The sequence below is a fragment of the Acinetobacter sp. Marseille-Q1618 genome, from assembly GCF_902809855.1.
GTDB lineage: Bacteria > Pseudomonadota > Gammaproteobacteria > Pseudomonadales > Moraxellaceae > Acinetobacter.
Genome location: NZ_CADDWJ010000005.1, coordinates 57672 through 115342, shown reverse-complemented (window position 1 = coordinate 115342; position 57671 = coordinate 57672). Strand labels below are relative to the sequence as shown.

Here is a 57671-nt window from a genome sequence, read left to right as displayed (position 1 = left end):
GTTGGAATGTCTTTAACAGCCTTGTCTGTTGGCTATTTATCGACAACCCGTAGTATGCAATCAAGTGCAATAACGGTACATGCTCAAACACAGGCGCAAATGAATGCAATGGTAGGTGTTCAAGCAGTCTCTCGTTTTTTAAAGACAATGAATCAAAATGAACTCAATAAAACAGTGAAAGGGAAGGTAACAGATAGTTCAGGAGAGATTGTTAACACCTATACCAAAGTTGCGGCATGTACATTAGAAAATCAATATTGTTATGATATTGAAGGAAAAAGCGGTGGAGCGACAAGTATTATTCGCGCTCAATATAATTTCGCAAAAGAAATAAAACCTCAATCTGTAGCAGGGACAATTTTTGCTGGTGGTTTAGTGGTGGGAGGCTCCGCTACCTTTAAAGGTGAAGAAGGAGATGACGTTACAATTTTTGTAGGGGGGAGTAATGCAGGTAAAGTGACTAATACCGCTGGTAAAGAAGTAGCATTAGATCATATCGATGTTCAAGAGTTTAATGGAAATTTAGAAGTAGCCACTGCAACGATGCTAAGGAGTTCTGCAAACTATATTTTTACCAGAAATAGTGCAGGTGCAATAGCATGTTTTAGAAATAACTTAAATGTATCTGGGACAAATATTACTGTTGAAACAGCAATTACCTGTCCAAGCCAAGGTGTTACCTTGAATTCAGGTATTTGGACTTTTGATAGTTCCAAAGCCAACTTAGCAGGCGTAATTTGGTTTGATGGGGATGTAAAATTGCAATTAAACTCAACTCCTTCAGATTATGTGAACTCCGTGTTAGCAGTAGGGTCGGTAACAACAGAATTATCAAAGGGGAATAGTGCAGGAGCTTATAATATTTATGCGCCATTACATTACTTATTAACTGCTACAAATAGTCAGATTAAAAGTCGTTTAGAAAAAGTATGTCCACAGGATAACTATCCAATACAATATTGTAAGCCTTATAGTTTAAGTGATAGAAACTTATTAACATCAATTGATTTTTTTTATAATAATCGTGATAAGTATTTAAATAATATAGATGCTTTCCCTGCAAATTTGGCAAATATTTTATTTCTAACTGACGCATCATTTGCTATTGATGCAGCTAATAAAACAGAGATGAATTTATTTGGTAATATTTTAGGCACCCAAGGTGCAGGCGGAACAGGTAAGGCATCGGGCAAAATTACCGGAACTGGAAATATCAATATTAAAGGAAATTTGGTCGTAACAGGCACTTTGACGACAGAGGTTCAAGGGAATATGACCATTACTTTAGGGAAAAGTAACTCCTCAGGGAATAATATTCCAAGCATTAAAAGTGTCTTAAAAGCTGGCGCAATACGCTATATGTAAAATCTTTCCAGTTGTATTTTATAAAAATAAGTTTTGGCTACTTAGTTAGCCAAAACTTAAATTTTTAATCTTCATGTCCTAAACTGATATTTGTATGACCTTATCTGCACTTATCTAAACTTCATAAAGTCGTAATATAAAAATGTAGAAAAACAAACATAAGTTTTTGGTGTGAGAACGCCATTTAGGAGTAACTGTAATGAATGCCAAAGTAAATATCTCCAATAGAGCAGGAGCTACTTTCCCTGTTCGTCGCATGAATTTTAATTTTGAAAATGTTCCTGAATATTGGATGAATGGATCGGCAGGTTTAACTCATTTTATGACTGGTTTATCAGCATTATTCCCAGCTGGTGAAAAGTTATTTATTGACTCTGTGCGCGCAGTGCGTCATTACCCTGAAATTAAAGACAATGAAGCATTACAAAAAGAAATTAGCGCTTTTATTGGTCAAGAAGCCATGCATACCCAAGAACATGTGGGATTTAACCAATCAGCACAAAAATATGGTCATGATGTTGGAAGTTTAGAGCAACATACTGACTGGCTTATTCAAAGTGCACGTAAGGTTTTTGGTAAAGTTGTTAAACCATTTGGTATGACACAAGAAATGGTAGACTTAACAGCAACCACAGCTTTAGAGCATTTTACCGCAACAATCGCTTCTGAATTATTACGTAATCCTCATATTCAGGAATTGATGACAGATGAAACCATGAAGTATCTATGGTTGTGGCATGCGATTGAAGAAAATGAGCACAAAGCAGTAGCCTATGATGTGTACGAAGAAGTTTTTGGACGTGGGCTAAAATCATATGCACTACGTAATACCGCTTTAGTTGTAGCCATGGGATTGATTCTTCTTGAGCAATCTTCATTTGTTTATAAACTTTTAAAAGCGGATAACAAAGTCAATATGAAAGAGTTAGGTTCAATCTACAAATATGCTTATAGTCCATCGAAAGGGATTATTGCTGGGATGGTCAAAGAAATGTTGATGTATTTTAAACCAGGCTTCCACCCAAATGATTTGGATACAAAAGAATTATTAGAAACATGGAAGACTAAATTAGGTCTTTAAACTAATTTATTAAAAATAAATAAAAGGAAGATTTCTATGAATCTTCCTTTTTTATTAGACTTCTGTAGAGAAATTCTTATAATTCGCTTTTTACTCTAAAAGATGATGAACGAAGATGATTCGTTTGATGCAAGCAGCTGACTTAAATACTGTTTCTGAGATTGAAAACTTAGTCCAATCTCATCCTTGGACGCAGCATCAATTTCAGGAAGCTATTGAAAGTTATCAAAGTACGGTGCTGGATATACAAGGTGAGGTCGTTGCTTTTTGTATTTTACAGCCTGTTTTGGATGAAGCGAATTTATTATTAATGGCAGTCCATCCACAGCATCAAGGTCAGGGTTTTGGCTATCAACTTTTAGCAGAATCTATTCAATTATTAAAAAATAATCCGATCCAAATTTTTTTAGAAGTACGTGAGTCCAATCAAGCTGCAATAGCTTTATATGAGAAATCTGATTTTCATCAAATTGACCTGCGTAAAAATTATTATCCAAATAAAGATGGTAGTCGAGAACATGCCATTATCATGGTAAAAACATGTGCGGATGATTTTTCACAACTGTTCAAATAATAGAAAAAATATTTTTATTTTATAATTGGTTCATTCCACTCTGAAGGAAGGGTAGTCATCAGCATATCACCTAATTTTTTGATTTCTTCTTGATCTAAATGTCGGCTAATATGTCGCCATTGTCCATCTAGCAATAACTCAAAAGGTGCATATTGTGATTTATAATTCATCTTTTGTGAGTGTGGAACCCAATAGCCTAAGTAAACATAGGCTTGTTGCAAAGATTTAACATATTCAATCTGTTTTAAAATAGCAAAAACACCGAGAGAACGACGACTTTCGTCAGGATCAAAGAAAGTATAAACAGCCGAAACGCCATCATCAAGGTTGTCACACGTAGAAACACAAATGAGACGATCATCTTTCCAGAGCTCTAAAAAAAAGCTATCACTACAACTATGAATTAAAAACTTTTCAAATTGATCATAACTCGGTGGGAACATGTCGCCATCTGCGTGGCGTTCATTAATGTAGCGTTCGTACAGCTTGTAATGGGTAATGTTGGCATCTTGTGTAGAAACAATTTTCATCTCTAAATCTTGATTGCGTTTCCATGCTTTTTTTTGTGCACTGTTCATTTTAAATTCTTTTACAGGAACACGACAGGACAGACATTGGCGACACAAATGACATTCTGGACGATACACAAAATCACCACTACGGCGAAACCCCATGCGTGAGAGTTCTGATAAGGTCACAACATTAATACGATGTGCAGGGTCTAAAAAAACCATACGTGCTGATTTATTTTCTAAGTAGCTACAGTCGTGTGGTGGGGTAATATAATATTGTAAGTCATTCAAATGGGACTTTGGGTGATATGAGTTCATAACGAGATGCCCCTCTTGGTTTTCCTATCCAGTTATTTTTCAGTCCATGAGTTTTGCAGTTAGTGCTATTGTTTTACTTGAAAATACACGTTCTTGATAGCTTTTCCAATCTATAGCAGGGTGTTTAATTACATCTTGTAACGATTTTAAGTACGCTTGGCGAGAAAGTGTACATGCACCTAAGCTGAGTAAGTGATCATTGACCAATTGGCAGTCAATCCAAGGCAGTTGATTTTCTCGTCCAAGCAACATCAGAGTATAAAAAGCCATTTTAGAAACGTCAGTTTGTGTGCTAAACATGGATTCACCGAAGCAACCATGCCCTATGGTTACGCCATATAAACCACCAACTAATTTTTCTTGATCCCAAACTTCAACACTATAAGCATAACCTTCCTGAAAGAGTTCACAATAGCCCTGAATAATATCTTCAGAAATCCATGTTTCATCCGCATAACTACGCGGCAGGGAACAAGCGCGAATAACTTGATCAAAAGCTTGGTTAATCGTAATTTTATAGTCGAACTTTTTCATATTACGAATTAATGACTTACTAGGATGATAGTCGAGTGGACGAATAATACAGCGCGGTTCAGGACTCCACCAACAAATCGGATCACCTTCTGAAAACCAAGGAAATAAACCATGTGAATAGGCTTCAAATAAAGTAGAAGGGTGCAAGTCAGCACCAATACAAATTAGTCCTTCGCCTTCAGGGTCAGATTGTACGGGGTCTGGAAAAACAAATTTTGATGGACTTAACATAGTGACTAACTTAAAAAAGATCAGCTTTATATTAGCTGATCTTTTTCTTTACCTATAGCAAGCGTTTAGGCAAATAGTTTTAATTGTTTGGCAATTTTAATTAAATCACTATCTAAAAAAACTTGAGCTTTGTTTTGTAAAAATTTCAAACTTTGTGCTTTATCTTGAATAGTTGTACCTTGATCGACCACAAACCAACCGAGTTGATCTAAAACATTTTGTACATATTCAGCGAATTGTTTTGCAGTTTTTAAACCATCCATAAAGTGTGCACGATAAAACAGTTGTGTAAATTGGTCTGTGCTTAAGCCAATACCCGAAATCGGACAAGCTAAGACTTGATAATTGTTATGAAAGCTGGCTTGTTCAAGAATAAAACGATTCAACTGATGAGCATGGTCAAGCATTTCTTGTGAAGTTTCTGCTTGACAAGGTTGTGCTAAACCTAGATGACATAAAATCACCAAAGCATTTAAGATCTTAGCATAAGGTTGGTCGGGAAGTTGTTTTTCTATATTGGCAATAGTTTGTGGTACGTAATTTTCTTGTTTGAAAAATTTACCAAGTGGCTCATAGACATCTTGAATTAAATTAAATTCACCTAAATACCCAGAAATCGTTTTAGGGAAATTTTCAGGCGCAGTTAAAATCACAAAAGCAGTATTTCGCAAACGTTCCTGAGTTTGTAATGGCGTTAATGTATTTTTACCACGAATAAATAAATCACGTCTAAATTGGGTATTCGCAAAATAATCACGACATTGTTCTTTAAAAATCGGATGTTCGATTTGATTTAAAAACTGCTGATGTTCCTCAGAAAAGTTGATGTTATCTAAATGTGTATTTAAATCTGTTGAACCTGCATAAGTCAGTTTGACATCTTCTAAAATACGCACAACTTGTTGAAATGAAAAACATTGCCAATCTTGGTTGAGGTATTCATGAATCAGATAATTCGGATTTTGTTTTTGTAAATCTTGAACTTTATTTAAAGCATTTGGGTTACGTTTAGCAAAATTTGGACTTTGGGCCAATAGTGCTTCACTAAACGCCAAAGAATCTTTTACTTTTTGAATAGGATTGGTGCTGGTGCTGTTGAATTTAAAATGGCTATGGAACAGCTCACGAATCGGCATATTGGCTGCCCAACCTGTGAGGCAATTATAGCTGATATACACAATACCATTCGGTTTTAGATATTTACGGATAAATTTTAAAATAATATGTTGATTTTCATGACTAATCCAACTCCAAATTCCATGTAAGCTAATAGAATCCAACATTGGTAAGTCTTTATTTAACAGTTCTTCAAAACTGGCATCATAAAACTGATGTGGTGTATGACTCTGTTCTGCAAGCATAGTAGCATGTGCTGCGTGTGCTGGATTAAAATCTGTACCAATAAACAAGCCTAAGTTTGAAGCAGCATGAATATTTAGGCTGACACCTTGCCCAAAACCCAATTCACAATGTAAATGTGATTCATTCGAGGCTGGACTATCTACGCCATTGAGTAATAAGCAAAATTTTTGATAATTCGGGCTTAAATCTTTGTAATAACCGTATGTATAATTTACTTCAGTTTGATAACCGTCTGTCCAAGTGTTACTCATTTTTTACCCTTTAAAATGCAAATTTTAATCAAATTTATTGTGGGAGCTAATCGTGTAAAAGCCTTATTAAGATGCTATATGTTGGCATTAAAAAGCAATATTATTTTATCAAGGAATGATTTTATTTTGTCTGTGCACATGAATAAATGAATACTTCAATATCAACATATTATATCTAAAGAAAACCGCCAGTTTAGGCGGTTTTCTAAGCACTGAAAATTATTTTTCTAGACTATCTAAATAACGATCTGCATCCAATGCTGCCATACAACCAGAACCTGCAGATGTAATTGCTTGACGATATACATCATCTGCTACGTCACCTGCAGCGAATACACCTGCTACAGAGGTTGCAGTCGCATTGCCTGCTGTGCCGCTGTGTACTTGGATATAACCATTGCGAAGTTCAAGTTGACCATCAAACATTGCGGTATTTGGTTTGTGACCAATGGCTACGAATAAACCTGTAACGGCAACGTCTTGAGTTGAATCGTCTTGAGTTGATTTTAAGCGTACTGAGGTTACACCAGATGCATCATCGCCGAGTACTTCTTCAACAGCATGGTTCCAAATGATGCTAATTTTACCTTCTTTTTCTTTCTCAAACAGATGGTCTTGTAGAATTTTTTCAGAACGTAATTTGTCACGACGATGTACCAAAGTAACATGCGATGCAATATTTGATAAATATAAAGCTTCTTCAACAGCAGTATTACCACCACCGACAACCATCACATTTTGGTTTTTGTAGAAGAAACCATCACAGGTTGCACAAGCGCTGACACCTTGACCCATGAAGGCTTGTTCTGACTCTAAACCTAAATACTGTGCTGTTGCGCCTGTTGCGATAATTAAGGCATCACAAGTATATTCTTCCATATCACCTTTCAGGACAAATGGGCGAACTTTTAAATCCACTTCATTGATATGGTCATATAAAATTTCTGTACCAAAACGTTCAGCATGGGCTTGCATACGTTCCATTAATGCAGGACCTGTTAAGCCTTCTGGATCGCCTGGCCAGTTATCTACTTCAGTTGTTGTCGTTAACTGACCACCCAATTGCATACCCGCAATTAACGTCGGTTTTAAATTGGCACGAGCAGCATAAACAGCAGCACTATAACCCGCAGGGCCAGAACCTAAAATAATTAAACGTGAGTGACGAGCGCTCATTTATGCCTTCCTTTTTATATCAGAAAATATAGAATCTGTTAAAATTATACGTGAAAGTTTAGTCGGATGGGGGCTGTTTGATGTCGATAAAACTGATGATCTAAATCGAATTGAACCATATACCGAATATATACAAATAAGTTAACAACATACTGCAACAATCTTGCATCTTTTTTGTAAGAACAGGTGCATAATATAAAGATTTCTTCTTTAAAGATAGCGCTTCGCTTCAATAAAAGAATATTGATGATTCATTGGTTACAGGACAGTATATGACTGCGGTGTCAAGTGTTTATCCACAGCGATTGGTATTAACCTTATTCTTGATTTCATTTGGGATATATCTGTTTTTGGCAACAGTGACCTATACGCCTTTTGATCCAGGTTGGATGCATATTTCAAGTGATACCCAACAAGTCTCAAATGCCAGTGGTGTGGCAGGGGCGTGGATTGCAGATCTGCTTTTTGGCTTTTTAGGCTGGGCAAGTTTACTTATTCCGTTTTATTTATTTGCAGAAGCGATACAAGTTTGGTGGCCAAGAAGCTTTTTGAATCGACCTTTTCGTTATGCTGCGCAATTTTTTATTTTATTAACCACTGCGAGTTTATTGTACTTACTGTGGAATGTCCCAGCAGACACTTTAGCCAATGCCTCAGGTGGTATCATCGGTTATGAACTGGGTGAAAGCTTATCCCAATTGCTGACAATTTATGGTGCATGTGCATTTTTACTGTTATTGCTGGGTGTTTTGTTTACTTTGGCTTTTGGAATTCAGTGGAATAAAACATGGGCAACTCTTAAAGCAACCCCTGCATATTTACAGGATTTATTTTATAAAAATGTGCCCGAAAGTGAATCTGCTTATGACCTAACTGCAAATACCAAACCAGTCGTAAAATCCAAAAAGAAAGAAAATAACCAACAACACGAACATACTGAAGTTGTTGCGGAAATGAACACCAGTAAAACTCCGCCAGCAAGCAAACATGAGCAAGCAGCAGAACGTTTGTTTGAGGACATGGTGGATCAAGAACAGCAAGTTCAACAAACTTTATTGGTTGAAAATGAAATTGATGATGAAGAATTAGAAAAAACTTTAGCTAAAGCGCATCGTTTAGAGCAAGAAAGTAAAAGGTTTGTCCCTACAGGCGAAGTTTGGAAACCTTTAGATCAAAATCAAGATCATAATCGAGATATTGACGCTTTACTGCGTGCCTCAGAAGATGACCAAATTACTTTAAACACCCAAACTGATAGCATTAATCCAACCATTCATACAGCACAAAATACTACGACTTTTAAACAGTCAATACATGATGCTAAAGACTTGGATTGGGATGATGATCAAGTCTTTGATGACTTATTGGCGGTTGTTCCAAATGATCAGGTTGCAACCGATGTGCATCGTCCATTTAGTCAAACTTCAGAACAAAATTTAGTTACGAATTTTTCAGAATTTGATCAAGTGGCTGCAACCGTTGAAAGTCATACGGTAAGCAACCAACACGCACACAATTTAGCTGCGGAATTAGATAATTTGGCACATCTCGCTGATGTGTCAGTGAATGAGCCTATGGTTCAGCCAGAGGTTCGTACAACCAGCAGTTATGCCCAATCCTCACCCTTGGTTAGAGCTGAGATTCAAACCAATTTAATGACTTCAACCGTATCAGAGGAAGAAAAATCACGTATTTCCTCAAATAAAGATGCGTTTAGAGAGGCTTGGCAAGAAACAGCAGGTAAGCCTATCGATGAAGATATAGAAGATAAATTTGACCTTGATGCACCATTGACAGATGCTTTTGGTCGTCCTATGTCGCGTGCTATGCAAGTGGCGCAAAAGCGGAAAGATTTACCAACCTTGCCAGGTTATGAATTATTAGACAAAGTTGATCCAAATAAAAAAGTAAACTATACCGCTGAACAATTGGCTCGTTTATCTGAGTTATTAGAGATCAAACTACAAGAGTTTAATATCAAAGCCAAAGTGATCGAGGCGCAACCGGGTCCGGTCGTTACACGCTTTGAACTGGATTTAGCACCGGGTGTAAAAGCTTCTAAAGTAACCAATATTTCACGAGATTTAGCACGTTCTATGTCGATGGCATCGGTACGTGTGGTAGAGGTTATTCCAGGTAAACCTTATATCGGGATCGAAGTGCCGAATAGCGCACGTGAAATGGTACGCTTGATTGAGTTATTGGAAATGCCTGCCTTCAAAGACCCTGCTGGCTTACTTTCAATGGCAATGGGTAAAGATATTTCAGGCAGTCCCGTCATTACTGACTTGGGTAAAGCGCCACACATGTTGGTTGCAGGGACAACAGGTTCAGGTAAATCGGTTGCAGTTAACTCGATGATTCTGTCTATGCTTTTGAAATATACACCCGATCAATTACGTTTAATTTTAATTGATCCAAAACAATTGGAACTTGCTAACTATAATGATATTCCACACTTATTAACACCAGTTGTGACGGACATGAAAGATGCGGTGAGTGCGTTGAATTGGTGTGTAAATGAGATGGAGCGCCGTTATAAGTTAATGTCATTTTTAAAAATTCGTAAATTGGCAGACTATAATCGCAAAGTTGAAGAAGCCATCGCCAATGGTGAGGATTTGATTGACCCAACATGGAAAGCCAGTGATTCGGCAACACAAGAACGTGCGCCACGTTTAACACCATTACCTTCAATTGTGATTGTTGCTGATGAATTTGCGGATATGATTATGCAAGTCGGTAAAAAAGCAGAAGAAATGATTACCCGTTTGGCACAAAAATCTCGTGCAGCAGGGATTCATTTGCTGCTTGCAACGCAACGACCTTCAGTTGACGTGATTACTGGTTTGATCAAAGCCAATATTCCAACGCGTGTGGCTTTACGTGTAAACAGTAAGATTGATTCCCGTACCATTTTAGATGCAGGTGGCGCAGAGGACTTGCTTGGTCATGGTGACATGTTGTTCTTAGGGCCGGGTAAGATCGAACCTGAGCGAGTGCATGGGGCATTTATTTCTGATGATGAGGTGAATCGAATTTGTGATGCGTGGCGTGAGCGAGGTGATCCAGATTATGTGGATGAAATTTTAACGCCATACGATGAAGAACCAGCTTCGAAAGGTTTTGAGGATGGCGATGGTGACCCAAACCGAGATGCTTTGTATGACCAATGTGTGTCATTTGTACTAGAAACACGTAAAGTATCCGTATCTTCCTTACAACGTAAGTTTAGTTTGGGATATAACCGAGCTGCACGTATTGTAGATCAAATGGAAGAACAGGGCATCGTCAGCAGTATGGGGCCGAATGGTAAACGAGAAATTTTAGTTTAATTTAAATGCCAAGTTGCAATGCGCTTCGGGTTCATTGCAACTGTCCTGTGAGTTCTAGGTAAATTGACAGGAGTAACAATAACCACATGATTGCTCCAAAAATCATCAAAATAATGTGTACTGTTTTAAATTTTTCTTGCTCAATCGTTTCTATATTTTCAGTATATCGTTTTGCATAGTTGAGTGCCATAAAAGCAGGAATATAAAAAAGTACACTGCAAATATACAAAATAAAATAAGGTGCAGGTAGATAAGACAAATATGAAAAAACCATAACACCTAAAAACATCCAACCTGATGAAAATCTTTTGCAATAGCCTTGTTGTTGTGCATATTTTCGGATTCTTTCAAAAAGTCCATAAAGAAAAAATATTGAAAAAATGGCACGAAAAGCAGGTTGAATATCAAGTTGATCTTTTTGTAGAAAGAAACGCCAAGCTTTAAACATCCACCAAATATTGTAGAAACCCAATGAGAGTACTGAAAGCAATATAAATTGCTTTAAATTTAAAAGTGTTTGATCTTCAGTTCGAATATGCTGGGAGTTGAGCGTTGAAGTTTTATTTAAATTTGTCATGTTATTTTTCATTATAAATTGTGACGAAATTCTAAAATTAATTTACTGATTTCGCAATTCATAAATTTAGTTGAGATATATTTTGCGATAAAATAGTTTTTTATTCCCAAGGTCGTTCAGTATGTGGTTGGCATTAAGCACTTTAGTTTTTATTCATTTTTGTGCCTTGATTACCCCTGGTCCAGACTTCTTTGTGGTGACGCAAACGGCAATCAGCCGTTCTCGTACTCAAGCGATGTGTGTGGTGTTGGGAATTACCGTTGCAGTGTTGCTGTGGGCATTCTTTGCATTAATTGGTTTAAATATTATTTTTGAGAAGTTTGTTTGGCTGAAACAAATTATGATGGTTTTAGGTGGGTTGTATTTGTGTTGGCTGGGTTTTCAAATGTTAAAATCCGCATTTTCAAAACAAAAAGTCAGCACTGAAATTCTAAATATAGAACTTCCACAAAGTCATGTTCGATTTTTTATCAAAGGTTTATTCACGAATTTATCAAATCCAAAAGCGGTGATTTATTTTGGTAGTGTATTTTCGATGTTTTTAGCTAATCCTCAACTGGATCATTTACATGCAGTGATGTGGGTGATTATCGGTATAGAAACTTTGTTATGGTTTAGCTTCGTGGTGTTTGTGTTTTCATTACCAAGCTTTAAAATAGCCTATCAAAATGCAGCCAAATGGATTGATGGTGTATCAGGGGGCATTTTTACAGCTTTTGGTGCTTATTTGATTGCAAATAAGTAGTTGAAACTATTTAAATAAAAAACCTGCATAAATTGCAGGTTTTATTTTTATAGCTTCAGATTAAGCAAATTTTGCTAAGACTTCTAAAAAGCTATCTTTTTGACGTGGAAATTGTGCGATCACGTCATGAATGCGTTGACCTTCAGGATTGGTTGCATTGATATCACGACCATCTGCTTTAAATTGAACCAATAGGCGTTCATAGTCTGCTGGACGCATATGTTTAAAAGCATGATAAAGTACATGAAAATCAGCATTTACACCTTCAGGAGGAAGTTGATTGAGATAGGCAAAAACACGCTCGTCTGACCATTCTTCATTGAAAGTTGCTGGCTGTGAAAGTGCCATAACAGCATCTCCTCAAATTCTATTTTTAAATATTAAAAAGGCAAAAATAGGGCAGAAAAAGCCTATTAGCTCAATCTGCCCACTCGAAGCACAGCTTCTTGTCTTGCGACAGGGCGAAGCAGTGCTTCGCTAATCCTGTCTCATATTTTGCCTTGAATCAATTCACTTGACTAATCAATAATGAAATTAACGTTCTTCAGGTAAATTGATATTCATTTCTAACATTTCAATGTTTGCTTCTGAACGGACAGACATTTGAATGTGTTGTTCATCCACACCACGCACATAGCGGTTAACCACCTGCATGATTTCTTTTTTCATTTGGTCAATTTTATCTTGACTCAAACGTTTGCCTAAACCTTGTTCAGATGCAACAATGACTTTTAAACGATCTTTAGCAGTTTGTGCGCTCGAAGGCTTTTCATCACCGCTAAATAACTTACTCCAAAATCCTGCCATTATTACGCTCCAAATAATCTCGCTAACCAACCTTTAGGCTTAACAGTAATATGTCGATATGGACGCTCTTCACCAAGGAAACGTGCGACTAAATCATCATAAGCTTGTCCTGCACTAGCGTCTGTATAAAGAATAACAGGTTTACCTTCATTCGATGCCTGTAACACGCTTGGGCACTCAGGAATCACACCTAAAGTTGGAATACGTAAAATATCTTTAGAAATATCATCAATGGTCAGCATTTCTTGTTTATCAGCACGTTCTGGGTTGAAACGTGTAATACATAAATGTTTACGAACGCGTCCTTCATTGTTTTCGATTTTCTTGGTTTTACTGTCCAGCATACCGATGATACGGTCAGAATCTCGAACTGAAGAAATCTCAGGATTGGTTACAATAATTGCTTCGTCAGCATGGTACATTGCTAAAATCGCACCACGCTCAATGCCTGCTGGCGAGTCACAAATAATATAATCAAACTCTTGTGAAAGCTCATCCATGACACGTGCTACACCTTCATCGGTTAAAGCATCTTTATCACGGGTTTGTGAAGCAGGTAAAATATAAAGATTTTCAATGTCTTTATCACGAATTAAAGCTTGTTGCAGACGTGCTTCATTATTTAAAACATTCACGAAATCATAAACGACACGACGCTCACAACCCATGATCAAGTCTAAGTTTCGTAGACCGACATCAAAATCTATCACAACAGTTTTATGACCACGAAGGGCTAGTCCTGTTGCAAAAGATGCACTTGTTGTAGTTTTACCTACGCCACCTTTGCCTGATGTAACGACAACAATTTTGGCCACCGAATCCACTCCTGTTATGGTCATTCATCCCCTTTGCGAGGGGAGTTTATTATGGTGTTAATTTATACATTAAAATTGCAGAACTGAAAACTCAAGTTCTTGTTGGTCATTCAAGTAAATATGCACAGACTTTTTGATGAATTCCGCTGGAATATCATCTGCTACGCAATATGTTCCCGCGATAGAAACCAATTCAGCTTCTAAGGAATGACAAAAAATTCTTGCTGCAGTATTTCCACCTGCACCTGCAATGACTCTACCACGAACACTGCCATAAATATGTATATTTCCTGAAGCAATCACTTCAGAACCACTATTTATGCCTGCATTCAAAATAATATCGCCATGGTCTTGCACCAAACATTGCCCAGTTCGCAAAATTTCATCATGATATGACGTAATGTGACTCATCGTTGTTTGTTGTTGTGTAACAGTCGATGGCGTATCTGTACTTTGATTTGCATCAGGGGATTTGACTGAGGCTGCGATAGCTTGTTCCTTGGTTGCTTTAATGCGCTGTAAAGGTCGGTCAGCAGGCAATACAGGGAACTGAATGGCACGCGCTTGATCGCCTAATACACCATCAATCACGGCCATTGGTTGTAAATCTAGGCTAATTAAAAGCTGAATGAGTGCAATGAGTTCCTGCTCAACACTACTGTCGAGAATCACCAAAGCCCCTTGGTAAGAGGTTTCTTTCATCATTGCGCTAAGTTGCTGGCGGATGGCATCTTGATCATTTGTATCAAAGGTTAATCGGGTAAAATTAACCATTCTGCCTGTAATCCGTATATCAGCCATAATTATTCCTTAAAGGCTTATCACCTGAAAATTATAAATAAAGTCAAACTGTCAAAACTGCACAAATGCTAGAGCAAAATGAATGATTTCTCTAGCACAGATACAAATATTTGCATTGATTTGTTCAATCTTTGAATTACTTAGTCTTTGCTTTGATCATATTTTTCTAACTCGATCTGCCATTGTTTGATTTTGACTTGTTTACGCAGAGATTCTAGGCTTTCATAAACGGCAGACTCAACTAATTCTTCCAAGGCTTTATTTTCAATATTTAAATGACTGACTTTGTCCGAGATCAAAGTATAAATCTGATTTGGTTGTGTGACTGTGCCTTCGGTCAAAGGATCAATCAAGCCATTGGTAATATTTTCACCTAAACGCTGACCAATGCTTTGAATTTGGTTTTCAATCATGCCACCTGCAATCGGAATTAATCGCAAAAGTTGGGTGAGTTGTGGTGTGTCTTCAATAGCTTGCTTGACGATATGTCCAACATTATCAGCAATTAAGCGTTGTTGAGCTTTCAGCTCTGTGGCTAACGCCTCTTGTAAAATTTCAGCCAAAGCCTGTGCAAACATATCCCGATGATGATCGACTAAATCATGAATAATTTTTTTATGGCTCGAACTATTATCCAGTTCATATTTAATACCATCAATTACCGAAACAACTACGCGATCAGACAGTTCTTCCATAACCACACGATAGTAAAATAAAACCTTTTTCATGATATTGTCAGGAATGACTTTATAACCCAACTCATGTAAACGATAGGCAATAATCCCTGCACGAATTAAACGTAAAAAACGTAAATAAGGAATAATCGCTAATACTTCATACCAATGAATAAATGGAAAAAAGAACCAACGTTGATGATGTTTATAGATGATTGCAACCAGCCAGCGGATGGCGAGCTCAGCCACCAAAAATAAAATAAACCACCCTTCAGTTTTGATCACCCACGGGTGTAAGTCTGATTTATAAAAGGCTAAAACTTCAGGTAAATGAATTTCATCAAAAAATAATTTACCAAAACTACTCATGAGAAATAAATTGGCGCATAGACAAAACAGGTTGAAGACAATAATGCCCATCATAAAAATGTCATACACTAAAAAGAGTTTCCAGCCCAAAGTATTGTGATTTTCTGGACGAATAGTCTTTTTCTTTGCTGCAACCTGTTCTGTCATAACGATCCTTGTATTTATGGTGTTATTTTTTAGTGTTGATATTTTTGTTTCATTGTGGTAATGAGTTGATCTTTATCTTGCCATAATTCATCTACCCATTTTTGAAACTTAGCACGATACTCAGCATCTTCTTCATAATCGCCACCCAACACCCAAGTAGGAATTTCTATTTTACGCAGATTAACCGCAATACGTGGCACTTCACCCAACCAAAATTCACCATAACCCGGTGCGCCATCAGGATAGACGATGGTCATGTCAACCAAAGCATCAATTTGATCTCCTAAGATATTCAAAGCCAAAGCCAAACCACCTGCTTTAGGTTTTAATAAGTTTTTAAATGGAGATTGTTGCTGCTGATGTTTCTCTGGAGTAAAGCGTGTGCCTTCTAAATAATTTAATAAGGTGAACGGTTGACTCAATAATTGTTCACATGCCTTACGAGCTTCAGCCATATCTTGGTGTTTTAAAGCAGGATTTTTTTCAATCTGTGCTTTACTATGGCGCTTCATCATTGGGAAGCCTAAAATTTTAAAGGCTTGCCCGACAAATGGAATAAAAATAAGTTCCCACTTGGTAAAGAAGCGGGTAAGTGGCATACGGGTTAAACCAAAATATTGATTGACTGTGGTATCCACCCAACTTTGATGATTACAGGTCATTAGATAACGACCTTGCATATTGAGGTCGAGATCGTCATCTACAGAAATATCCCACTGAGTTTCTGGTAATATGTGATCAATTAACCAATTATTCACACTTAACCAACTATTGGTAATTTGAATGTTGGTTTCATCGACTTTCTTGGATTTTTTAAATAACTTGGTTAAACCTAGCGCAAGTACTGGTGGGCCATGAAAAAAAGTACTTCCTGTAATCACAGAACCCACAGTTAAGCCTTTGCTTATTTTTTTTAAAAAAGGTTGTTTCTGTTGTTGAGATGACATAAAAAAGTCCTAGAAAAGAGTTTTATTTGTACATTAGGTACCCTAAATATAGACCTTGTTCATGCAATTAAAAAGTCCGAATCCTGAACTATGTATAAATTATGATGAACTACGCTGAAAATACTCGCTTATTTATTTCAAAATGTAACGAATTGCGATATTTTTAACAAAATGTCAATGGTTTAAACGCATGATTTAAATCATTATGATGGCATAGAAAAACACAAACCTTGGAGGCATGTAATGCGTGCACTTGTAATCTCAGCTGTAGTAGGGGCTTTGGCACTTTCAGGTTGCCAAAACATGGAATATGATAAAGCAGCCATTGGTACTGGCTTAGGCGCATTATTAGGCGCTGGTATTGCTTACTCAAATGCCGACAAAGATAAAATGGGTCAAGCTGCTGCAATTGGTGCAGTGGTAGGTGCTGGCGCTGGTGCACTTCTTGACCAAAAAGAAAAACGTTTACGCCAAGAACTTGCTGGTACAGGTGTTGATGTAAACCGTAACCAAGATGGTTCGATTAACATGGTAATGCCAAGTGTAACTTTCGCAACCAACTCTGCATCAATTCAACCTCGATTCCAATCTGCGTTAAATGATGTTGCACGTGTGTTAGCGGAAGGTGGTACTGCTGGTAAATTAGCACTTGTTATTCATGGTCATACAGATAACACAGGTAATGATTCAATCAACATTCCATTGTCTCAAAACCGTGCTAATTCAGTATTGAATTATCTAGCAGGTCAAGGAATTTCAGCTTCTCGTATGACTGCACGTGGTTATGGTTCAACTTCTCCAATCGCTGATAACTCAACAGCTGCGGGTCGTGAACAAAACCGCCGTGTAGAAATCACAGTGTATGAAACTAAATAATTTTAATCATTAATTCATTATTAAGCGGATTTAAGAAACCACCTTCGGGTGGTTTTTTTATTTGTTAAAAAGCTGGGAAAATGTCATGAAAAATTAGGCAAGACTTGTTTTGATGACTATAATCGAGCTCGAAGTTTTTAGAGGATGAACAATGTCAAAAGCAAGTCAGTTGAACGACAAGCAACTTGAAGCCATGAAATATACTCAAGGACCCTTGTTAGTACTTGCAGGGGCAGGTTCAGGCAAAACTTCAGTGATTACTCGTAAAATTGCCTATTTGGTACAACAATGTGGTATTCCTGCACATCGTATCACTGCAATGACATTTACCAATAAAGCTGCACGTGAAATGAAAGAACGTGTGAGCAAATTACTTGGTAAAGAAGAAGGCAAAGGACTTTCAGTTTCAACCTTCCATACTTTTGGCTTAAATCTATTACGTTTAGAATTAAAACATACTCCATTAAAAAATAATTTTTCGATATTAGATGCAGATGACTGTAAACGTATTCTGATGGATTTAATGCATCGTGATAATTTATCAGGTGCAGAAAGCAAAGATTTAATTGCTAAAGCCATGAAGAAAATTTCAGATTGGAAAAATGATCTGATTTTGCCTGAGCAAGCACATAATACGTGTGAAACGACAGAAGATGTGCAGTTTGCACATTTATATCAACTCTATGAACGTAATCTACGTGCTTATAATGCAGTCGATTTTGATGATTTGATCGTGATGCCAACACGTCTGTTACAAGAAAATGCTGAAGTGCGTGACCGTTGGCAAAATCGTGTCCGCTATTTATTGGTGGATGAATATCAAGATACCAACACCGCACAATATATTTTGGTGAAATTATTAGTGGGTGTGATGGGGCAGTTCACCGCAGTTGGTGATGATGACCAATCTATTTATGCATGGCGTGGTGCAAAGCCTGAAAATATGGCACTGCTCAAAGAAGATTTTCATAATTTAAAAGTCATTAAGCTTGAGCAAAATTACCGTTCAACCAGTCGTATTTTAAAAGCGGCAAACCATGTAATTGACAATAATCCACATATTTTTGATAAAAAACTGTGGAGTGACAAAGGGCATGGTGAAGTGATTCGTGTGATTACTTGCCGAAATGATGATGATGAGTCTGAGCGTGTGGTGAAGGATTTACTGACACATAAACTCATGAATGGGAAAAATTGGAAAGATTATGCGGTGCTGTATCGTGGAAATTTCCAAGCCCGCGTCCTAGAGACGCAACTGCGTCAAATGCAAATCCCGTATAAGTTATCAGGTGGTCAGTCTTTCTTCGCACGCGCTGAAATCAAAGACATCATGAGTTATTTACGTGTCATTATTAACCCTGAAGATGACAGCGCTTTTTTACGTATTATCAATACACCAAAACGTGCGATTGGTCCTGTTACACTCGAAAAATTGGGTTTATTTGCTCAAGAAAATCATTTATCACTTTTAGCTGCTGCAAGTGATCAGCGTTTAAGCATGGTCATGCCGAAGAAAGCAACCACTCAACTGGCTGAGTTTGCAGATTTTATTGCTAATTTTACCCGTGAATTGTTAGATGATGATGAGCCTGTACCGAAAATTCGTCAGATGATGATGGAAGCAGGATATATTGATTATTTACGTGAAACGGCAGCCACACCTGCACAAGAAAAGACCAAATTGGATAATGTAGAAATGCTGTATAGCAGTATCCAAAGTTTGATCAATCGTGCTGAAGATGTCGATGAAAAAAATATCGAAAGCGTCATTCGTAAAATGGTGTTGCTCGATATGTTGGAGCAACAACAGGAAGAAGAGGACATCGACAAAGTTAACTTGCTAACTTTGCATGCATCGAAAGGGTTGGAGTTTCCATTTGTTTATATCATGGGCTTAGAGGAAGAGTTGCTTCCACATAAAAACTCGATTGCAGCGGAAACCATCGAAGAAGAACGCCGTTTGATGTATGTGGGGATTACCCGAGCACAACAAGGGCTGACATTGACGCTTGCTGAACAACGTAAAAATGGTGGGCAAATGAAGCAAATGACGCCAAGTCGCTTCTTAGATGAATTGCCACAAGATGAGTTGGATTGGCTAGGTCGTAAGAAAAAACTGGCTGAAAATGTTGATCCGAAACAACAAGCGCAACATTATTTGCAAAATTTAAAAGCATTGTTAAAGCGCTAGTGTCTGAAAATATTTTTATTTAAAGCGTTGTTCTTTTGTATTTATATGCAAAAGAATAGCGCTGATGACTTTTTCTATTTGATTGAATATAGGATTTTAATATGAAAGTTCAAGTAAAAATACTTGATTCACGTCTAGGTCAAGAATGGCCAATGCCTACCTACGCAACCACAGGTTCAGCAGGTTTAGATCTTCGTGCATGTGTTGAACAAGCAACACAAATTGAGCCTGGACAAACAGTTTTAGTAAAAACAGGCTTGGCAATTTATATCCAAGACCCAAGTTTTGCAGGTTTAGTGCTACCTCGTTCAGGTTTAGGGCATAAACATGGGATTGTTTTAGGTAACTTAGTCGGTTTGATTGATTCAGACTATCAAGGTGAGTTAATGGTATCTGTATGGAACCGTGGACAAACTACATTTACCTTAGAGCCAGGTGAGCGTTTAGCACAGTATGTACTGGTTCCTGTGGTTCAGGCTGAATTTGATCTTGTAAATGAATTTGAAGCAACTGCGCGTGGTGCAGGGGGCTTTGGACATACAGGTAAAAATTAAGACATTATTTTTAAATAAAAAGTCCGTTTATCGGGCTTTTTTAAATTTCTACAATAATGTAACTAAAATTATATTTAAAATAAGACATAATGTTACATATAGTGTGAATACAATTTTAATAGAATTGACTGATATCCTGAAAATATTAATTTGAGATTGCTCCAAGACTGGCAATTTAGAGGGATAAAGTCATTAGAAGTATTGCTTATGATAAATTCCTTAGAATTTCCACATCATATCTTTCGGGCGTATGATATTCGTGGAAAAGTAGAGCTATTGAAACCAGAATTGATTTATTGCATCGCACACGCATTAGTCAATCAATACCGACAACAGCAACAAGACCAAATTGTAATTGGGTATGATGCACGCTTGACCAGTCCGATTTTTGCTAAAATTATTGAAAATGTATTTTTACAACATGATTTTAAAGTCATTTCGATAGGCTGTTGTTCATCACCGCAAATGTATTTTGCGGCACGAAAAGCGCAAGGCAATGGCATCATTGTCACAGCAAGTCACAATCCCAAAACAGACAATGGTATTAAATGGATCATTAATGCTGAGCCACCATGCCCAGATATGATTCAAGCGATCGGAAATAATGCTGAACAATTATTATCCCAACATCAGTTAAATGTTGCCTTACCAAGCGTCAAACATGAGATTAAAGCCGAGTTTTGTACCGCATATCAAACTGCGATATTGCGAGATATTTATTTAAAACGTCCGCTGAAAGTGGTCATTGATGGTTTAAATGGTTCGGCAGGCTTTTGCTCACACATTATTCTTAAAAAATTAGGCTGTGAAGTGATTGCCTTACGCTGTAATGCCGATGGGAATTTCCCTGACCATGCGCCTGATCCATCTCAAGCAACGCATTTAGAACTATTACGTCAGAATATTTTAAATCATGAAGCTGATCTAGGCATTGCATTGGATGGTGATGGCGATCGTGTCGTTATTTTAGATGAAAATGCGCATATTATTTCTGCCGATCGTTTGATGGCATTGTTTGCACAAATTTGTTTGCATGCAAATCCACACAGAGAAGTGGTATTTGATGTGAAATGTTCTTCAATGGTACGTCAAACCATTGAAAACCTTGGTGGAAAAGCCACCATGATCCGTACAGGCAGCAGTTTTCTACGCAAATATTTAACCAAATCCAAAGGACAGGCTGTATTTGGCGGTGAATACGCAGGGCATTATGTCTTTAATGATGGACGTGGTTTAGGCTATGACGATGGTTTATATGCAGCTTTAAGAGTGATGGAATATTTATGTGAATTGCCAACAGGCATGACTTTATCGCAAGTTTTGTCTGCATATCCTGAGCGTTGTTATACCGAAGATACTTATATCAGTACTCACAGCACCAACCCGAAAACTGTCTTGAGTGAAATCGAACAGCTCAGTACAGGCTATGGTGCAGAATTAATAAAAATAGATGGTATTCGACTTGATTTTGATCATGGTTTTGGCATTATTCGAGCATCAAATACAGGTGAGTTTTTTACAGTCCGTTTTGATGCAGATTGTCCATCACGTTTAGATGAAATTCGACGAACATTTGCGTCTATGTTGCACGATCATTATCCTATGATCGCTCAAGATATTTTGAAAGCTCATTAATTACCATTTTCTGAAGGGGAGAGGCGTAATGCCACATCAACATACTGGCACTGACAAAGCGCAAATTTTGACAGAAGCTTTACCGTATATCCAACGCTTTTCAGGTAAAACGCTAGTAGTAAAATATGGTGGCAATGCGATGACTGATCCAGCTTTGGAAAGTTCATTTGCCCGTGACATCGTGTTGTTAAAAACAGTGGGCATTAACCCGATTGTGGTCCATGGTGGTGGCCCACAAGTGGATTCATTCTTAAAACAACTTGGTCGTGAATCTGACCGTATTGATGGAATGCGTGTCACTGATCCAGCAACGATGGAAGTTGTGGAAATGGTGTTGGGTGGTAGTGTTAATAAATCCATTGTGAATTTGATCAATAAACATGGTGGTCGTGCCATTGGTTTGACAGGTAAAGACGGTAATTTATTACGTGCTAAAAAATTGTTGATGGAAAAAGTCCAAGACGACGGTTCTGTTCAACACATTGATCTTGGTTTGGTTGGTGAAGTCACTGGGGTTAAAACGGATGTGTTGGAAATGTTTACCCAAAGTGATTTTATTCCTGTGATTGCACCTTTGGGTGTAGATGAAGATGGTAAAACTTATAACATCAATGCAGACCTAGTTGCTGGTAAAGTTGCTGAAGCCTTGGGTGCAGAAAAACTGATTTTACTCACCAATATCACAGGTGTTTTGGATGAAAATAAAAACCTTTTGACAGGTTTATCGACTCAAGAAGTTGATCATCTGATCGAAACTGGGGTGATTTATGGCGGCATGATTCCAAAAGTTGGTTGTGCTTTGGATGCTGTAAAAGGTGGTGTGGTCAGTGCGCACATTGTCGATGGTCGTGTTCCACATGCAACATTGCTGGAAATTTTTACAGATCATGGCGTGGGCACATTGATTACCAATCGCGCAAAATCTATTGCTGCGTAAAATATAATACATGTGCAAGAAGAAAAGTCTGCCTTGTGCAGGCTTTTTTAATTTTCAACAAAAACTGTTTGTTTTATAAGTAGAAAATAAAGTCACTGATTTAAAAAATAATTTTCAATGCGTCATTTTTAAGGCTAAATGTTTCACTGGTTTAGGGTAAAAATTAATCAAAATAAAATACAAGCCATTTATTTTACTGAACAATATTTTTATACATGTGTTTTTTAATGTTCATAAATTAGTCATGTGTTTGTCATTTAGATTCTCTAGTGTGATGAAAGGCACAAGGAGTTCTAAATTATGTTAGCAAAATTAAATCAATATAGACAAAACATTAGTTTTCCATTAACACGTCCTAAAAAACCACAAACCCAATATAAATTTGAATGGGCAGAAGACATTAAGCAACTTAAAGAAATTCAAAAGTTTCGTGCAGTACAGTTCTCAGAGCAATTTGGTATTCAGTTCGAAAATGGTTTAGATCAAGACTTATATGATTTAGATTGTCATCATGCAGTGTTGCGTGATAAGTGGAGCAATGAAATAGTTGCTTATACCCGTTTAAAACTGATTCAGGGCTACGATTTAGCAAACAGTTATAGCGCTCAAGAGTTTGATGTTTCTCAATTTTCTCATTTAAATAATATTGTGGAAATTGGTCGTACCTGTGTTCATCCACGTTATCGTAGTGGTAAGGCATTGTCGATTTTGTGGTTACATTTAGTTCCAATGGTGTTATGGAAGATGAAAGCCAAACATCTAATGGGCTGTGTGAGTATTCGTTTAGAAGACAATAAAGCACGTGCCTATTACACACACCAATTCATTAAAAAACTCAATAAAAACCAAACGATTGATGTGCCTGCAAAACCGAGTTATGAGCCAACTCATCCTGAGTTTAGCTTTGCGCAAGATGAGCGTATTCCAAAATTGTTTGACGTATATTTGAAAATGAAAGCACGCTTGTCACAACAGGCTTATCATGATGAACAATTTAACTGTTTAGATTATTTTGTATTTTTAGATGTCAATGAAATTGCAAAAAACTTCGTCCTGAATAAAATGGTCAGCCGTTAAAATCAGTAAAACACATTTCGTTTGTAAATATTCAGATTTGCAAGCGAAGTGTGACTCATGCACAATGTTCACATCATGCTAATGTTGTAATGAATGATTATGTGCCAATTACTTGGAATGAACTGCGCAACACCGACAGATATTACTTTTTCTTTCCGTGGATTTTCACAACGGGCAGGGATTACTTCTGATCATTCAGATGGTTTTGGCATTGCATTTTTTGAAGATAAAGCATGCCGTTTATTTGTCGATAATCAGTCCGCAGTTGAGTCTCCGATTGCAGAGTTGGTGCGTAATTATCCAATCAAGTCAAGAAATGTCATTGCACATATTCGTAAAGCAACACAAGGTAAAATCACGCTAGAAAATTCACATCCTTTTGTTCGTGAGCTATGGGGTAGACAGTGGATTTTTGCGCATAATGGTGATTTACATGATTTTAATCCACGACTTTCAGGACGTTTTACCCCTGTAGGTAACACAGATAGTGAATTATCATTTTGTTATTTACTGGATAAACTCGTAGAAAAATTTGGTTATCATGAACCATCTTTAAACGAGGTTTTTACCGCCCTAAAAGAAATTTCTCCGCAAATTGCAGAACATGGCACATTTAATTTTTGTTTGTCGAACGGACAAGCGCTTTTTAGTTATGCAACTACAAAACTCCATTGGATTGTGCGTGAATATCCATTTCAACATGCCAGTTTGATTGATTTAGATGTAGAGGTGGATTTTAGTGAAGTCACCACGCCTGAAGATCGAGTGGCAGTAATTACCACTGAACCATTAACCAATAATGAAGTGTGGCATGCTTATCAGGCGGGTGAAATGATTTTATTTCAGCATGGAAAACCAATCAAGCAAGCCATGACAGTGGTAGAGCGTTTACAACGTGAAGCAGAAGATCCGAGTTTAAAACGTGTGACAAAAGCTGATCAATATTAAAATAACTTTAAAAGTATATGTAGTCTATATTTGAATAGAGATGTATTTTATATATACTTTTAAATGAGTTTAATAAAATAAACATAATAAATTGAATGGCTTTATTTTATATTTAAAATTCACATGTTTATGAGTTATTTTTAATAAATATTCTAAATATTTTGCATCACTTAAAACATTAAATTGGTTAAAAAATACTTTACTCTTTTGGTTGGTCTATTTATTTATCGTTCTATAAAACAATAGATTATATTTTTTTGTCAAACAATTATCTAAATCCGACTAAAATGCTTCATTTTTATTTTTTTGTTTCACGCTTATCATAAAGACGCTAAGTAGATATATTTTCTAAGTTATATGGGGTGTTGGTATGAGTATGAAGTGGCTTCCTGAATATAATACAGGAATCGAAGTTATTGATGATCAACACAAACGAATTTTAGATTATATTAATGATTTACAAAATATCGATGTGATTTCTGACCGTGCAAAAATCAAAGACGTTTTAGATAATATCATTGATTATACGCAATCTCATTTTACTTTCGAAGAAAGCTTACAAGAAGAAGCGAACTATAAATATCAAGTGCCACATAAACGTGTACATGATTTATTTATTAAACGTATCGAAGGCTATCGTAAAGATTTTGAAGCGGGAAAATCCATCGAAAATGAATTAAGTGAAGTTTTGGCAAAATGGCTAATTAATCACATTCAACACGATGATGCTGACTATGTCGGTGCTGTGAAACAAAATATGATTGGAATTATTCATGAAAATGAAAAGAAAAAAGGAAAGAATTGGTTCCGACGCTTTTTCTCTTAACACATAATAAGAATGAAAAATAATAACGAAGAAACTTACTAGCGCAGCAAACCATAACTGGTTTGCTTTTTTTTGTCTATTCTTTGATTTTCAGTGTCGACAAAGGCAAAATAGCAACACTTATTATGAAACACCTCATGCAGGATTATTCTATGTCACGATGGTTATCGCCGCTCATGGCATTTTGTTTGTCATTTATGATTATTGTCGGTTTAGCACCGAGTTTAGGTATTCAGGTTGATCGACAAATTGATTTTTGGTTGTTGTGGTTAGCAACAATGCTAATTTTGGCATTGCCAATTACGTATTTAGAAATTGCTTTAGCAAAACGTTCAAAACAAAGTCCGCTTGCAGCATTGGGCAGTTTGACCCGTGATGCTGATGCTTCACAAAAATGGCGTATTGTGGGGTGGTTCTCTGTTGTATTTATTCCATTTCTTGCAGGTGCAATTTTAGCAAATATCACATCGAGCACCTCACAATTTAGTCAGATCGGATTACAGGCAAATCTGTTTTTTGTAATTTGTGCTGTGGTTGCGTTTGGGTTGTCATTTTTATCTCGCCAAATTTTAGTTTTACTGACAGCGTTGGGTGTGATTGCTTCTGTGTTGATTGCGAATGTATTTGGTACCTCCCTACAACCGTGGCATGTCACGCCAGTTGAGTTTAAAGAATGGGGCAATGCAACGATTCTTGCACTTGTGGCGAGTGGATTGGGTTTAGGTTTGTATTGGCAAACCAACACGCTACATGCCAAAGAAACGAAAGCGACTAGCTCTGTATTACCGATTTGGTTAGCACAACTCATCGCTGTGATTGCATTTGGTTTCTTTGCTATCACTGCACAAATTCCTGCATTTGCGCTGATTTTTGCTGCGATTGTAAGTGCTGCGTTATTGTTACAGCTTGCTAAAGAACAGCTAAGTCAACGTCAAATTGCACCTGTTGTACAATTTGCGATCTTATTGGTGGCATTATTTGTTTGGGCAATTCCAAATATCGCAGCAATTTTCAATCCGATTTTGATGTTATGGGGCTTAGTGATTTGTTTGATCTACGCTATTTTTGTAGGTTGGATCATGAAAATTAGTCACTTGCGTAAAGCTATGAATTTTAGCAGTGAAGCTTTTTATAATATCTGGCGTATTGCGGTGCGTATCGTGACACCTTTGGCGATTGTACTGGCAATGATTGCATTTGTTGGACAGTTGTTCTAATGGCTGAGCTCAATCAAACCCATGCAGCAAAAGTTTGGGTTGCTTATGCAACCCCAAGCCAACAGTTTCATATTGCAGTGACTTTCGAAGAGGGCATGACGGCTTTAGATGCGATTGTAAAAAGTGGAATCCAAGCACAAATCGAATTACCTGAAAAATATCAATTGGGTATTTTTGGTATCAAAATCACTGATCAAAACCAGCAATTAAAAGCAGGGGATCGAGTTGAAATTTATCGTGCGCTGACCATTAACCCGAAAGACATTCGCCGTAATCGTGCCAAAGCCAATCCAGTTGGACGTTATTGTCGTGGAAATCGCTATCGTCAGTTATTATCTAAATAAGCAAATCTTGTGCTCATCGCTTTAAACTATGCGCTTGATCATAAAAAACCCCTAATAAAGGGGTTTCTTTTTGTTTGAAAGTGTCTATAGTGGTGGCGCATTCAAAATTGCTTCTTTGGAAGCAGGTAAGCCTGGTTGAGTTTCAGGTATGGTTTCTAAGCCTTCTATTTTGTTTACGATGCCTGCGTTGTCAAAATAGATTTTTAAATGCTGACCATGTGCCGCTGGAATCTTGGCTTTTTTAGCATAAGTTCCTGGGATATAGTTATACAGGTAATCCCAACGTAACGGATTTAATGGATCTGTCACAGTTGGACTACCGAGTAAAAAGCGAACTTGTTGATAATTCATACCAACCTGAACTTTTGAGGCTTGTGCTTGGGTCAGTGGTGTTCCTTGAGGGATGTCTACTTTATACACACCGAATACCGAACACCCACCAAGTAAAGAAGCGACGAATAACGTCAGCATGATTTTTTGCATTTTGCTACACTATCCCAAATTAATTATGATGCAATTGATCGATGGATAGATCATACTGCATCTCAACTCTGTTGCATATTCCAACTTAAAATTTGTTAAGAGACCTTTGTATATGGCTATTTCAAATCAAGATTTACGCAAAGCTGGACTTAAAGTTACCCTACCACGAATCAAGATTTTGGAATTATTAGAAAATTCAAGACAACATCACTTGAGCGCGGAAGACATTTATAAAACATTACTAGAACAAGGTGAAGATGTTGGTCTAGCAACCGTATATCGTGTGTTAACACAGTTTGAGGCGGCTGGCATTATTCAGCGTCATCATTTTGAAAATAACCATTCAGTTTTTGAAATTATGCAAGAAGATCATCATGACCATCTTGTATGTCAAAATTGTAATAAAGTCATTGAATTTACAAATGATATTATTGAACATGAGCAGCATAAAGTGGCTGAACAATACGGTTTCAATTTAACAGGTCATTCATTAAATCTTTATGGTTATTGTGATGAGCCAGAGTGCCAAGATGCATTTCGTAAGAAATAAGATCACATAAATACAACAAATTAAAAAAAGAGCAAATTTAAATTTGCTCTTTTTTTGTGGCTATTTGATAAAAATCAGCGTCTTGACTGTTTATTGACCATCAAAAGTAAGCTTATTGTTGGCATTTAACAACTGTGCGCCACCTTCTTCATCAAGTTTAATTTGTAGACGCAAATCATTTGGTGAGTCAGCGTGTTTCAGTGCGTCTTTATAGGTTATTTGACCTGCTTTATAGAGGTCAAAGAGTGCTTGGTCAAATGTCTGCATACCCAATTCACGTGAACGTTTCATTAAGTCTTTGATCTCATGCACTTCACCTTTACGAATCAAATCGGCAATTAAAGGCGAGTTAATCAAAATCTCAATTGCTGCACGGCGTGAGTTACCATCGGGTGTTGGGATCAACTGTTGTGCGATCATTGCTTTTAAGTTTAAAGATAAATCCATAAACAATTGGCTATGACGATCAGACTCAAAGAAGTGAATAATACGGTCAATCGCTTGGTTGGCGTTGTTGGCATGCAGGGTTGCAAAAACCAAATGACCCGTTTCAGCAAAAGCAATCGCATAATCCATCGTTTCACGAGAACGAATCTCACCGATCAAGATCACGTCAGGCGCTTGACGTAAGGTATTTTTCAGGGCGATTTCAAAAGAATCTGTATCAATACCAACTTCACGTTGCGTGATAATACAGCCTGCATGTTCATGCACAAACTCAATCGGGTCTTCGATGGTAATGATATGACCTTTGGAGTTTTGATTTCGATAACCAATCAATGATGCTAAAGAGGTCGATTTACCTGTACCTGTCGCACCAACAAAAATGATAATGCCACGTTTGGTCATCGCAAGATCTTTTAAGATCGGTGGCAGTTTCAGATCTTCCATCGTTGGAATCGTGGTTTCGATACGACGTAAAATCATCCCCGGTTGGTCACGTTGCTGAAATGCACTGACACGGAAACGTGCTGTTTTGTCTTTATTGACAATCGCAAAGTTACATTCGCGTGTGTCAGCAAATTCTTTGCGCTGTTTATCCGTCATAATCGAATGAATGATCTGTCCAACTAACTCCCCAGTTAACTTGGTTTTGACCACAGGTACAATTTGACCATTAATTTTCATTGATGGTTCAACATCGGCAGTAATAAACAAATCCGATGCTTTTTGCTCAATCATCATGTTGAGCAAATCATTAAAATCCATTCTAATTCCCCAAATTTATGTTGTTCTTATAAGAATGATTCTGGCTGTTTTGCCGCAGTACGTGCCACTTGCGGGCTAATCGTGCCTTTGGATACCAACGTTTTTAAGCTTTGATCCAATGTGGTCATACCATAGTTTGCACCTGTTTGGATCGCAGAATACATCTGTGCTACTTTGTTTTCACGAATCAAGTTACGAATCGCAGGTACACCGATCATGATCTCATGAGCAGCTACACGGCCACCGCCATTTTTCTTTAAAAGCGTCTGTGAAATTACTGCTTGTAAAGATTCAGAGAGCATGGCACGTACCATGTCCTTTTCTTCAGCAGGGAATACGTCAATAACACGGTCAATGGTTTTTGCCGCAGAGGTGGTATGCAGTGTACCAAATACCAAGTGACCTGTTTCCGCCGCAGTAAGCGCCAAACGAATCGTTTCTAAGTCACGCATCTCACCGACCAATATAATATCAGGGTCTTCACGCAGCGCTGAACGCAGTGCTTCGTTAAAGCCGTGTGTATCACGATGTACTTCACGTTGGTTAATCAAACATTTTTTAGATTGGTGTACAAACTCGATCGGGTCTTCAACCGTTAAGATATGGTCATAGCGGTTGTCATTGATATAATCCAGCATAGCTGCCAATGTGGTAGATTTACCAGAACCTGTAGGACCTGTGACCAATACGATACCGCGTGGGTAATCACAAATATCTTTAAAGATTTGTCCCAGACCTAAATCTTCCATCGTTAATACTTTGGATGGAATGGTACGAAATACTGCACCAGCACCACGGTTTTGGTTAAATGCGTTAACACGGAAACGTGCGACGCCAGGCACTTCAAATGAAAAGTCAGTTTCCAGTTGTTCTTCATAATCACGACGTTGTTTATCATTCATGATGTCATAAACAAGACGATGTACATCTTTATGCTCGAAAGCAGGAAGGTTGATGCGACGAACCTCACCATCGACACGAATCATTGGTGGCATACCTGCTGATAAGTGTAAATCTGATGCACCGTTTTTAACGGAAAAAGCTAGTAATTCTGTAATATCCATAATGTCCCCAAAGTAAAACCTATTTACTTAATTATTTTGTAGAATAATAAGGCTTTCACTCAGCATAACCAACAATTTCCTTGCTTGGAAGCTGAAAATTTTTTTAAATGAGATAACCGTCGATGAATGATTTAAAACACGCACGTGAATTGGTACTCGATCAAATTAAGCAAGCTTGTCAAACTGCTCAGCGTGATAGTTCAGAAGTGCAATTATTGGCTGTGTCTAAAACCCATCCAAGTCCACGATTAAAAGAAATGTATACAATAGGGCAGCGAGCATTTGGGGAAAATTATTTACAAGAAGCTTTAGAAAAAATCGAACAACTGCAAGACCTCGCTATCGAATGGCATTTTATTGGACATGTACAACGCAATAAAACTAAGCATTTGGCTGAAAAATTTGCTTGGGTGCATGGTGTAGATCGCTTGATTATTGCTGAGCGTTTATCGAATCAAAGAACAGCCGAACAAGCACCATTAAATATTTGTTTGCAAGTGAATATTGATGATCAGGACAGTAAAGATGGCTGCCAGCCCAATGAAGTGGCGGAATTAGTTGCACAAATTAGTCAGCTCCCTCATTTAAGATTACGTGGTTTAATGGTGATTCCTGCACCGAATCATACGGCAGCTTTTGCAGAGGCAAGACAGTTGTTTGGTACTGTAAAAGGCGAGCATGCGCATCCAGAAGATTGGGATACTTTGAGTATGGGCATGTCTGCTGATCTGGAGGACGCCATCGTAGCTGGATCGACTATGGTGCGTGTCGGCACAGCCTTGTTTGGGACAAGGGATTATTCTCACTAATCATGTGAATGTTGGAGGAGAGTAGTTTTTAAATTGTACTATCAAAATATTATAGACAAAGCAATTTAAAACTCTTTTTAGAAGTGCTGCATGATTCAATGGATGTAAAGGTTGGTCACGGCTATAAAATGACAATTATCCGTAAAGAGCAAAAGCTTAAAACGTTTATGGATTTTTTTAGTCGATAAAATGGTGAGTGTTCACCCTTGTGATATTTATAGAATAGATGAAAAATGATTTTATTTTTCGGATGATCGAGGTGGTGTGGTTTATTATGTAAAGCGGAAAGAGTCGTTCTAAAAAGCCAAATTTTTTGGCTTTGGCTGTGGTGTTGTAAATTATAAATTATGATCATAAATGAGAGAAGTTTGTAACTCTTTTATCTCAAAGTTTGCTGAAGAGTTTCTTTTAAAATTTTTCTAAAACGTATGAACATAATTAACTCAATAAAATTTAAACCTACACCCCAAGGCATTGTTCCACCTGTATTGAATGTTATTGACGTGTTGTAGCCTATGTGTGCTTTTAGTAAATAGAAAAAAGAATCAGGAGTTGTTTCTATGTAAAAACCAAAAATAAGTGCAATATTTGGAATGTATAAAAAATAAGGCGTACATATGAGGAAGATCAAACTAAAGCTTATCCATTTGAGAATTTTTAAGCCTCTAATACTTTGATTCCAATATAAATAACTACCGTAAATAGTAATGGCTAATTGGATTAATAATATAATATATATGATATTGCTAAGAGAAAACAGATTAAAAAAACCAATTAGGTAAAAAATCATTAAAACAGCAAATACTGAAAATCCACTATAATAGAGTGCGATAAATTTATGTTTTGGGTCATTAAAATTCTGAATCATATTTTAGAGGTATTTTTTCTTAGAAAATTAGTGACTTAATTATAATGCGGATTTTAGTAAAAATAATAGTATGATTTATTTATATATTTAAAAAAGCTACTTATTTTTATAAGTAGCTAAGAATAAAAGTGAGTGCTTAAAACGCTTTATTGAGGTCTCGCCACATCACCACTTAAACTTTCAGGTAAATCTAAAACAGTCACATCAAGCTCTTCTAAAGCTTCAGGACGAGCAACCACAAGTGCAATAAAACCATTTTCAAAAGCCGTGCTATTCACCACTTGCACACCTTTATTCAGTTGTTCGCCCTGAGCAGGGACAGTGCCTATGCCTTGAATCACATGTAACCACGCTTTCGGTTTTGCCTTAAACCAAAGACGAGCCACGACTTCCTGACCCAAATAACAACCCTTGTCATAGTTCACACCATTACGCTGATGCAAACGCAACTCTTGAGGTTGAAAAACACCTTCAATCGCTTGATCAATATACGCTTGACCGCTTTGAATCGCAGCAACTTCCCAAGCCGAAACATCAGTTTCAATAGCAGAAAAGTCAGTTGTAGAACCATTAATTGTTGGAAAAACTTGTCCTACTTTCTCAAGTTTCATCTTAGAAAATGCGCCATATTTTTGAATATGTTTGGCAAACTCTTCAGCTTGGTCTTGCGTGGTTACGATTTCAAACTCTTCAGGATTTTGTTTTTTTAACCATAATCCAAAATGAATACGACCTTTCAAATCACATATAGCAGTGTACTGTGTGATATTTTCTGTCAAAGCTTCAACGTTTACAGTGACTTGTCCTTGTAAAAATTTGAGAGCATCTACACCGACCAAAGTGAAAGAGGAGAAAGCTAAACCGCTCATAAATGACTCACTTATTGAAATCTAATACTAAAGAATTAAGTTTATTTTCCGCTATTTTTCAAAAAAATGCAGTTTTAACGCAAATATTTTAAAGTAATTGTTACTAAATGTGTCTAAAACCCTTGTTTTTATATCTAAGCTTATGAAATATAAAAGATTTGGGAAATGGCTTTTCAGCAGTGTACTATGCCAATCATGAGAACGCAGTACAAAATGATGCAAGAGGCACAATTCAATGAATAACAACTACCGTAAACCCCTGCAAGGTACCCAGCTCGAATACTTTGATGTGCGTCAAGCCGTTGAAGACATCCAGCCAGGCGCATATGCAAAACTTCCATACACATCGAAAGTATTGGCAGAACAATTGGTACGCCGTTGTGACCCAGCCATTCTCGAACAATCTTTAAAAGAGTTAATCAATCGTAAGCAAGACCATGATTTTCCTTGGTATCCTGCACGTGTGGTCTGTCATGACATTCTTGGACAAACAGCACTTGTAGACCTTGCTGGTTTGCGTGATGCGATTGCGGATCAAGGTGGTGATCCATCTAAAGTGAATCCCGTTGTTCCAACTCAGTTGATCGTCGATCACTCGTTGGCAGTGGAATACGGTGGTTTTGATCCAGATGCCTTTGAGAAAAACCGTGCTGTGGAAGACCGTCGTAATGAAGACCGTTTCCATTTCATTGAGTGGACAAAAACCGCTTTTGAAAATGTCGATGTAATCCCAGCAGGGAATGGCATCATGCACCAAATCAACTTGGAGAAAATGTCTCCAGTGGTGCAAAGCCGTGAAGGCGTGGCATTCCCTGATACTTGTGTGGGGACTGACTCACATACTCCACATACTGATGCGCTTGGCGTGATCTCAATTGGTGTAGGTGGTTTAGAAGCTGAAAATGTCATGCTTGGTCGTGCGTCTTGGATGCGTCTGCCAGACATCATCGGTGTAGAGTTAGTCGGTCAGCGTCAAGCAGGCATTACCGCAACCGATATCGTATTGGCATTGACAGAATTCTTGCGTAAAGAGCGTGTTGTGGGTGCGTATTTAGAATTCTTCGGTGAAGGTGCGGACAGTATGTCAGTGGGTGATCGTGCAACGATCTCGAACATGACACCTGAGTATGGCGCAACTGCGGCAATGTTCTACATCGACCAAAACACCATTGACTATTTAACATTGACAGGTCGTGAATCTGAACAAGTAAAATTAGTTGAAACTTATGCCAAAGAAATCGGTCTTTGGGCAGCGGATATGACGCAAGCAGAATATCCACGTGTACTTCGCTTTGACCTTTCAACGGTCACACGTAATATCGCAGGTCCATCAAACCCACATGCACGTGTATCCACGGCAGATTTAAAAGAAAAAGGCATCGCAGGTAACTTAGATGCTGCACGTGCACAAGAAGCGGAAGGCTTAATGCCAGATGGTGCAATTATTATCGCTGCGATTACTTCATGTACCAATACCTCTAACCCACGTAATACAGTTGCGGCAGGTTTGTTGGCTCGTAAGGCAAATGAGTTGGGCTTAGTGCGTAAACCGTGGGTGAAATCATCTTTTGCACCAGGTTCTAAAGCAGCAGCGTTATATCTTGAAGAAGCTGGCGTTTTAAAAGATTTAGAAAAACTTGGTTTTGGGATCGTGGCATATGCATGTACAACCTGTAATGGTATGTCTGGTGCATTAGACCCTGTGATTCAACAAGAAATTATTGATCGTGACTTGTATGCAACTGCGGTACTTTCAGGTAACCGTAACTTTGATGGTCGTATCCATCCTTATGCAAAACAAGCGTTCTTAGCTTCTCCACCATTAGTAGTTGCTTATGCGATTGCAGGAACGATTCGTTTTGACATCGAAAAAGATGCTTTAGGCACAGACAAAGACGGTAATCCAATTTATCTAAAAGACATTTGGCCATCTGATGCAGAAATTGATGCATTGGTGAAAGAAGCAGTTAAGCCTGAGCAATTCAAAAAAGTGTATATCCCGATGTTTGATTTGGGTGAGCGTGAACAAGCTGCGAGTCCATTGTACGATTGGCGTCCACAAAGTACTTATATCCGTCGTCCACCATACTGGGAAGGTGCTTTGGCTGCACCACGTACTTTGTCAAATATGCGTCCGCTTGCAATCTTACCTGACAACATTACCACTGACCATTTGTCACCATCGAATGCGATTGTGTTGGATTCGGCAGCAGGTGAGTATTTGGCGAAAATGGGCGTGCCAGAAGAAGACTTTAACTCGTATGCAACGCATCGTGGTGACCATTTGACTGCACAGCGTGCAACTTTGGCAAATCCTAAGTTGTTTAATGAAATGGTGGTTCGCTCTGACGGTACCATTAAGCAAGGTTCTAAAGCACGTGTTGAGCCTGAAGGCGAAGTGATGCGTATGTGGGAAGCGATCGAAACTTATATGAATCGTAAGCAACCTTTGATCATTATTGCTGGTAAAGATTATGGTCAAGGTTCTAGCCGTGACTGGGCAGCGAAAGGCGTACGTCTTGCAGGTGTTGAAGCGATTGTTGCGGAAGGTTTTGAGCGTATTCACCGTACCAACTTGGTGGGTATGGGCGTGTTACCGCTTGAGTTTAAAGCAGGTACAGATCGTAAAACGTTAAAGTTAGATGGTACTGAGCTTTATAGTGTGATTGGTAATATTGCACCTCGTTCTGATCTGACTTTGGTGGTTGAGCGTTCAAATGAAAATGGTCAAAATGAAATCATTAAAGTGCCTGTAACGTGTCGTTTGGATACGGAAGAAGAAGTGCATGTGTATGAAGCGGGTGGTGTGTTACAACGCTTTGCACAGGATTTCTTGGAAGGGAATGTGGCTTAAGACTCTAAGCTGAAATAATTGATTTTGTTGTAAAAAGACCCTACATTAATGTGGGGTTTTTATTTGAGAAAAAAATGAACAATAGAATTTTAAATGGCGATTTTGAATTTTTATCTAATTTGTTTGAGAAATTTTTTACACAAAAGAATATTAGAGATCGTTTAAATTTAATTGAAGAAAAAAACATAACTGGTTGGGAAATATGGTTGCAAATTGAGCTGTCATTTTTCTTTGATAAACAAGAGAATGTGAGGGAGTGGGTAAGGGAAGTGCCTTGTTCGATAGATAAGAGAGTGGAGAAATTAAAAGATAAGGGAATAATTGATTTTTGGTTAAAAGAGAGAAATAAATCAACTGAAACAATGATAGCGGTAGAATTAAAACAAGCTAAGTCAGCAAAAAGCTGTATCACAGCAATGATGAAAGATTTAAATAAATTTCACTCATTGAAACCAAGTGAACATAATTGTATACGTACATTTTGGTGCGTAGGGGTACATCGTGCTGTGGAGGAAGAAACATGTTTGAAGATTATAAATGAACACAAAATAGGATATGAATTTAATCAAAATCATATTCTAAGTAAAAGAATCAAAGAAACGAACTTTAGTTTTACAATTCTATAAATAAGATTTGTACTGTAAAGCTTTGCAAAGGATTTTGTGGAAGGGAATGTGGCTTGATAATTTGAGCTAAAAGTATTTTATATTGTTATAAATAGACCCTACATTTATGTAGGGTTTTTATTCTAAGAGGAATTAATGAGGTTTAAAGACAGAAATTTATGGGCAATTGCTGAATGTATTATTGGTAATATTCAATATTTCCCATATAGGAGTAGTAGCTATTAGGATATTTTGTAAAATATATTTGCCTAAATACCACCATTATTAGTTAAAATTGATAATAAATAAACTGCTTTATCAGGTCATGCAATTTACTAGACCTCTTGCGAAAGTAGTTTTTTTAACCATTTGCACTTTATGCAATAACTTATAAAATAAAGGTCATGTCTGCTCGAATTTTGACTAGCGCAAGAAGTCTACTATTTCTAGAGTTATTAAATAAAAGTAAATAGTATGACCAAAAAATCCCCCGAACAAAAAGCCGAAGAAGAAAAACGTTATATCGCTGTAAGTAGTGCAGCCAATACAGCCGAACTTGCGCTTTTTTAATGAGCGCTAAACAAGGGTTTATGCAACACAACATAATTTCTTAGTTTTATATTGGCAAAAAACTATGAAAAATAATTACTTTAAGTTTTAAAATAATTCAGTTTTTACTTAACAAAATAATCAAAACAACCATACAAACCGCACTTAGCTATTGAATAGGAAGAGACTACTCGAATAAAAATACACTATTTATTTTAATTGGAAAAATCTATACACTCGATTTGCTTAAATTCAAAATATTGTTTCACGATTGTCTTTATGAACATGATCTATTAAAAATAAGAGAAAATGATGCAAGAACAAATACCACCACCATTTCCAAATACCAGTGGTCTAAGCCTGACCAAAAACGCTGATCTTCCTCCTGATGATGCACCAACAACACCAAGTTTTGGACGTGTTCGCCGTTTCAAATTTCATGGCGATGCGATGGAGTACTTTGGGATTTGGATCGTAAATATTTTACTGACCATCGTAACCTTGAGCCTCTATGCACCTTGGGCAAAAGTGCGTCGCTTACGCTACTTTTATGGCAATACCGAATTTTTTAGAAGACGCTTTGATTTTACAGGGGTACCCAAAAAAATCTTAATCGGGCGTTTGATTGCACTCGGAATTTATGCTGCGATTTCAGTGATTTCACAATATTCCATTACAGCAACACTGATCGGATTTGTCATTCTGTATCTTGCTGTACCGTGGTTGATTCGAGCGACCATTCGCTTTACAGCACGAAACAGTAAATATGCCAATAGTCGATTTTATTTTGCAGGAACAACCAAACAAGCCTATATGGTTTTCTTAAAATGTATCGGCATCTATATTTTTACGCTAGGTATATTTTTCCCTGTGATGATTTGGTTGTATAAAAGTTATTGCATCAATCATTTATATGCAGGGCAGCTAAAATTTAAGTTGCAAGCAGAATGGTCTGATTATATGCGAGCAGTTTATATTCCTGTATTTATGTTTATGGGGGTACTTTTTGTTCTAGGCATTGTTGGTGCTGTCATCGGTGGATTATCAAATCCGCAGGCTTTTTTCGCGATCTTTGGTTTAGGCTATGTGATCGCAGGTTTGTTTATTTATCCATTAATAAGCGCACGCGTATTTATTACAACATGGAACAACACGGTCATTGGAAATAGCAAATTTGCCACCGATTGCAACCAATGGCGTTATGCATGGATTGTTGGAACCAATTGGATTGCTAAAATTTTGTCATTGGGCTTGATGTCAGCTTGGGCAGCGATTCGAATTTATAGATACAAAGTTGATTCTTTAAGTCTGATCTTACTGGATGACCCTGATCAGATGATGAATTTGGCACAAGCTGACCATAGTGCTTTGGCAGAAGAAATCAGCGATATTTTTGATATTGATGTTTCACTTTAATTTACATGAGCTGAAAACCACATGACGCAATCTGTACAGGTCGTTTTTTATGATGGTGTGGTGTCTAAACCACACCAAGCGCAAGTGTATGCGCTAGATGAGCACAGCGTTCAGGTGCGTTATGGTGAACATCAGCAATTGGTGCGTCATTATCAATATGCTGATATGCAGTTGATCGGGGCTTTGGGGCAGCTTAAGCCTGTGGTTGAGTTGAATGATGATGCACGGATTGAATTTCAAGACCATTTACCAGAATGGTTTCAGATCGGTCCTAAAAAAGTGTATGGTTCGATTTGGAAATTAGAACGTTCACCTGCACTGATTTTATTTAGTGTGGTGTTTGTTGTGTTTTTCGGTTTTGCTTTAGTGAAATGGGGTATTCCAGCAGCTTCACATTATGTTGCTTTTCAATTGCCTGAAAATAGTATGCAACGTTTAGGCGATGAAGCAGAAGCGTATGTCGATAAATATTGGACTGAACCGAGTAAGCTTGCCAAAGGACAACAAGAACAGATTCGTAAGCAATATTTAGAAAAAATTGCAGAAGGTCGTCCTGCCAAACTCCTGTTTAGAAAAGGCAGCGAGCTTGGTGCAAATGCAATCGCTTTACCTAACAACACGATCATTGTCACAGATGAATTAGTTGAACTTGCACATAGTGATCAAGAGATTTTAGGGGTGCTTGCGCATGAACAAGGGCATTTGATCGAACGCCATAGCTTACAGCAAGGTTTGTCGAGTCTAGGCATGAGCGTGTTGTATATTGCGATTACGGGAGACAGTTCCGATTTGTTTAGCTCTTTGCCTGCTGCCATGTTAGGGGCGAAATACTCACGTAAGTTTGAACAAGAAGCAGATCTGTATGCTTTAAATTTGATGGATCGTCAACATATTGAAGTTGAACATTTTGCAAATCTGTTGCAACGTCTAAGTGATGAGTATGAAAATGCGGATACTAAGGACGACAAAGAAAAGTCTGGCAAAGCCCAGCAAAAAACAGAGGCATCGGAAACAGATTCACACATAGATCGAGTGCTTGAAATATTTGAATCACATCCTGCAACGGAAGAACGTATAAAAATGGTGCGTAATTTTGAGCAAAAGCAGAAAAAATCCAAATAATTTAAAGAGGATTTTTAAAGACTATTTTACTGAAACATCAAACTTGGTTTTAAGCTTGATGTTGCCATTCTACAGAAAACTCCTGCTGTGCCATACGATTTAAATGCTCAATAATGATGTGTTCTAGCTGAGCATAATCTTCTCGTTCTGTTTCTAAATCAACCACAAGACTATCCTGTTGAGGGGAGAGATTCACTGTTGCATCGGGCATAAAAATACTCAACTTTTCATCTGTTTCAGCAACCTCAAACTTATGCTTCCAATGGTTCAATAAACGCTTGGCGATGCGTTTGGCATCATTAGTTAAAATAATAGTATTGCTTTTCATTCTCATTTACTCCTTATGGTTGTTCAAAGCTAACAAAAAATAGCGAGTGATGCTGTTATTTAAATAGAACGCTTCGTTGCAGTATTGCAATGCTGACAGAGCGTTTCATGATTTATCGGAGGTATTTTCAGCAAAGTTTAACGAGAAATTTGCTATAATTTTGAAAATCCATTTTCAAGCTAGGTTGATCCATGTCCAAGCCATTTTTAATCGCACCTTCAATTTTATCTGCTGACTTTGCTCGTTTAGGCGAAGAAGTTGACAATGTGTTAGCAGCAGGTGCAGATGTTGTGCATTTTGATGTGATGGATAACCATTATGTACCGAACCTGACTTTTGGTGCAGGTGTATGTAAGGCTTTAAAAAAATATGGAATCAAAGCACCGATTGATGTGCATCTTATGGTGTCACCTGTTGATCGTATGATTGGTGATTTCTTAGAAGCAGGTGCGGATATTATTACGTTCCATCCTGAAGCGACAGACCACATTGACCGTTCTTTACAGTTGATTAAAGATGGTGGTGCAAAAGCAGGTTTGGTATTTAATCCAGCTACGCCATTGCATTATTTGGACTATGTTTTAGATAAAGTCGATCAAGTGTTGTTAATGAGTGTGAATCCAGGTTTTGGTGGACAAAAATTCATTCCAATGACTTTAGAAAAATTACGCCAAGCACGTAAAATTATTGATGCATCGGGTCGTGATATTCGTTTGGAAGTGGATGGTGGCGTAACACCGAGCAATATTCGTGAAATTGCGGAAGCAGGTGCGGATATGTTTGTCGCAGGTTCAGCAATCTTTGGTAAAGACGATTATAAAGCTGTGATTGATGAAATGCGTGCTGAGTTGGCATTGGTAGGTTCACAACACGCTTAGAGTTAATCACAATCGTATGGATAAAATTGTGGATAAGTCTGAAGATAACTATATGGATAACTGTGTTGATAAGCATGTCGATAAAGTGTTTATAGTTTAAACAAAGCATGATCAATTGCTTAGTGCTTATACAAAATAAGTTTAAAAAGAGCTCAAATCGGGCTCTTTTTGTTTATATAAAATGGAAAATCAGCTTTTTATTTTAAATAGAAAGTTCAAAAAAGACTCGCCTAATTCTTCAACATTGCATTGCTGCAATCTTTTAATACAAAGGAGCGGGGAATACAGGATAATATTTGCTACTGCCTTGATTATTAGTTATGCTTAAACAATAGCGATTCTCAATTGACTGATAGATGATGTTGACACAACTCTGCAAACAGGTGTGGTTTGTTTGTCTTATGGTGTTTGCCATAGGATACAGTGGTGTGTCTATTGCATCGGTAAATGCCATGCAGATCAATATGCAAATGCAACATCAGCAAGCAGAGCATCAGTCTACTTCGCATCAACGACAAAGTTCGATGCTGGGCATGTCTGTACAAGACATGAAAAATCATTGTATAGATGTGCAGCAAGCTGCAACGCAAGATACGCAGCATAACCCTACTCAACACATGCAAGCGTTACAAGACTGCCATACGCAATTGATTCAAACCCAACACGCACAACATGTGGATTGTCAGGATTGTGCGTTATTTTTCTGTCAGTCTTCGATCGTTTGGTTTAATGCAGATCTTCCAAAACTGCTTGCTCCTCAAGACAATCTAGAAAAAAATGGCTTACAAAGCCATTACCAAGCACAACATCTTGTTGGGCACTGGCAAGAAATTCTACGTCCTCCAAAAGCTTAGCCTTATTTCCCGAAGCATTATTTTTTAAATAATTTCAGAAATTAAGGTTGAGTTATGTCTATTCAATTTTCAAAAAGCATCATCGTTACTGCTGCGCTCTTGTCTTCTACATGGAGTTTTGCAGCGGTCAAAGAATACCATCTAAGCATTGATGAAGGGATGGTTAATGTCACAGGCAAAGCATTCAAACGAATTACGGTAAATGGTCAGTTTCCTGCACCTTTACTTGAGTTTGAGGAAGGGGATGATGCCGTTATTCATGTGCATAATCATTTAAAAAATCAGGATTCTTCCATTCATTGGCATGGGTTATTGTTGCCTGGAATTATGGATGGCGTACCGGGTTTTAATGGCTTCAATGGCATCAAGCCACAAGGCGATTTTGTCTATAAATTCAAAGTTCGCCAAAGTGGTACATATTGGTATCACGCCCATTCCAAAGGTCAAGAACAGGATGGTTTATACGGTGCTTTGGTGATTTATCCCAAAGGCAAAAAACCACTGGCTGAGCATGAAAAAACTGAGCGTGACTATGTGGTGATGTTGTCTGATTTTCACGAAAAAACCAGTGAGCAAATTCAAAAAGATCTGAAGATTTCCGCCGAATATTATCAAAATCAGCGTGAAACTTTGGGCGATGTCTGGAAGCAAGTGAAGCGTGATGGCATCAAAGCCACATGGTCTGACCGCAAAATGTGGAATCAGATGCGAATGCTAAAAACTGATTTGTCCGATGTGACAGGCTATACTTTTTTGATCAATGGTAAAACGCCTGAGCAGAACTGGACAGGCATGTTTCAGCCAAATGAAAAAGTACGTTTACGTTTTATCAATGCGTCTGCCATGTCATTTTTTGATGTACGTATTCCCAACCTAAAAATGATGGTGGTAGGCGCTGATGGTCAACCTGTCCAACCTATCGCTGTGGATGAGTTTCGTATTGGCACCGCAGAAACCTATGATGTGTTGGTTGAACCGAAAGCTGATCATTATCAAATCGAAGCAGAATCTATTGACCGTTCAGGTTTTGCCATCGGCACTTTGCATAATGCGCTGACTGCAAATATGCATGGGATTCACATGCCTCAAGCACGTCCAAGAGCTTTGCTCAGTATGGCAGATATGGGGCATGGAAGTGGTGAGCATGCAAGTATCGACCATTCAAAGATGAATCATAATGCAATGCAAGGCATGGATCATTCTGCTCATCAAAAAGTAGAGAAGCAGGAAAATATACACACCACTGACCATACGAAGGATCATGCACCACATCAAAATATAGCATCTGAGCAATCAGATGTAGTCGTGGAAGGCTGGGCAAATGCATCAACACCGAAAGGTGATAAGGCATTGCAATATAGCGATTTAAAATCTTTAACACCACAGTCCGATACACGTGAACCAACGAGTGAGCTGGTGATACGTTTAGGCGGAACGATGGAGCGTTATATTTGGACCATTAATGGCAAAAAATTCAGTGATGCCGAACCTTTAAAAGTGAAATATGGCGAGCGTATCCGCATTAAATTTATCAATGACAGCATGATGGCGCACCCGATGCATTTACATGGCATGTTTATGCAGTTGGAAAATGGTCAGCCTGCGGTGGATATGCCAAACAAACATACCATTGTTGTACCACCTGCAAAAACAGTGACTGCACTATTGACTGCGGATGAGCTAGGAGAGTGGGCGATTCACTGCCATTTGCTCTATCACATGAGTGCAGGAATGATGAATAAGTTGATCGTTGCTCAAGTTTCTGACGCTGAGACAGCGACCACAACGATTGAAAAAATTAATGCAACACCATCCAACACAGCTAAACAGCAAGGAGATCAACATGCACATCACTAAGTTATTTCCACATACTGTTTTAGCAAGTTCGTTATTGATGTTTAGTAGCTCGGTGTTGGCACATCAAGATCATGCAATGATGTCAGTATCGCCAACCGCAACGACGGCAAATAGTGAAATGGTTGATCACTCGCAAATGCATCATGCAGGAATGGATCATTCAAAAATGAAGCATGCAGAGATGCAAACAAAGACAGCCACTGTATCGACTGCCGCATCAGAAAAGATAACAGTAGATCATTCACAGCACCAAACTTCACATTTACAAACCACATCTCTATCTGCAGAGCATCAAGGCCATGATCATCGTAAAGAACATGGTGCACAGGTTTATACAGTGACAACGATTGATCAGAAATGGCTGGTCAATGAAGATGATCAAGGGACGTTAAAGTCTGAACTTGAAACCCGAATCGGCACAGATGAAAACAAATTATTTATCAAAGCGCATATTGATAAGCATGAATCTCATGATGCTGAATATGATGTAAAAGCCTTATACAGTCGTATGATTTCAGATTTTTGGGATGTGCAAGTGGGGGCACGTTATCGGGTAGAAAAAATCAAGCTCGATGCACAACATAGCGATACCGAAGAAAAGTTGGATGCTGTCTTTGGTTTGCATGGTTTAGCCCCCTATTTCTTTGAAACAAATGCTTATTTGTATGCTGGTGCAGATAACTATTCAGGGCTTAGTCTGGAAACAGAACGGGATTTGTTGCTGACACAGAAATTGATTATTCAACCTTATTTGGATTTGGATGTGGTATTTTCGGATGATTCTAAATATGCCAAAAAATCAGGTTTAAGCAATTTGACCGCAGGCATCGAAACCCGTTATGAAATCAGTAAAAAAGTCATGCCATATCTTGATATTGCTTATGAATACGCTAAAGGCAATGCTGAAACAGCGTGGCAACTGAAAAGTGATGCGGAAAAAGGTTGGCTTTATGGGGTAGGGCTGAGATTTAAGTTTTAATTTGCTTTTAGGAAATTGATTTTGTAGGGCTTTAAATTTTAAAAGCCCTATTTTTTATAGGTGTATTTTGGGTCATTAAATGTAAAAAACGCCCTAAATAAATACCAAATACCGTATAATTCTCCTAAATCTTAGGAGGAACGACCTCCCTTAGTGCTTTTATAATAAAAACTGCACCAAGAAAACTCGTCAGGACGACCTGACTCTAATTAAAATTTGGAGCTGGTTATGGCTTGGGTCATTCTTATTTTTGCAGGAATCTTTGAAATCGTTTGGGCATATACCATGAAAATGTCTGAAGGTTTCACAAAGCTCACACCGAGCATTATTACTCTCTTTTTCATGATTTTAAGTTTTGGTTTGTTGGCTTATGCCATGAAATCATTGCCCTTGGGTACTGCCTACACCATTTGGACAGGCATCGGAGCGATTGGCTCATTTCTTGTCGGGATTTTTATCTTAGGCGAGCCAACCACAGCAATGCGTATGTTCGCTGCGGTGTTGATTGTGTCAGGCTTAATTCTCATGAAACTGTCATCTTCTTAAGCAAAATATTTCTAAATGATGATCCAAGTTAATCATTGTAGTTGACTTGGATTTTTAGGTTTCAAAAAATTATTGATTTATTCGGAGTTATGCTATGGCTTGGATATTACTTGTGGTTGCAGGCTTATTGGAAGTGGTCTGGGCTTATTTTATGAAAGTGTCAGAAGGATTTAGTAAGTTAACTCCAAGTATTTTGACCATCCTGTTTATGATCGCAAGTTTTGCATTATTGTCTTATGCAATGAAAACATTGCCACTCGGCACAGCATATACAGTTTGGACAGGAATCGGTGCAGTGGGTTCTTTTGCTGTCGGTATTTTCTTTTTAGGTGAACCAGCTTCCGCGATGCGAATGTTGGCAGCAGTGTTGATCATTTCTGGGTTAATATTGATGAAATTATCATCGTCTTAATCGTTTAGGCAAGAGCGTAGAACATGAAACTTGCGTATATGAAAATGGCTTCCCCTGTAGGAACATTAAAATTGGTAGCACATGATACAGCACTTGTTGCTGTACTTTGGAAAAATGAAAATCCCAAACGTGTACGTTTGGCGGAGTTAGTAGAAAATGCACAACACCCGATTTTGCTTGAAACACAAAAGCAGTTAAATGAGTATTTTGCAGGGCAGCGTCAAAAGTTTGATGTGCCTTTGGACTTCGAAGGTACTGAATTTCAACAAAAAGTGTGGCAAGCTTTACTGACGATTCCTTTTGGTGAAACCCGTAGTTATAAACAGATTGCGGAACAGATCGGCAATCTCAAAGCAGTGCGGGCAGTGGGTGCTGCGAATGGTAAAAATCCGATTTCGATTATTGCGCCATGTCATCGGGTAGTGGGTACAAATGGAAAATTGGTTGGTTTTGCAGGTGGGTTGGAGAATAAAGATATTCTTTTAAAAATTGAGAAGTTACAATAGACTTGGTTTAACTATTAATAACATTAAAATTTTAAATGAATACGTCTCAAATACTTGCACCACTATTTTCTCAATTGTGGTGGATGATTCCGTTATTCTTGATTGTTGGAGCGATTAAGACATTTAAGCCCTTTCTTAAAGGAAAAATGGGTGAGTTCGCTGTCAGTACACATGTGAAATTATATTTAGACAAAGAAAAATATACTTTGTTGAATGATTGTACTTTGCCTGACATGCAAAACCAAACTGCGCAAATTGACCATATTTTATTGAGTCCGTATGGGATTTTTGTTATTGAAACTAAAAATTATAAAGGTTGGATTTTTGGTGGTGAACGTCAGAAAACATGGACACAGAAAATTTATAAAAAGTCTTATAAATTTCAAAACCCATTACATCAAAATTATAAGCATCAAAAAGTTTTAGAAAATATTTTGTCAGATATTATAGATCCTACTTTGATTCATTCAGTTGTGGTTTTTATGCCTGATTGTGAGTTCAAAACACAGATGCCGAGAAATGTTTTTCGTAGTGCAGCATGGACAGATTATGTGAAAGGTTTTAAAGAGGAAATGATCCCATCTAAGACGCTGATACGTATAAAGTTACGTATTGAAAAAGAGGTTCTAGAAAAGTCATGGAAAACCAATCGCCAACATGTACAAAATCTTAAAAACAGTCATACGGACTAAATGATCTAATGAAAATCATTTGAATAACTTAGTGAGTATTTAGCTTAATCAAGTAAATATTTCACTTTGTCCAAAGAAGTCGTCTTTTGTTTTTTCAACTCTTTATCTGCAAACTCATAAAGACTTTTTTCATGATTCAGCACATATTCAAAAAACATTTGTGAGTCCCGATCTGCATGTTGGCATAGACGTTGAAAAGCTTGCATAAAAGGTTGTGTTCCATCTTTAAGCAAATACATCGCCATTTTCCACGGCATTTTTGCTAGTGCAAAACCAGTAATCTTACCTTGAGTTTTCATGTGTAAGCGAGAAGTCGCTTTTAAATTATTCTGTGTTAAAAATATCTGAAAACGTTCAAGCGTTTGCATTTCTAAAGCAGCTAAAGCCAACCATTTTTGTTTTTGTTGTGGTGATTTTGCATGTTTTGCTGCACTGAGAAATACAGCTTCACCTAAGATTTCAGATTCTAACAGTTTATTTAGATCGTTTTGATATTCTGGGTAATTCATTAGTCATTCCTTTTCAATTATTTTGTCTTAACCTTGATTTGCAATTTTTATTCGCTGTAATCAGCTTTGAATCGTAGATAAAATTATTTTAGAGTAATTACTCTAATTTTAAAAGGGTTATGAGATAAAGCGCAAAATATGAGAGCGATTTTAATTTTTTATTTATTTAAGTGATTAAAAATATAAATTTTAATTAAATTTAATAATAAAACCGCCTCCTCCCTGTGGGAGAAGGTCGGGATGAGGGGGATAAAATCTCATCTTTTGGAGTTTAACTACTCATCTGCAAGAGAAGGGATTTAAAGGCGATTTAACTCAAAACCGCTTAGGAATTTTTTGACCACCTTGAACTGGTGTTTCAGCATTTTTCAACACACCAAATAACCAAGTTTCAGCATGATGTACCGCTTGTTTCAAATGATCACCCTGTGCCAAACGTCCTGCAATAAAACTTGCCAGCGAACAACCTGAACCATGATATTCCCCCTCTAAACGAGGGCATTTTGTTTCAGAAACCATTTTTCCATCTATATATAAGGCATTACGGATATAGTCGGGCGTATCTTCATGACCACCTTTGACTAGGACTGCTTTCGCCCCCATTTCAAATAGTTTTGCTGTGGCTTTTTCCAAGTCTTGTTCATTAGTTAAAGCACGAAGTTCAACCGTGTTTGGGGTGAGTACAGTTGCCAAAGGAATCAACTCAACAAAAGCTTTGACTAAAGTTTCTTGATTGCCCAGTGAGCCGCCACTATTCGCCACTAAAACAGGATCAAGCACATATAAATAATCAGGGTGTTCACGTAAAAACTCAGCCAAAGCTGCAATATTATCCGTTGTACCCAACATGCCTGATTTAACTGCTTTAATCGGTAAATCCCCGACGACAGCATTGGCTTGAGCGAGTAAAAGCTGTTTCGAAGTTGCTTCAAAACCAAATACTTGCTGTGAGTTTTGAATGGTCAGCGCAGTACACGCAATCGCTGCATGTGCGCCACTTTGACCAATGGCTTCAATATCTGCCTGAATTCCTGCACCACCTGAAGGATCAAGACCAGAAAAACACAATACAGTAGGGCGCACGAGGATGTCCTTAATTCACAAATTTGAGTTAGTATAGGCAACTTTAGAAAAACTCTCGATACTAATTGTAAAATTAGCTACGAAATCCATTTTTGCATTAGCGATGAAATAGGGTCAGTTTGTGATTAAAAATATTTTGATTGATTTGGATGGAACATTGACTGATCCCAAAGAAGGTATCACCACATCTGCACGTTATGGTTTAAATAAAATTGGTCATCCGATTCCAGACAGTGAAAATATTGACTGGATTATTGGTCCACCTTTAAAAGCATCTTTGGCGAAAATCTTAGGTGTTGATGCCAATGATGTTTTGGCAGAGCAAGCTTTACTGGGCTATCGGGAACGGTTTGCGATACAAGGTTTATATGAAAATCATGTCTTTGATGATGTGGCAGACACATTAGATGCACTCAAAACCAAAGGATATCGTTTATTTTTAGCAACGGCAAAACCTGAAATTTATGCACGTCAGATTCTCGATCATTTTGATTTATTAAAATATTTTGAATATCCCTACGGCAGTGAGTTGAACGGTGATCGTACCAACAAAGGCGAGTTGATTACTTATATTTTAGAAAAAGAACAGCTTAATCCTACTGAATGCCTGATGGTGGGTGATCGTGAACATGATATTTTTGGCGCACGTAAAAATGGTATTGAAACAATCGCAGTTGAATATGGTTATGGTTCAGCAGCGGAATTAGATGAAGCAAAACCAAAAGCCAGAATTACAACGTTTGCAGAGATTTTAAAGATATTGGATCAGGATGTTTGAGAATAGAAGTATGTGTTTTGATGTTTTATTTCAGTCATTCAAAAGCTGCTCGATGTTAATCTCACAGCTTTCTGATATTAAACAATATTTAAAATCTGCTTAATATTCTGTACCAAGTTCGGTACTGAAACTGCATGATTTGGAATGCTAATACTGCGTAATTGATCATCTCTAAATTTACGGTCGATTTCTAACATCACATGGGTCTGATTTTCTTGTGCGACAAAAGACACTTCTACTTCATTAATACCACTAAAATGTTGAATCGGTACAAATTCTAATTCTTGATAACATCCAATGGTTGAAAAATAATTGTGTCCGCGTAATTGTCCTTTTTCGACATCCACTGTTGCTAAAGCAAAACCACATTGTTGCATCGCTTGTAAAAAGGCTTGCATCGCAGGTGTTGGAGCAATCTGTAAATAATCTTTATCAGTTGCATCCAAGCCCCAATCCACATCTAAATGGGTATGTAACCAAACACGGGTTTTATTGTGGCGACATTGAACTTCGGTGATTGGCGTTTCAAAAGGCAGTTGAATTGAAAATGGAAAGCTATGCGATTGATTGGCTTTGAGTTCAAACGCACCAATGATATGCCACTGGGCAAGAGTAAGTGCTTGGTTAAATTCGTGATCATCCGTTTCAACTTCTGCAGTGGTCATCAGTTTGAGGTAGATGCCATTGATATTTTTGCTTGAAGATGCACCTTTAAAAATCACTTCACCATTTACAACTTGACCTGCTTGCGGTGTTGCTGTGTAAATACAGGTGTTGACCTCAACGCCTTGTAAGCCCAGATTTGACATGAGTTTATGGAACATTTTTATACATTACCGCAAGTGAGTGTTGTTAAAATTGCTGCTATTGAAATGGGATTGTGATGATGTGTCAATGTTATGATTGTGATTATTTTTTACGATTTTATGATCTGTTTTTTGATGTGATGACAACATAATGACGATACGATTAAAAAAAATGTGTATGGGGCTATTTGGGCTTGTTTTACTGCTGAGCGGACTGGTTTTTTGGCTGATCCAAGATGAACCGATTTCACAGAATGCTACAGCACTTTTAGCTGATGTCCGTTTTTATGAGGCAGATTTAAAACAAGACCCCTATTTTTTATGGTTAGGTTTTGAAGCCAAAACCGATGCTGAACAACAGCTTTTGGGGCAGAAAATTTATCATCGTGATTGGAAAAATTTCTATCAAACAAACAGTGTCTATATTGATGAACCGATTGAGAGGTTTAGCGAATTGCAGGGCAATTTTTTAACTGAAGCAGATGAAAAAGTTTTTGAACAGTTAAAAGAAGATTTACATGCCGAGATTGGGATAGAGGTTTATCAAAAACAACAAACAGCTTTAGAAGAGATTTATACGCGTCAAAGTGTGTTAAATGCACGTTGGCAAGTCTTAATTCATCAAGCACCGACACAGCAAGTGCTTGCCTTAAGTGTAGAAGGAGCGATCCCGAATTTTGCACTGATGATGAAAATTCACCGCTTATATGTGGCACATTTGCTGTTTCAAACAGATGTTGCCGGTTTGGTGCGCTATACCGAAGCCTTGATTCGCAAAGACCAAAGTGCAGTAAGCTTGATAGATAAAATGATTATGTTGAATTTAATTTCACATAATATTGAAGTGATTCATGAGCTTAATCAGCGCTTAGGGCAAAAACATACGCTCTCTGAGTTGTCACTAACACAAATGTCGATGCGTTTTCCTTTTGCCAGTGAAACTGCTGTGATGCAACAGGTGACCAATCGACTTGTTGATCGACAAAGTCCACAAGGTATGTTTGATTTTATTTATGAAGATAAAAATCAGCAAAAAAGTGTTGAAAAGCATCCTATTGCAGATTTTTTTACGCCGTTATTATTGCTTAAAAACCAATCGCTGAATCGTTATGTGTCTTATATTCACCCAACTTTAGTGATTTCTGAATTGCCTAATCCTCAGTTTAAGCAAGCTTTGCAACAACCGCATGACAGTACAGTGAAACGCAGTTGGCTGAAAAATTTTATGGGCAATAAATTGGTTGATGTCGCCTTACCACGTTGGGAAACTTATGCCATACGTCCACGTTTAATCAATCAGAAAATTGTTTTATTAAATGTGTTAGCACAACATCAAGCAATTGATTTAAATAAACTTAATAAAAATTTACAGGGCTATGAGTTTTATCGAACCAAAACGGCGCTGTGTATTAAAACGCCAAATCCTTATTTGGATGAGGAAGAAGAACGTAAATATGGCAGTTGTTTAAAATTAGAAGATCAGAAAGGGAAAAGATAATGACAGAGTATTGCGATGCGTAATATTAAAATTGATACCTTACGTGGAATTTCTATTTTATTGGTGCTGATTCATCACTTTAATATTCCTTATAAATTGCATGATACTTTTTTAGGTGTGCAGATTTTTGGTGAAAGTTTGAGTACCTTGATTGCTCGAAATGGCAATTATGGGGTGACCATGTTTTTTGTGATCTCAGGTTTTTTAATCACTCAACATACGCTGCAACGTCATTCATCTTTGGCAGAAATTAATCTTAAAAACTTTTATATTCGCCGTATTGCTCGGATTATACCGTGTTTGGTACTACTCGTGGCGATGGTTACGGTACTGGGAAGTTTGGGTTTAAAGCCATTTATCAATCAAGCGCCTAACGACATTGAAGTGTCTTATGCTTTAACCGTATTTTCTGCATTTACCTTTTGGATGAATATTCTGATCATTGAAAATGGCTGGATAAACTATGCGCTGGGTGTGCTGTGGTCATTGTCGGTTGAAGAGGTTTTCTATCTTGCTTTTCCTTTACTGTGTTTGCTTTTAGGACGTAGTCAAAAAGGCTTTATTTTGCTGCTATTTGCAGTTATTGCGTATGCACCTTATTTCCGTTCATTACATTTTGCTGAAGAAAGTGGAGCATATCTTTATCACTATTTTTCTAGTTTTGATGGTATCGCTATAGGGTGTTTAACTGCAATTTTTGTACAAAATTTCAAAGGGATATTGCCAAATAAGAATTTTATAATTGCGATCGTTTCAGTACTGATGATTGCATTGTATCTGTATGCACCGATTAAAGCGGTTAGTACGTGGGGCATTAGTGTTTTTGCTTTGCTTTCGGCTATTTTAATTGCTTGCTTTGCTCAAACGCCACAAGCGCAAGCACATTCTATTTTCTCTAAGGGTATGGTGTGGATTGGACAACGCAGTTATGAGATGTATTTGTTTCATTTGATTATTTTAGGATTATTTAAAGTCATTTATTTTCCAAAAGAAACTTTGCCTGCTGAAAAGCTAATGTTGTTGTCTGTGTATTTTATTTTGGTGTTTATTTTAAGCTGGGCGATTGAAAAATATTACTCTACACCGTTAAACATAAAAATCCGTCAGCGTTTTATCCGCTCTCATCGTTAAGAGTGGATAAAATATCAATCTACACGATCTGATTGTTTGACAATTTTTTGAAAATGTTTGGATAGATTGCTTATAATAAAACCAAAGCGTAGAAAAAAATAAACCGACGATTCGAGTGATGATGAAATCGTCGGCTAAGATACTTCGCTCAATTTGATTTGGGCTGCTGTTCCAAATCAAATTGTAGAAGCATGAGTTTATAGGTCTCATGGGAGGTAAAAGGTTACCGAGTCAAATCTGCGGATGCCTGTGCAAATTATTCGCGGTTGCTGCAACCTTATACTTATATAACGCCAGTAGTTTTGATTTGGTTGACAAGAAAATTAAAAAAAATTAAAAAATTTTCCTATAATGTATTTTTAAGTTGTGGAAATACCGTTATGACATCACTAAGTAAGTATTTTTTATGGTTTTTTGTGCTTTGTTTGGTGTTGACAATGGTGGTTGGTATTTTGGTTGCATTGTTGCCAAATCAAATCTCAGGAGTTTTGACCGCACTGCCTTATTTAATTTCTATGATTATTGTTTTGCATTTATTTTTAAAACAACAAAAACGTGCACCAAGCAAATCGGAGCAAAAAAAGTTCTCTATTGGATTTAGCCTAATTTTTTGGACATATAATTTTATTGGTGTACTGATCGGTGTCATGATCTTTGCCCGTAGCGATGCAGAGGTTTGGAACAATTTTCTGCTGTATATGCAAAACCCACAATTTTTAATGTTATCGCTGATCATGTTGCTGATGTTAGCGATCCCACTATTTCTGATCACTTACTGGTTTTATGGTAAGCAAGCACAGCGGATGGCTGCAAAAATGTTTGGAAATTAAAACATTTTTAGACTTTTGTAGGAGGCTTTGAAATCATTATAGAGTATGTTTGAATAGCAATAAGAAAAATAACAGAGTAGTTTTGTGATGCTGAGCGATTTAAAAAATAAAAATATATTGCTGACAGGTGCCAGTGGTTTTATTGGCACACATTTCATTGAATATTTGCTTGCACATCAAGTAAATGTGATCGCTTATTCTCGTCAAAAAAGAACTTCTCAGCATGCACAGTTACAGTGGATTCAGGATTTTACTGCGCTTGAACATTTACAGTTAGATTTTGTGGTGAATTTGGCTGGTGAAAGTATTGGAGAAGGACGCTGGACGGATACCCGTAAACAAAAATTAATCCAAAGCCGAGTACGCACCACGCAACAGCTTTATCAAGCATTATCGCAATATGGTTTACGTCCACAATGTATCGTTTCAGGTTCTGCAATTGGTTATTATGGTATTGATCCACAACAGGCTTGGTTAAATGATTGCGATGAAAATTCAGCCCCTCAAGCAATTTTTATGTCTGAAATGTGCCAACAATGGGAAGCAGAAGCATTAAGCCATACCGAGCAGAATACTAAAATTATGCGTTTAGGTGTGGTATTTGGACAGGGCGGTGGGATTCTACCGCAAATGTTATTGCCTATCAAAATGGGCTTGATTGGCAGAATAGATTCAGGTCGTCAACCGATGACTTGGGTACATGTGGATGATGTTATTCAAGCTATTTTATTTTTATTTCAAAGTAAGTCTACTCAAAAAGTTTATAACGTGGTCGCGCCTGATCATATTGACCAAATGCAATTTGTACGTGTTGCGGCTAAAATTTTAAAGCGAAAACCATTTCTGCCTTTACCTAGTGTTGTGATGCGTATGCTCATGGGGGAACAATCCCACTTGGTGTTAAATGGACAATATGTTCAACCTAAAGCGTTATGTGCAGAAGGCTTTGATTTTCAATATACAGACCTGCAAAGTGCATTAAAACAAATCATACAACATTCGCCAAACTAGATTTTAAACGCTGTGGCGAATAGGCAGTTGCATCCACCAAAGTTTGTTGTTTCAACATAAGTTGGCGCAGTAATTGTGCTGACGCAGGCCCCATACATAAACCATTGCGATAATGTCCAAAGTTTGCCCATAAGTTTTCAATCTCTGGCATTTGCCCAATATAAGGAATCCCTGTGGGTGAACTTGGACGTAAGCCTGCCCACTGTTTCACAATTGGGAAATTGGCGAGTTCAGGAACCATTTCCACACAAGCTTTATAAATGTTTTGCTGTGTTTGCACACTTGGACGTCGATCAAAACCCAGATGATCCATACTTGAACCACAGACCACATGACCATCTGTACGTGGAATCAAATACATCACCTTGTTCATACACATGGTCGGTAACCAATTTTCAGGCGTTTTAAACAATAACATTTGTCCTTGTACAGGCTCGACAGGAATTGAAAGTTGTAATTGCTCAGACCAACAATTTGACCAAGCACCTGTGGTAATCACAAATTGATCTGCTTGATAATGTTTTGCATTTGAGGTTTGAACCGACTGGATATGATTATTATAAATATTAAACTTTTCAATCCATGTATTTTCAATCACTTCAACCTTTGGATGTTGCTTTAAATACGTGATTAAAGATTTGAGCAAACGTGGATTACGAACATTAGCAAGTTGAGGGAAATAAATTGCTTGTTGGAATTGTTGTGAAATATGCGGATTAATCTGTTCGAGTTGTTCTCGTTGTAAATATTCACAATGCTGCATGGGTTCATTATATGTATCTTTATAATTCAGCCCAATTTCAAAATCAGCCTCATCAAAAATCAACATTCCTGTTTCATGAATCTGAAAGTCTATGCTAGTTTTGGGGAATAGCTTTTGATTCCATTGCTGATACATGGATTTGCCATATTGTGCCAAGTGATTGACTTCACGCGGATAGCGCCAAGGGTACATGGGTGAAAGTATGCCACCACCTGCCCATGAAGCAGCGTGTCCTGCTTGTTGTTGGTCAAATATAGTGACTGTGCAACCTTGTTCAATGAGTTCAAGAGCAGTGAGTAAGCCGCTTACTCCTGCACCGATGATGGCAATATGCATGGTGTTTTGTACCAAATTCAAATTTTTAATTAGATTCATTTATTACAAATACTATGCGCTTAGAAAAAATATTTAAACTTTAGATCAGACGGAGTCTTATATCTAAAGTTTAAATGAAGGGATTAGCCTTCGGCTCGACCTACTTTTCTTTCGGGAAAAGTAGGCAAAACCATTGTCATCCGCAAAACTCGTTTACTACCATCTTTTAATTGATGTATCGCAGAAACATTATTGATCAAAAGTAGTCCTGCCTCAAACATGTTGCGAATGACGTTTCCGCGTATCAAATAGCATTTAATATTTTTGAAAGACGTTACTTCATCTCTTTTAATTGACGAGCTGCGTGTTCTGCATAATACGTCCAAATCCCATCTGCACCTGCACGGCGGAAGCACATTAACGATTCCATAATCACGCTGTCAGATAACCAACCATTTTGAATGGCTGCAGCAAGCATGGCATATTCACCACTGACTTGATAGACAAATGTCGGCACGCCAAAGGTATCTTTTACTTCACGTACTACATCCAGATAAGGCATACCAGGTTTCACGATCACCATATCTGCACCTTCTTGGATATCTAACGCAATCTCATGCAATGCTTCAGCGCGGTTTCCTACATCCATTTGGTAGTTGTACTTATTACCACCTTTTAGATTTGAAGAAGAACCTACGGCATCACGGAATGGACCATAGAAGCTAGAGGCATATTTTGCTGAGTACGCCATGATGTTGGTATAGATAAAGCCATTACTTTCTAAAGCTTGGCGAATCGCACCGATACGTCCATCCATCATGTCACTGGGTGCAACCACATCAGCCCCCGCTTCTGCATGACTCAATGCTTGTTTAATTAAACATTGTACAGTCTCATCATTTAATACATAACCTGTATCATCGATGATGCCATCCTGACCGTGTGTGGTATATGGGTCGAGTGCGCCATCAGTGATCAGTACCATTTCTGGGAGTTCTTTTTTCAAAAGACGAATGGTATTTTGTACCAAACCATCTTCATGCCAAGCCGCTTCAGCTGTTAAACTTTTATCTTCTTGTGGTGTTACAGGAAAAAGCGCCAATTTGGATACGCCTAATTCCAACAAAGTTTCTGCTTTTTTTAACAATAAATCAGCAGATAATCGTTGTACATTTGGCATGCTTGGCACATCTTGGGTCTGGTTCTGACCTGGAAGCACAAATACTGGATAAATGAGATGATCTGCTGTGAGCTGCGTTTCTCTCACCATCGCACGAAGCTTATCGTTTTTACGAATTCGGCGCATACGAGTGGCTGGAAAAGCAGGGCGATTGAACGTATAAGTCATAACAATCTCGATATTCAGTATTAAACTAAGGGCTTATTGTAGCCCCTTCATGTATTTTTTGGCAAAAAGCTGAAAAAATCTCTGTATTGGTTTTTTAGATTATGACAACTGACTCTCCCCAAGCGGATTCAACTAAAGCTGAATCGCAAAAAAAATGGACTGGAAATTTACATCTAGGTAGCAAAGCAGACCTGAATGTAGTACTCAGTCAACTCACCAAAGCGTTTAATACTTCTCCTTATTTTTCTCATAATGCGATGCAAATGCGTGTTGTAAATGATGAAATTGAAGGTTATATCGAAATGCAGCCGTATTTAATTGGAAATGTGGCATTTCAAATTTTACATGGCGGTGTTGCTGCGACTTTACTGGATAGTATCGGTGGGATCGTGGCGATGGGAGAGTTATACAAACGAGCAGAACCTGACCAACTGCCTGATACCCTTAAAAAAGTTTCTCGTTTAGCGACAGTGGATATGCGTGTTGATTATTTATCGCCGGGTCGTGGTAAATATTTTATTGCGAAGGCTGAAACTTTACGTCTAGGACGCAAAGGTTGCACCATGCGCATGACCATGGTCAATGATGAAGGTAAAGCGATTGCAACTGCGATCGCATCTTATGCATATTAATGAGTTTAAGCGCATAGTGTCTTAAAAAAGCCATTAGAATGCATATTTTAATGGCTTTTTTATTTGGCTTTCGATGTATAAATTTAAATAAATCAAAGTAATTTTTAGAAAATAAACGCATGAGTTACATTTTGATTCTCATATACTGATTATAAAACTGTAAAATCCACAATCACAATTTTAAGAAAATCGACTTTCTCATTAAAACATCTCAGCGCTCATTTGTTTTTAAGCTTTTTTTAAGATTAAAAGCCAAATATTCGTCAAATGTTCTTGACCAAGTCTTGCGAT

56 protein-coding genes and 1 pseudogene (1 of these 57 only partly in view) are annotated in these 57671 nt (G+C 37.6%); 36 read left to right on the top strand and 21 right to left on the bottom strand.

Annotated features, from left to right (window positions below; all coding sequences use genetic code 11):
• The 3 genes from HUS24_RS16795 to rimI form a co-directional block, all read left to right on the top strand.
• On the top strand, positions 1-1365 hold the 3' portion of the coding sequence (locus HUS24_RS16795; protein WP_173913094.1) for a hypothetical protein. The gene continues 93 nt to the left of window position 1, outside the view; 1365 of the gene's 1458 nt are visible here — the last part of the coding sequence; its start codon lies beyond the left edge, outside the window; its stop codon occupies positions 1363-1365.
• A gap of 199 nt (positions 1366-1564) precedes the next feature.
• Positions 1565-2446: a metal-dependent hydrolase gene (locus tag HUS24_RS16790; RefSeq protein WP_173913093.1), complete on the top strand. Its 882-nt coding sequence runs from the start codon at positions 1565-1567 to the stop codon at positions 2444-2446.
• 115 nt (positions 2447-2561) lie between these two features.
• Entirely contained in the window at positions 2562-3020 is a 459-nt protein-coding gene (gene rimI / locus HUS24_RS16785) for a ribosomal protein S18-alanine N-acetyltransferase (RefSeq protein ID WP_173913092.1), read from the top strand.
• 14 nt (positions 3021-3034) lie between these two features.
• Here the strand turns inward: rimI and HUS24_RS16780 are convergent, their stop codons facing one another.
• The 4 genes from HUS24_RS16780 to trxB all read right to left on the bottom strand — a co-directional run bounded on the left by HUS24_RS16780 (position 3035) and on the right by trxB (position 7404).
• Positions 3035-3850: an arginyltransferase gene (locus HUS24_RS16780; RefSeq protein ID WP_173913091.1), complete on the bottom strand. Its 816-nt coding sequence runs from the start codon at positions 3848-3850 to the stop codon at positions 3035-3037.
• A gap of 39 nt (positions 3851-3889) precedes the next feature.
• Positions 3890-4615, bottom strand: a complete 726-nt coding sequence (gene aat, locus HUS24_RS16775) for a leucyl/phenylalanyl-tRNA--protein transferase (RefSeq protein ID WP_173913090.1) — start codon at positions 4613-4615, stop codon at positions 3890-3892.
• Positions 4616-4680: 65 nt separating this feature from the next.
• Complete coding sequence (locus tag HUS24_RS16770; protein ID WP_173913089.1) at positions 4681-6228, bottom strand: class I SAM-dependent methyltransferase; 1548 nt, start codon at positions 6226-6228, stop codon at positions 4681-4683.
• 219 nt (positions 6229-6447) lie between these two features.
• On the bottom strand, positions 6448-7404 hold the full coding sequence (trxB, locus tag HUS24_RS16765; RefSeq protein ID WP_173913088.1) for a thioredoxin-disulfide reductase: 957 nt from the start codon (positions 7402-7404) through the stop codon (positions 6448-6450).
• A gap of 272 nt (positions 7405-7676) precedes the next feature.
• Between trxB and HUS24_RS16760 the strand changes: the two genes are divergently transcribed.
• On the top strand, positions 7677-10739 hold the full coding sequence (locus HUS24_RS16760; protein WP_173913087.1) for a DNA translocase FtsK: 3063 nt from the start codon (positions 7677-7679) through the stop codon (positions 10737-10739).
• Between the two features lie 31 nt (positions 10740-10770).
• Here HUS24_RS16760 and HUS24_RS16755 read toward each other — a convergent pair whose 3' ends face one another.
• Positions 10771-11316, bottom strand: coding sequence for a hypothetical protein (locus tag HUS24_RS16755; RefSeq protein ID WP_254433894.1), 546 nt, complete (start codon positions 11314-11316; stop codon positions 10771-10773).
• 121 nt (positions 11317-11437) lie between these two features.
• Here HUS24_RS16755 and HUS24_RS16750 point away from each other — a divergent pair, with 121 nt between their 5' ends.
• The gene (locus HUS24_RS16750; RefSeq protein ID WP_173913085.1) at positions 11438-12061 is read left to right on the top strand and encodes a LysE family transporter; all 624 of its coding nucleotides are present in this window, start codon (positions 11438-11440) and stop codon (positions 12059-12061) included.
• A 60-nt stretch (positions 12062-12121) separates the two neighbouring features.
• Here the strand turns inward: HUS24_RS16750 and HUS24_RS16745 are convergent, their stop codons facing one another.
• The 6 genes from HUS24_RS16745 to HUS24_RS16720 all read right to left on the bottom strand — a co-directional run bounded on the left by HUS24_RS16745 (position 12122) and on the right by HUS24_RS16720 (position 16621).
• A complete protein-coding gene (locus tag HUS24_RS16745) occupies positions 12122-12409 on the bottom strand; it encodes a PA4642 family protein (RefSeq protein ID WP_173913084.1) in 288 nt (95 codons plus the stop codon).
• A gap of 186 nt (positions 12410-12595) precedes the next feature.
• Complete coding sequence (gene minE / locus HUS24_RS16740) at positions 12596-12868, bottom strand: cell division topological specificity factor MinE (protein ID WP_065994241.1); 273 nt, start codon at positions 12866-12868, stop codon at positions 12596-12598.
• A gap of 2 nt (positions 12869-12870) precedes the next feature.
• On the bottom strand, positions 12871-13683 hold the full coding sequence (minD, locus tag HUS24_RS16735) for a septum site-determining protein MinD (protein WP_065994257.1): 813 nt from the start codon (positions 13681-13683) through the stop codon (positions 12871-12873).
• A 69-nt stretch (positions 13684-13752) separates the two neighbouring features.
• The gene (minC, locus tag HUS24_RS16730) at positions 13753-14484 is read right to left on the bottom strand and encodes a septum site-determining protein MinC (RefSeq protein ID WP_173913083.1); all 732 of its coding nucleotides are present in this window, start codon (positions 14482-14484) and stop codon (positions 13753-13755) included.
• Positions 14485-14624: 140 nt separating this feature from the next.
• Positions 14625-15674: a preprotein translocase subunit SecA gene (locus HUS24_RS16725; RefSeq protein WP_173913082.1), complete on the bottom strand. Its 1050-nt coding sequence runs from the start codon at positions 15672-15674 to the stop codon at positions 14625-14627.
• 29 nt (positions 15675-15703) lie between these two features.
• Positions 15704-16621: an acyltransferase gene (locus HUS24_RS16720; protein WP_173913081.1), complete on the bottom strand. Its 918-nt coding sequence runs from the start codon at positions 16619-16621 to the stop codon at positions 15704-15706.
• Between the two features lie 243 nt (positions 16622-16864).
• Here HUS24_RS16720 and HUS24_RS16715 point away from each other — a divergent pair, with 243 nt between their 5' ends.
• From HUS24_RS16715 to HUS24_RS16670, 10 genes are all read left to right on the top strand, one after another.
• A complete protein-coding gene (locus HUS24_RS16715; RefSeq protein WP_173913080.1) occupies positions 16865-17497 on the top strand; it encodes an OmpA family protein in 633 nt (210 codons plus the stop codon).
• Positions 17498-17648: 151 nt separating this feature from the next.
• Positions 17649-19688, top strand: a complete 2040-nt coding sequence (locus HUS24_RS16710) for a UvrD-helicase domain-containing protein (protein WP_173913079.1) — start codon at positions 17649-17651, stop codon at positions 19686-19688.
• Positions 19689-19789: 101 nt separating this feature from the next.
• Positions 19790-20242 carry a dUTP diphosphatase gene (gene dut / locus HUS24_RS16705; RefSeq protein WP_173913078.1) on the top strand — a complete coding sequence of 151 codons (453 nt, stop codon included), beginning with the start codon at positions 19790-19792 and terminating at the stop codon, positions 20240-20242.
• A 207-nt stretch (positions 20243-20449) separates the two neighbouring features.
• Positions 20450-21877: a phosphomannomutase/phosphoglucomutase gene (locus HUS24_RS16700; protein ID WP_173913077.1), complete on the top strand. Its 1428-nt coding sequence runs from the start codon at positions 20450-20452 to the stop codon at positions 21875-21877.
• Positions 21878-21905: 28 nt separating this feature from the next.
• Positions 21906-22814, top strand: coding sequence for an acetylglutamate kinase (argB, locus tag HUS24_RS16695; protein ID WP_173913076.1), 909 nt, complete (start codon positions 21906-21908; stop codon positions 22812-22814).
• 300 nt (positions 22815-23114) lie between these two features.
• Positions 23115-23891, top strand: a complete 777-nt coding sequence (locus tag HUS24_RS16690; protein WP_173913075.1) for a GNAT family N-acetyltransferase — start codon at positions 23115-23117, stop codon at positions 23889-23891.
• 99 nt (positions 23892-23990) lie between these two features.
• Entirely contained in the window at positions 23991-24839 is an 849-nt protein-coding gene (locus HUS24_RS16685; RefSeq protein WP_173913074.1) for a class II glutamine amidotransferase, read from the top strand.
• Positions 24840-25209: 370 nt separating this feature from the next.
• Positions 25210-25665, top strand: coding sequence for a bacteriohemerythrin (locus tag HUS24_RS16680; protein WP_173913073.1), 456 nt, complete (start codon positions 25210-25212; stop codon positions 25663-25665).
• Between the two features lie 137 nt (positions 25666-25802).
• Positions 25803-26882: a hypothetical protein gene (locus HUS24_RS16675; RefSeq protein WP_217424368.1), complete on the top strand. Its 1080-nt coding sequence runs from the start codon at positions 25803-25805 to the stop codon at positions 26880-26882.
• Positions 26882-27226 carry an RnfH family protein gene (locus HUS24_RS16670; RefSeq protein WP_173913071.1) on the top strand — a complete coding sequence of 115 codons (345 nt, stop codon included), beginning with the start codon at positions 26882-26884 and terminating at the stop codon, positions 27224-27226. The genes HUS24_RS16675 and HUS24_RS16670 overlap by 1 nt, the downstream gene beginning before the upstream one ends.
• Positions 27227-27310: 84 nt before the next feature.
• Here the strand turns inward: HUS24_RS16670 and HUS24_RS16665 are convergent, their stop codons facing one another.
• On the bottom strand, positions 27311-27709 hold the full coding sequence (locus HUS24_RS16665; protein WP_065994227.1) for an outer membrane protein assembly factor BamE: 399 nt from the start codon (positions 27707-27709) through the stop codon (positions 27311-27313).
• 112 nt (positions 27710-27821) lie between these two features.
• Here HUS24_RS16665 and fur point away from each other — a divergent pair, with 112 nt between their 5' ends.
• Positions 27822-28259, top strand: coding sequence for a ferric iron uptake transcriptional regulator (gene fur, locus HUS24_RS16660; RefSeq protein WP_173913070.1), 438 nt, complete (start codon positions 27822-27824; stop codon positions 28257-28259).
• A 90-nt stretch (positions 28260-28349) separates the two neighbouring features.
• On the opposite strand, the gene HUS24_RS16655 is transcribed toward fur, so the two are convergent.
• Complete coding sequence (locus tag HUS24_RS16655; RefSeq protein WP_173913069.1) at positions 28350-29468, bottom strand: PilT/PilU family type 4a pilus ATPase; 1119 nt, start codon at positions 29466-29468, stop codon at positions 28350-28352.
• A 26-nt stretch (positions 29469-29494) separates the two neighbouring features.
• On the bottom strand, positions 29495-30532 hold the full coding sequence (locus HUS24_RS16650; RefSeq protein WP_065994224.1) for a type IV pilus twitching motility protein PilT: 1038 nt from the start codon (positions 30530-30532) through the stop codon (positions 29495-29497).
• A 122-nt stretch (positions 30533-30654) separates the two neighbouring features.
• On the opposite strand from HUS24_RS16650, the gene HUS24_RS16645 reads away from it, so the two are divergent.
• The gene (locus tag HUS24_RS16645) at positions 30655-31341 is read left to right on the top strand and encodes a YggS family pyridoxal phosphate-dependent enzyme (RefSeq protein WP_173913068.1); all 687 of its coding nucleotides are present in this window, start codon (positions 30655-30657) and stop codon (positions 31339-31341) included.
• A gap of 74 nt (positions 31342-31415) precedes the next feature.
• Positions 31416-31578, top strand: a pseudogene (locus HUS24_RS17115) (glucose/sorbosone dehydrogenase); the annotation flags it as partial.
• A 777-nt stretch (positions 31579-32355) separates the two neighbouring features.
• On the opposite strand, the gene HUS24_RS16640 reads toward HUS24_RS17115, so the two are convergent.
• Positions 32356-33078 (bottom strand): folate-binding protein YgfZ, encoded by a 723-nt coding sequence (locus HUS24_RS16640; RefSeq protein ID WP_173913067.1) that lies wholly within the window; start codon positions 33076-33078, stop codon positions 32356-32358.
• A gap of 235 nt (positions 33079-33313) precedes the next feature.
• Here HUS24_RS16640 and acnD point away from each other — a divergent pair, with 235 nt between their 5' ends.
• From acnD to HUS24_RS16620, 4 genes are all read left to right on the top strand, one after another.
• Complete coding sequence (gene acnD, locus HUS24_RS16635) at positions 33314-35932, top strand: Fe/S-dependent 2-methylisocitrate dehydratase AcnD (RefSeq protein WP_173913066.1); 2619 nt, start codon at positions 33314-33316, stop codon at positions 35930-35932.
• Positions 35933-36006: 74 nt separating this feature from the next.
• On the top strand, positions 36007-36558 hold the full coding sequence (locus HUS24_RS16630; RefSeq protein ID WP_173913065.1) for a hypothetical protein: 552 nt from the start codon (positions 36007-36009) through the stop codon (positions 36556-36558).
• Between the two features lie 840 nt (positions 36559-37398).
• Positions 37399-38502 (top strand): YjgN family protein, encoded by a 1104-nt coding sequence (locus tag HUS24_RS16625; RefSeq protein WP_173913106.1) that lies wholly within the window; start codon positions 37399-37401, stop codon positions 38500-38502.
• A gap of 21 nt (positions 38503-38523) precedes the next feature.
• Positions 38524-39624 (top strand): M48 family metallopeptidase, encoded by a 1101-nt coding sequence (locus HUS24_RS16620; RefSeq protein WP_173913064.1) that lies wholly within the window; start codon positions 38524-38526, stop codon positions 39622-39624.
• Positions 39625-39673: 49 nt separating this feature from the next.
• On the opposite strand, the gene HUS24_RS16615 is transcribed toward HUS24_RS16620, so the two are convergent.
• Positions 39674-39952: a DUF2218 domain-containing protein gene (locus HUS24_RS16615; RefSeq protein WP_173913063.1), complete on the bottom strand. Its 279-nt coding sequence runs from the start codon at positions 39950-39952 to the stop codon at positions 39674-39676.
• A 191-nt stretch (positions 39953-40143) separates the two neighbouring features.
• On the opposite strand from HUS24_RS16615, the gene rpe reads away from it, so the two are divergent.
• The 8 genes from rpe to HUS24_RS16575 all read left to right on the top strand — a co-directional run bounded on the left by rpe (position 40144) and on the right by HUS24_RS16575 (position 46676).
• Complete coding sequence (gene rpe, locus HUS24_RS16610) at positions 40144-40830, top strand: ribulose-phosphate 3-epimerase (protein WP_173913062.1); 687 nt, start codon at positions 40144-40146, stop codon at positions 40828-40830.
• A gap of 356 nt (positions 40831-41186) precedes the next feature.
• Positions 41187-41684: a hypothetical protein gene (locus HUS24_RS16605; protein ID WP_254433893.1), complete on the top strand. Its 498-nt coding sequence runs from the start codon at positions 41187-41189 to the stop codon at positions 41682-41684.
• Positions 41685-41738: 54 nt separating this feature from the next.
• Complete coding sequence (locus tag HUS24_RS16600; protein ID WP_173913061.1) at positions 41739-43541, top strand: copper resistance system multicopper oxidase; 1803 nt, start codon at positions 41739-41741, stop codon at positions 43539-43541.
• A complete protein-coding gene (locus HUS24_RS16595; RefSeq protein WP_173913060.1) occupies positions 43528-44520 on the top strand; it encodes a copper resistance protein B in 993 nt (330 codons plus the stop codon). The genes HUS24_RS16600 and HUS24_RS16595 overlap by 14 nt, the downstream gene beginning before the upstream one ends.
• A 228-nt stretch (positions 44521-44748) precedes the next feature.
• Positions 44749-45066: a quaternary ammonium compound efflux SMR transporter SugE gene (gene sugE / locus HUS24_RS16590; protein WP_065994208.1), complete on the top strand. Its 318-nt coding sequence runs from the start codon at positions 44749-44751 to the stop codon at positions 45064-45066.
• Positions 45067-45160: 94 nt separating this feature from the next.
• Positions 45161-45478 carry a quaternary ammonium compound efflux SMR transporter SugE gene (gene sugE, locus HUS24_RS16585; protein WP_173913059.1) on the top strand — a complete coding sequence of 106 codons (318 nt, stop codon included), beginning with the start codon at positions 45161-45163 and terminating at the stop codon, positions 45476-45478.
• Between the two features lie 23 nt (positions 45479-45501).
• Positions 45502-45984, top strand: a complete 483-nt coding sequence (locus tag HUS24_RS16580) for a methylated-DNA--[protein]-cysteine S-methyltransferase (protein WP_173913058.1) — start codon at positions 45502-45504, stop codon at positions 45982-45984.
• Between the two features lie 35 nt (positions 45985-46019).
• Positions 46020-46676 carry a nuclease-related domain-containing protein gene (locus HUS24_RS16575; protein ID WP_173913057.1) on the top strand — a complete coding sequence of 219 codons (657 nt, stop codon included), beginning with the start codon at positions 46020-46022 and terminating at the stop codon, positions 46674-46676.
• A gap of 44 nt (positions 46677-46720) precedes the next feature.
• On the opposite strand, the gene HUS24_RS16570 is transcribed toward HUS24_RS16575, so the two are convergent.
• Positions 46721-47185, bottom strand: coding sequence for a hypothetical protein (locus HUS24_RS16570; protein ID WP_173913056.1), 465 nt, complete (start codon positions 47183-47185; stop codon positions 46721-46723).
• Between the two features lie 315 nt (positions 47186-47500).
• A complete protein-coding gene (locus HUS24_RS16565) occupies positions 47501-48268 on the bottom strand; it encodes a hydroxymethylpyrimidine/phosphomethylpyrimidine kinase (protein WP_173913055.1) in 768 nt (255 codons plus the stop codon).
• Between the two features lie 121 nt (positions 48269-48389).
• Between HUS24_RS16565 and HUS24_RS16560 the strand changes: the two genes are divergently transcribed.
• The gene (locus HUS24_RS16560; RefSeq protein WP_173913054.1) at positions 48390-49046 is read left to right on the top strand and encodes an HAD-IA family hydrolase; all 657 of its coding nucleotides are present in this window, start codon (positions 48390-48392) and stop codon (positions 49044-49046) included.
• 77 nt (positions 49047-49123) lie between these two features.
• On the opposite strand, the gene HUS24_RS16555 is transcribed toward HUS24_RS16560, so the two are convergent.
• Positions 49124-49870, bottom strand: coding sequence for a sporulation protein (locus HUS24_RS16555; protein WP_173913053.1), 747 nt, complete (start codon positions 49868-49870; stop codon positions 49124-49126).
• A 133-nt stretch (positions 49871-50003) separates the two neighbouring features.
• On the opposite strand from HUS24_RS16555, the gene HUS24_RS16550 reads away from it, so the two are divergent.
• The 4 genes from HUS24_RS16550 to HUS24_RS16535 all read left to right on the top strand — a co-directional run bounded on the left by HUS24_RS16550 (position 50004) and on the right by HUS24_RS16535 (position 54322).
• Positions 50004-51350 (top strand): hypothetical protein, encoded by a 1347-nt coding sequence (locus HUS24_RS16550; RefSeq protein WP_173913052.1) that lies wholly within the window; start codon positions 50004-50006, stop codon positions 51348-51350.
• Positions 51351-51365: 15 nt separating this feature from the next.
• On the top strand, positions 51366-52481 hold the full coding sequence (locus HUS24_RS16545) for an acyltransferase (protein WP_173913051.1): 1116 nt from the start codon (positions 51366-51368) through the stop codon (positions 52479-52481).
• 380 nt (positions 52482-52861) lie between these two features.
• Positions 52862-53311: an ABZJ_00895 family protein gene (locus tag HUS24_RS16540; protein WP_173913050.1), complete on the top strand. Its 450-nt coding sequence runs from the start codon at positions 52862-52864 to the stop codon at positions 53309-53311.
• Positions 53312-53398: 87 nt separating this feature from the next.
• Positions 53399-54322: a TIGR01777 family oxidoreductase gene (locus HUS24_RS16535; RefSeq protein ID WP_173913049.1), complete on the top strand. Its 924-nt coding sequence runs from the start codon at positions 53399-53401 to the stop codon at positions 54320-54322.
• On the opposite strand, the gene thiO is transcribed toward HUS24_RS16535, so the two are convergent.
• A complete protein-coding gene (gene thiO, locus HUS24_RS16530) occupies positions 54300-55421 on the bottom strand; it encodes a glycine oxidase ThiO (RefSeq protein ID WP_173913104.1) in 1122 nt (373 codons plus the stop codon). The genes HUS24_RS16535 and thiO overlap by 23 nt on opposite strands.
• Positions 55422-55734: 313 nt before the next feature.
• Positions 55735-56748 (bottom strand): porphobilinogen synthase, encoded by a 1014-nt coding sequence (gene hemB / locus HUS24_RS16525; protein WP_173913048.1) that lies wholly within the window; start codon positions 56746-56748, stop codon positions 55735-55737.
• Positions 56749-56849: 101 nt separating this feature from the next.
• On the opposite strand from hemB, the gene HUS24_RS16520 reads away from it, so the two are divergent.
• Entirely contained in the window at positions 56850-57380 is a 531-nt protein-coding gene (locus HUS24_RS16520; RefSeq protein WP_171531684.1) for a thioesterase family protein, read from the top strand.
• Positions 57381-57671 lie beyond the last annotated feature (291 nt).

Bases quoted from the DNA above. Each gene is read 5' to 3' on its own strand.
- HUS24_RS16790 (WP_173913093.1), top strand. From the start codon at position 1,565: ATGAATGCCAAAGTAAATATCTCCAATAGAGCAGGAGCTACTTTCCCT.
- rimI (WP_173913092.1), top strand. From the start codon at position 2,562: ATGATTCGTTTGATGCAAGCAGCTGACTTAAATACTGTTTCTGAGATT.
- HUS24_RS16780 (WP_173913091.1), bottom strand. From the start codon at position 3,850: ATGAACTCATATCACCCAAAGTCCCATTTGAATGACTTACAATATTAT.
- aat (WP_173913090.1), bottom strand. From the start codon at position 4,615: ATGTTAAGTCCATCAAAATTTGTTTTTCCAGACCCCGTACAATCTGAC.
- HUS24_RS16770 (WP_173913089.1), bottom strand. From the start codon at position 6,228: ATGAGTAACACTTGGACAGACGGTTATCAAACTGAAGTAAATTATACA.
- trxB (WP_173913088.1), bottom strand. From the start codon at position 7,404: ATGAGCGCTCGTCACTCACGTTTAATTATTTTAGGTTCTGGCCCTGCG.
- HUS24_RS16760 (WP_173913087.1), top strand. From the start codon at position 7,677: ATGACTGCGGTGTCAAGTGTTTATCCACAGCGATTGGTATTAACCTTA.
- HUS24_RS16755 (WP_254433894.1), bottom strand. From the start codon at position 11,316: ATGACAAATTTAAATAAAACTTCAACGCTCAACTCCCAGCATATTCGA.
- HUS24_RS16750 (WP_173913085.1), top strand. From the start codon at position 11,438: ATGTGGTTGGCATTAAGCACTTTAGTTTTTATTCATTTTTGTGCCTTG.
- HUS24_RS16745 (WP_173913084.1), bottom strand. From the start codon at position 12,409: ATGGCACTTTCACAGCCAGCAACTTTCAATGAAGAATGGTCAGACGAG.
- minE (WP_065994241.1), bottom strand. From the start codon at position 12,868: ATGGCAGGATTTTGGAGTAAGTTATTTAGCGGTGATGAAAAGCCTTCG.
- minC (WP_173913083.1), bottom strand. From the start codon at position 14,484: ATGGCTGATATACGGATTACAGGCAGAATGGTTAATTTTACCCGATTA.
- HUS24_RS16725 (WP_173913082.1), bottom strand. From the start codon at position 15,674: ATGACAGAACAGGTTGCAGCAAAGAAAAAGACTATTCGTCCAGAAAAT.
- HUS24_RS16720 (WP_173913081.1), bottom strand. From the start codon at position 16,621: ATGTCATCTCAACAACAGAAACAACCTTTTTTAAAAAAAATAAGCAAA.
- HUS24_RS16715 (WP_173913080.1), top strand. From the start codon at position 16,865: ATGCGTGCACTTGTAATCTCAGCTGTAGTAGGGGCTTTGGCACTTTCA.
- HUS24_RS16710 (WP_173913079.1), top strand. From the start codon at position 17,649: ATGTCAAAAGCAAGTCAGTTGAACGACAAGCAACTTGAAGCCATGAAA.
- dut (WP_173913078.1), top strand. From the start codon at position 19,790: ATGAAAGTTCAAGTAAAAATACTTGATTCACGTCTAGGTCAAGAATGG.
- HUS24_RS16700 (WP_173913077.1), top strand. From the start codon at position 20,450: ATGATAAATTCCTTAGAATTTCCACATCATATCTTTCGGGCGTATGAT.
- argB (WP_173913076.1), top strand. From the start codon at position 21,906: ATGCCACATCAACATACTGGCACTGACAAAGCGCAAATTTTGACAGAA.
- HUS24_RS16690 (WP_173913075.1), top strand. From the start codon at position 23,115: ATGTTAGCAAAATTAAATCAATATAGACAAAACATTAGTTTTCCATTA.
- HUS24_RS16685 (WP_173913074.1), top strand. From the start codon at position 23,991: ATGTGCCAATTACTTGGAATGAACTGCGCAACACCGACAGATATTACT.
- HUS24_RS16680 (WP_173913073.1), top strand. From the start codon at position 25,210: ATGAGTATGAAGTGGCTTCCTGAATATAATACAGGAATCGAAGTTATT.
- HUS24_RS16675 (WP_217424368.1), top strand. From the start codon at position 25,803: ATGCAGGATTATTCTATGTCACGATGGTTATCGCCGCTCATGGCATTT.
- HUS24_RS16670 (WP_173913071.1), top strand. From the start codon at position 26,882: ATGGCTGAGCTCAATCAAACCCATGCAGCAAAAGTTTGGGTTGCTTAT.
- HUS24_RS16665 (WP_065994227.1), bottom strand. From the start codon at position 27,709: ATGCAAAAAATCATGCTGACGTTATTCGTCGCTTCTTTACTTGGTGGG.
- fur (WP_173913070.1), top strand. From the start codon at position 27,822: ATGGCTATTTCAAATCAAGATTTACGCAAAGCTGGACTTAAAGTTACC.
- HUS24_RS16655 (WP_173913069.1), bottom strand. From the start codon at position 29,468: ATGGATTTTAATGATTTGCTCAACATGATGATTGAGCAAAAAGCATCG.
- HUS24_RS16650 (WP_065994224.1), bottom strand. From the start codon at position 30,532: ATGGATATTACAGAATTACTAGCTTTTTCCGTTAAAAACGGTGCATCA.
- HUS24_RS16645 (WP_173913068.1), top strand. From the start codon at position 30,655: ATGAATGATTTAAAACACGCACGTGAATTGGTACTCGATCAAATTAAG.
- HUS24_RS16640 (WP_173913067.1), bottom strand. From the start codon at position 33,078: ATGAGCGGTTTAGCTTTCTCCTCTTTCACTTTGGTCGGTGTAGATGCT.
- acnD (WP_173913066.1), top strand. From the start codon at position 33,314: ATGAATAACAACTACCGTAAACCCCTGCAAGGTACCCAGCTCGAATAC.
- HUS24_RS16630 (WP_173913065.1), top strand. From the start codon at position 36,007: ATGAACAATAGAATTTTAAATGGCGATTTTGAATTTTTATCTAATTTG.
- HUS24_RS16625 (WP_173913106.1), top strand. From the start codon at position 37,399: ATGCAAGAACAAATACCACCACCATTTCCAAATACCAGTGGTCTAAGC.
- HUS24_RS16620 (WP_173913064.1), top strand. From the start codon at position 38,524: ATGACGCAATCTGTACAGGTCGTTTTTTATGATGGTGTGGTGTCTAAA.
- HUS24_RS16615 (WP_173913063.1), bottom strand. From the start codon at position 39,952: ATGAAAAGCAATACTATTATTTTAACTAATGATGCCAAACGCATCGCC.
- rpe (WP_173913062.1), top strand. From the start codon at position 40,144: ATGTCCAAGCCATTTTTAATCGCACCTTCAATTTTATCTGCTGACTTT.
- HUS24_RS16605 (WP_254433893.1), top strand. From the start codon at position 41,187: ATGATGTTGACACAACTCTGCAAACAGGTGTGGTTTGTTTGTCTTATG.
- HUS24_RS16600 (WP_173913061.1), top strand. From the start codon at position 41,739: ATGTCTATTCAATTTTCAAAAAGCATCATCGTTACTGCTGCGCTCTTG.
- HUS24_RS16595 (WP_173913060.1), top strand. From the start codon at position 43,528: ATGCACATCACTAAGTTATTTCCACATACTGTTTTAGCAAGTTCGTTA.
- sugE (WP_065994208.1), top strand. From the start codon at position 44,749: ATGGCTTGGGTCATTCTTATTTTTGCAGGAATCTTTGAAATCGTTTGG.
- sugE (WP_173913059.1), top strand. From the start codon at position 45,161: ATGGCTTGGATATTACTTGTGGTTGCAGGCTTATTGGAAGTGGTCTGG.
- HUS24_RS16580 (WP_173913058.1), top strand. From the start codon at position 45,502: ATGAAACTTGCGTATATGAAAATGGCTTCCCCTGTAGGAACATTAAAA.
- HUS24_RS16575 (WP_173913057.1), top strand. From the start codon at position 46,020: ATGAATACGTCTCAAATACTTGCACCACTATTTTCTCAATTGTGGTGG.
- HUS24_RS16570 (WP_173913056.1), bottom strand. From the start codon at position 47,185: ATGAATTACCCAGAATATCAAAACGATCTAAATAAACTGTTAGAATCT.
- HUS24_RS16555 (WP_173913053.1), bottom strand. From the start codon at position 49,870: ATGTTCCATAAACTCATGTCAAATCTGGGCTTACAAGGCGTTGAGGTC.
- HUS24_RS16550 (WP_173913052.1), top strand. From the start codon at position 50,004: ATGACGATACGATTAAAAAAAATGTGTATGGGGCTATTTGGGCTTGTT.
- HUS24_RS16545 (WP_173913051.1), top strand. From the start codon at position 51,366: ATGCGTAATATTAAAATTGATACCTTACGTGGAATTTCTATTTTATTG.
- HUS24_RS16540 (WP_173913050.1), top strand. From the start codon at position 52,862: ATGACATCACTAAGTAAGTATTTTTTATGGTTTTTTGTGCTTTGTTTG.
- HUS24_RS16535 (WP_173913049.1), top strand. From the start codon at position 53,399: ATGCTGAGCGATTTAAAAAATAAAAATATATTGCTGACAGGTGCCAGT.
- thiO (WP_173913104.1), bottom strand. From the start codon at position 55,421: ATGCATATTGCCATCATCGGTGCAGGAGTAAGCGGCTTACTCACTGCT.
- hemB (WP_173913048.1), bottom strand. From the start codon at position 56,748: ATGACTTATACGTTCAATCGCCCTGCTTTTCCAGCCACTCGTATGCGC.
- HUS24_RS16520 (WP_171531684.1), top strand. From the start codon at position 56,850: ATGACAACTGACTCTCCCCAAGCGGATTCAACTAAAGCTGAATCGCAA.